Origin of the sequence: Bradyrhizobium sp. CCBAU 11361, assembly GCF_028128935.1 — a bacterium.
Taxonomy (GTDB): domain Bacteria; phylum Pseudomonadota; class Alphaproteobacteria; order Rhizobiales; family Xanthobacteraceae; genus Bradyrhizobium; species Bradyrhizobium niftali.
Genome location: NZ_LBJZ01000022.1, coordinates 1 through 48,676, shown reverse-complemented (window position 1 = coordinate 48,676; position 48,676 = coordinate 1). Strand labels below are relative to the sequence as shown.

Here is a 48,676-nt window from a genome sequence, read left to right as displayed (position 1 = left end):
CGTCTGCTTAACCGCCATCGCTACCCTCCAAGGCTTTGCCCTAGGGAATCACAATTGACGAATTACGCAACAGGCCCACAAGGGGAGAAGGAAGAAGAGCACTCACAGCATCCCGTATTGCGCTCGCTCCCGCTTCGCCAGCAGCGGCAGCGCTTCGCCAGCGATGTAGGTCCTGAAATGTGCGCTCTCCTGGTGCGCCTTGAAGGCGGCCTCGTCGCGGAACAGTTCGTAGAACAGGAACTGGGCCGGATTGTCCTTGGCGCGCGAGATCAGGAACAGCTTGACGCCGTCCTCGCGCTGCGCTTCGGGCAGGAAGCGGTCGAGGATCGCAGCGACCTTGTCGGCCTCACCCGGTTTCGCCTCCCATTGCGCGACGACGAGCAGGCCGCCGCCGTCGACGGCGGCGCTGAGAGATTTCTGCGTGGCATAGTGGTTCATGGTCCTTCCTCCTTGCTGCTGGGCTTGAGATGACGACGTCCATGGCGAGAGATAGATTGCCAGGACGGCTCCGAAGGCCCGTATCACCGACCTGCGGCTGAACGCTTCGTGGACGCGCGGCGCCGGCGGCCGCGCATATGTCGATCGCTCCATGTCTGTCTCCATCGGCTGCGCTCGATCGCGATCGGCGCAAGCTTGTAGCGATGGCCTGCCGGCTTTGGTTCGCCGGTGATCGAAGTGTCGATGTCGTGAACGCTTCGATATTTATCGAACCGTTGCTGTCGGATTTCGCGGAGCCGGCCTGGTGGATTTTCGTCGCATGCCGGACCGTCATCGCGCCCACAGGTGGTCGTCGCGTCACGCTGCATTTGATTTTGGCGGCGAATTTCGCTACCGCCTTTTCCCGTGGATACGCTCAAGGTCAGAGACGCCAAAGACGTCGAAGAGGTGGTGCGCGCGGCGATTGCCAACGAGCAGCCGCTCGAGATCATCGGTCATGGCAGCAAGCGCAGCATTGGCCACGCCATGGCGACCAACGCCGTGCTCGACGTCTCCGCGTTGAACGCGGTCACCTCCTACGAGCCCAACGAGCTGATCGTGACGCTTGAGGCCGGTGCGCCGCTGGCCGACGTGCTGTCGTTGATCGATGCCAAGAACCAGCAATTCGCCTTCGAGCCGATGAACACCGCGCCGCTGCTCGGCACGCCCGTATCAGGCACCATCGGCGGCATGATCGCGGCGGGCCTCGCCGGCCCGCGGCGCATCAGGGCGGGCGGGGCGCGCGATCACCTGCTCGGGGCGCACGCCGTCTCCGGCTTCGGCGACAGCTTCAAGACCGGCGGCAAGGTGGTGAAGAACGTCACCGGCTACGACCTCTGCAAGCTGCTCGCCGGTTCCTGGGGCACGCTGTCGGTCATGACCGAGGTCACGCTGAAGGTGATGCCGAAACCGGAGGCCGAGCGGACGCTGCTGCTGCGCGGGCTCGATGAGGCCGCCGCCAACAAGGCGATGACCGCGGCGCTCGGCTCGCCCTTCGACGTCTCCGGCGCCGCACACCTGCCGAGATCCGCATTCCGGGCGAAGACCGACGGGCTCGGCGACATTGCAGGCCAGGGCGAGGCGCTGACCGTTCTCCGGCTCGAAGGCATTACCGCCTCCGCCGCGCACCGCGCCGGCTCGCTGCGCGAATTGCTGGCGCCGTTCGGAACCGCGACCCTGGTCGAGGACGCAGCCTCCTCGGCACTGTGGGCCGCCATCCGCGACGTCCTGCCGTTCGCGGCCAGCGGCGCGCTGGGGGCCTGGCCGGTGTGGCGGATCGTCTGTCCGCCGGCATCGGGTGCGGCGCTCGGGACGCAGCTGGCGCGCGAGACCGGCGGCGACATGATCTTCGATTGGGGCGGCGGATTGATCTGGGCCGCATTGCCGCCGAAGGGCGATGCGCATGAGCCGGCCGTGCGCGTGTGTGCGAATGCGGTCGGCGGGCACGCCATGCTGATCCGGGCGGCCGAGGATGTCAGGCGCGAGGTCGATGTGTTCCAACCGCAGGCGCCCGGCATCGCCGCTTTGAGCGAGCGGGTGCGCGCCAGTTTCGATCCGAAGTCCATTCTCAACCGGGGACGGCTGACGCGGGGCGCTGCGGCATGAAGACCGAATTCTCACTGGCGCAGCTCGCCGATCCCGATATCGCTGAGGCCGACAAGATCCTGCGCGCCTGCGTCCATTGCGGCTTCTGCACTGCAACCTGTCCGACCTATGTGCTGCTCGGCGACGAGCTCGATAGCCCGCGCGGCCGCATCTATCTGATCAAGGAGATGCTGGAGAAGGACCAGGCGCCGACGGCGGAGGTGGTCAAGCATATCGACCGTTGCCTGTCGTGCCTGGCCTGCATGACGACCTGCCCCTCCGGCGTGAACTACATGCACCTCGTCGACCAGGCCCGGGTCAGGATCGAGCAGCGCTACCAGCGGCCGCTCACCGAGCGGCTGCTCCGCCAGGTATTGGCCTTCGTCCTGCCGGACCCGCAGCGCTTCCGCGCCAGCACGTGGCTGGCGCGGCTGGCCCGTCCGCTGGCCGTATTCCTCCCGACGCCGCGGCCCTCGGCCACGCCCGGACTGATCCAGCGCCTCAAGGCGATGCTGGCGCTGGCCCCGAACCGGCTGCCGTCGCCCGGCCCCCTCCCAGGCAGCGTGTTCGCGGCGCTCGGCAAGAAGCGCGGCCGGGTCGCGCTGCTCCAGGGCTGCGCCCAGCAGGTGCTGGCGCCGCGCATCAACCAGGCCGCCATCAGTCTTCTCACCCGCCACGGCATCGAGGTCGTCCTGGTCAGGGACGAGCAATGCTGCGGCGCGCTGACTCATCACCTCGGCAACGACCACGATGCGCTGGCGCGGGCGCGCGCCAATATCGCGGCATGGCGCGCGGAAGCGGCCGGCGAGGGGCTCGACGCCATCCTGGTGACGGCGTCCGGCTGCGGCACGGTGATCAAGGACTACGGCTATCTGCTGCGCGAGGACGCTGCGTTCGCGGCCGATGCGGCGAAGGTGTCCGCGCTTGCGAAGGACATCACCGAATACGTTGCCGGCCTCGGTCTTCCGACCACTGCGATAGGCGACAACATCGTCGTCGCCTATCACTCCGCCTGTTCGTTGCAGCACGGACAGAAAATCACGGGCCTTCCGAAAGAATTGCTTTCCAAGAATGGATTCGTGGTGAAAGATGTGCCCGAGAGCCATTTGTGTTGCGGTTCGGCGGGGACCTACAACATTCTCCAACCCGAGCTTGCGGGCAGGTTGCGTGATCGCAAGGTCGCCAACATCGCAAGCGTCAAGCCGGACATGATTGCCGCGGGCAATATCGGCTGCATGGTGCAGATTGCCAGTGGCACGTCAGTTCCGGTCGTACACACGATTGAGCTTCTCGATTGGGCTACGGGCGGGTCGCGGCCGGCATTGAACGCGTCGAGCTGAGCTTTCGTCCGAAGGTGACGGCGGAAAGACGCCCGATCGACCATTGTACGGCGGCAACAGGAGGACCACGATGGCGAAAGCGAAGAAGAAGAAAAGCAAGAAGGCTAAAAAGGCCAAGAAGGCTGTAGCGGCGAAGAAGACCGCGAAGAAGGCGACGAAGAAGAAGGCAGCCAAGAAGACCGCGAAGAAATCTGCCAAGAAGGCCGCGCCGAAGAAGTCGGCCAAGAAGGCTGCTGCAAAGAAAGCTGCACCGAAGAAGGCCGCCAAGAAGGCTGCGAAGAAAGCGGCACCGAAGAAAGCGGCACCGAAGAAGGCGAAGGCAGCTCCCGCGCCGAAGCCGTCAGCGCCGGTGGCGGCTCCGGCTCCCGAGCCTGTCGCCGAGACAAGCTGGGCGATGCCTTCGTCTTCTGCGGAACCGACGCCGGCCGAGGGGCAAGGTTAGGCCCAGCGTCAGGCCCGGGCTGCCTGGGGTCAGGCCGAAGGCCGGCTCCAGTCCAGCGACCATGATCGACAGCAGGAGGGCCGCGGCGGCGACGCTGCGGCCTTTTTGCATCTCAAGCGCCGGCCCCCGGAGGCCGCCTTCCACGGTGACCGCCCGATTCGTGGCGAGCGCAGCACGCACCGCCGGACTCCGTACTAACCCGGTCCTCCTTGTACACTTTGGAATGCAAATAATGTGATCGAGAAGCCACACAGGCCGACAACCTTCTGTGGAATCGCCAGAACGCCCAAAAAGTCGGCAGATGCCCGCGTTTTTTGCTTCACGGTTTGCATCCCTCAATCCAGATTGTCGCAGTAACGCAATTTTGCATATGGGTCGTACGCCCCGGGGGGCTTCCGGGAAACCGACTGGGTGAGAACTGGTGATGGGGATCGAAATGAAAAAAGTGGCTTTGTTGGCAACGGCGCTGGCAATGGTGACGACGGGTTCCGCTTTCGCGGCGGACATGGCGGTGAAGGCCAAGAAGGCCCCGCCGGTCGTTGCCTTCGACCCCTGGGATATCGCCTTCGGCGGCGCGATCATGAGCGACTACATCTTCCGCGGCGTGACCCAGTCGAACCACCAGCCTTCGGTCGCCGCCTATTTCGAGCCGCGCTACAACGTCACCAAGGACCTCCAGCTCTACGTCGGCGTGTCCGCGGAGAGCATCTCCTTCGCCAATCGCGCCGCGGCTGAAGTCGATATCTACGGCGGTATCCGCCCGACCTTCGGCGCCTTTGCGTTCGACATCGGCGTCTGGGGCTACCTGTATCCGGGCGGGAGCTGCGCCGACAACGTGCTCACCGGCGGCATTCCCGGCGGCAACGTCTGCGGCGTCAGCACGACCACGATTTTCCTCGCCGACGGCAACGTCATGAAGAAGGACGTCAGCTTCTTCGAAGTCTACGGCAAGGTGAACTACACCATCAACGACAGCTTTACCGTTGGCGCGACCGAGTACTACTCGCCGAACTTCCTGAACTCGGGTGCCTGGGGCAACTACGCTTCGTTGACCGCCAAGTACACGGCGCCCAGCACGGTCTTCGGTCCCTCGGGCGTCGGCATGTACGTGTCGGGTGAGTTCGGCCGTCAGTGGTTCGGCACTTCGGACGCCTTCTACGGCACCGGCGCCGGCACCGTGTTCGCCAACGGCATTCCCTACAAGGACTACAACACCTGGAACATCGGCATCGGCTTCACCTACAAGGTGTTCACGCTGGATCTGCGTTACTCCGACACCGACCTGAACAAGGGTGATTGCAACGCCTTCACCAGCGCGTTCAACGCCACCGGCACCACCAACGTCACCGCGATCAACCCGGGCGGCGCTGGCTCCAACTGGTGCGGCGCGGCGGGTATCGCCAAGCTGTCGTTCGACCTGACGGCGATGAGCAATCTGAAGTAAGTTTCTTCCCGAAACGGCTTATGAGGGCGGCAGAGCAATCTGCCGCCCTTTTGCTTTTTGCGGCCTGGAGCGCTGCGACTGTGCCGGGCCTTCATGGTTCGAGACGCGCCGTCAGGCGGCGCTCCTCACCATGAGGGTCTGGGATTTTGCCGCAAAATCCGACCTCATCCTGAGGGCCCGCCAAAGGCGGGCGTCTCGAAGGATGGGCCGCAAGGAAAGGCGCCTATCGAGGTCTTTCAACTACGATAGCGATCGCCTTGCGCCTCAGCGCGCCGCGGTCGGCTCCTTCTCGGCCGGCGCGCCGCTCTTGCCGAGGACGTGGATCTTGCCGTCCTTCACCATCGTCACCTTGCGGGTGTGGAAGGCGTCGAGGGTCGAGCGGTGGCCGATCGAGACGATGGTGGCTTGTGGCAGCCTCTCCGTCAGCAGCCGGTACAGCCGGGCCTCGGACGGCTCGTCCAGTGAGGCGGTGGCCTCGTCCAGGAACAGATAGTCCGGCACGTGCAGCAGCGCGCGGGCGAGCCCCAGGCGCTGTTGCTCGCCGAGCGACAGCATCCGGTTCCAGTGGCCGTCCTCGTCGAGCCGCTCGGCGAGGTCGGGCAGTCCGACCGCGATCAGCGTGTCGCGGATCCGTGCGGTCTCGAACGCGCCTGGTGCAGCGGGATAGACCACAGCATCGCGCAGAACGCCGACCGGGAAATAGGGGCGCTGCGGCAGCATCATCAGCTTCGCCTTCTCGGGGACGAAGATGGTGCCGGTGCCGAACGGCCAGATGCCGGCGATGGCCCGGAACAGCGTCGACTTGCCGGAGCCGGACGGTCCGGTCACCAGCACGCGCTCCGGCATCTGGACGGCAAAGGCGTCGGCGGCGACCAGCGGCGTGCCGCTGGGCAGGTTCACGCAGAGCTGATCGAGGGCGATGCTGCCGTTGCCGCCGGCGGCCTTGAGGGCGATCGCCGGCTCATGGGCCGGCAGGTTGGCGGCTGAATCGACCGACATCTCGAAGCCGTCGAGACGCGCGACGATCGAGCGCCATTCCGCGAGCGATCGGTAAGCCGTGACGAAGAACGACAATGCGCCTTGTACGCTGGAAAAGGCCGATGCGGTCTGCATCATGTCGCCGAGCTGGATCTTCTTGGCGAAGAAGGCCGGCGCCACCAGCACATAGGGAAAGATCACGGCGGCCTGCTGGTAGCTCGCGGTGAACGCGGTAAGGCGCTTGGTCCGGCTCATGATGGCGTACCAGTTGCCGATCACGAAGCCGAAGCGGTCCAGCAGCCGGCCGCGTTCGGCGCCTTCGCCCTTGAGCAGCGCGATCTGCTCGGAATTCTCGCGGACGCGGACGAGGTTGAAGCGGAAGTCGGCTTCATAGCGCTGCTGCTCGAAATTGAGGTTGACCAGCGGAGCGCCGATCCAGTGCGTCAGCGCGGTGCCGAAGATCGCGTAGACCAGCGCGCCCCAGCAAAGATAGCCCGGGATCACGAGGTCGGTGCCGAACAGGTGCAGCGGGGCGGCGTTGGAGAGACCCCAGAGGATGATCACGAAGGAAAACAGCGTCACGATCGACGACAGCAGGCCGAGTCCGATGGTCAGGGTCTGCTCGACGAAGTTCTTGACGTCCTCGGTGATGCGCTGGTCCGGGTTGTCAGCCGCATCGCCCTTGAGCTGCATGCGGTAATGTGTGGCGTCTTGCAGCCATTCGCCCAGATAGTGCCGGGTCAGCCATTGCCGCCAGCGGATCTGGAGCCATTGGTTCAGGTACAGCTTGTAGACCGCCAGCGCGATATAGATCGAGGCGAGGGCGACGAAAATCCAGATCTGCGTGACGAACGCGTCCCAGTCGCTCGCCTGCAGTGCGCTGTAGAACCGGTTCTGCCACTGGTTCACGAGCACGTCGATCGCGACCAGGGCCAACTCCATCGCGATCACGGCGCCGAGCAGGCCGCGGCCGGCCCATTTGTCCTCCGATCGAAAATAGGGGGCGGCGATTCGCCAGACGATCGCGAGCGTGGCGCTGATGTTCTTCACAGAGCTCTGTCTCCTGAGGGGATGTGCACAAATGCCTGGAGCCAAATGGCCGAGGCAATGGCCGAAATAGGCGCGCTTAGACTAAAGTCGCAAGTTCTGCAATTTGCGTTGGCTTGTCGCGGCTTGCAACCCTAGCATGGGCTGTAACGGCGCGGGGTGGGGGCCTTCGGGACTTCGCGAGCTTGTGAGCGGACGGGAACCGCCGCATTGGCGAGGAATTCGCGTCCAGCTCGGGGGTTATCGCTTCCAGCGTCAAGCAGGTTCGGCTGTCCACGCGGGCCGCCTGCCGCAAACATGCGTGGGGAGGAAGACCATGTGGAATCAAATCTATGACCCGCTGCACAGCCCCGTGCTGTCGACGATCGCGGCGGCGGTGCCTGTCATCACGCTGCTGGTCCTGATTGCGAGCGGCCGCGTTCAGGCGCACATCGCGGCCGTCATCGCCGTGATCGTGGCCAACCTGATCACGATTTTCGTTTTCACCATGCCGGCGAACATGTCGATCCGGGCCTCGATCCTCGGTATCGTCACCGGCTTCTTCCCGATCGGCTGGATCGTCCTCAACGTCATCTTTCTCTACCAAGTCACGGTCGGCTGCGGAAAGTTCGAACTCTTGAAGCGCGCCATCGGCGGCGTCACCGAGGACCGGCGGCTGCAATTGCTGCTGATTGCGTTCTCGTTCGGCGCCTTCTTCGAGGGCGCCTCCGGCTTCGGCACGCCGGTCGCCATCACGGGCGCGGTGCTGATCGGGCTCGGCTTCTCGCCGCTTGCGGCTAGCGGCCTGTCGCTGATCGCCAACACTGCGCCGGTCGCCTATGGCGCGCTGGGCACGCCGATCCAGGGCCTTGCCTCGGTCACCGGGCTCGATCCCTACATCCTCGGCGCGATGGTCGGACGGCAATTGCCGTTCTTCTCGCTGATCGTGCCGTTCTGGGTGGTATGGGCGTTCGCGGGCTGGAAGGGCATGAAGGACGTCTGGCCGGCGATCCTCGTCACCGGCGTGTCGTTCGCGATCCCGCAATTTGTGATCTCGAACTTCATCAATCCATGGATCGTCGACATCGGCGCCTCGCTGATCTCGATGGGCGCGCTGATCCTGTTCCTGAAGGTGTGGCAGCCCAGGCAGCTCTGGCTGTCGCCGGCGCTGCGCGGCCGCGATGAATCGGCGGCCACCATGGCGCCGGCAAAGCCGCTGGACAAGACACCGCTGACGCAAAGCGAGCTCTTCAGCGCGCTGCTGCCTTGGATCATCGTCTGCATCGTGATGCTGATCTGGGGCAACGGCGCCTTCAAGACCTGGGCGAACTCGATCTTCGTCTGGAATTATCCCGTTCCCGAGCTGCACCAGATGATCAACAAGATGCCGCCGGTCGCGCCAGGCCCGACGAAGGAGAGCGCGGTGTTCAGCTTCACCTACCTGTCCTTCACCGGCACGGGCATGCTGATCGCGGCGATCATCTCCGGCTTCCTGATGGGCGTCGGTCCCGGCAAGCTCGTGACCGAGTACGGCCGCACCATCCGGCTGTGCGCGATCTCGCTGATCACGATCTCGGCGATGCTCGCGATCGGCACGCTGACGCGCCTGTCCGGCGTCGACGCGACGCTCGGTCTCGCCTTCGCCGCAACCGGGGTGCTCTATCCCTTCTTCGGCACGCTGCTCGGCTGGCTCGGCGTGGCGCTGACGGGATCGGACACCGCCTCCAACGTGCTGTTCGGAAATCTGCAGAAGATCACCTCCGAGCAGCTCGGCCTGTCGCCGATCCTGATGGGCGCGGCGAACTCCTCCGGCGGCGTGATGGGCAAGATGATCGACGCGCAATCGATCGTCGTCGCTTCCACGGCCACCAACTGGTACGGCCACGAAGGCACCATCCTGCGCTTCGTGTTCTGGCACTCGATCGTGCTGGCCTGCCTCGTCGGTGTGCTCGTGACGTTGCAGGCCTATGTCTGGCCGTTCACGGCGATGGTGCTGAAGTAACAGGCCCCCACTTCGACGCAGATCCCCGCGGGCTCGTCCCCGCGGGGATTTTTGCATCGCGTGTGGGCGAACCTTCTCAATTGCGCCGCCGTCTTATAGAAGGTGCGGCAAATCAGGTCGGTCGAGAGGTTTCATGGTTTCGCTCAGGCAGATGGTGTGTGCGACGGTTGCAATGCTGGCGATGTCCATTGTCGCGCGTGCGGAGGACGGTTTTCCCTTCGGCACCGAGATGACGCTGGAGGCGCTGCCGCAGCCGGGCTCGAAGCGGATTCCGAACATCGAGATCGGCGACAATGGCGAGGTCGTGCTGGAGCTGTGGTGCAAGGGCGGCAAGGGCCAGTTCTCGGTCGCCGGCAACACCGTGATCTTCGTGCCCGGCCAGATCCAGGACCGGTCCTGTCCGCCTGCCAGGGCCCAGGCCGACGACGATCTCGTCGCAGCGCTCGGCAGCGTCGAGACCTGGAAGCGCCAGGGCGACGTGCTGACGCTTCTCGGCCCCAAGCCGCTGCGCTTCCGCGTCAACGGGAATTAGCCGGCGCTGTCGTGCCCCGGCTTGACCGGGGCACCCAGTACGCCGCGGCCCATCGAGTCAATCACAGCCGTCTTGGAGTACTGGATCGCCCGGTCAAGCCGGGCGATGACTGAAGCGGGTGTCTGCGCCTATTTCCACACCGACTTGTCGGCGTCCCAGCGCTGGCCCTTCAGCTCCTTTGCGAGCGCCTCGATCGAGCCGTTGTCGTCAGGCTGGTCGCCTTCCTCGTCGGCCGAAGCCTCGTCCGAGAGGTTGAGCTTGGGGCCGCCGCTCTCGTCGGCGGTGGTGGTTGCGGGGCTGCCGATCCAGAGCATGAGCTTGTCGGTCGTGCCGGGCTTGTCGGGCGAGACGAGCCCTGCGACCTCGATCGTGTCGGTGAGATCGAGCGCCGGGAAATCCTGGTTCGGCCGCTTGAAGACCAGCTTGAGCTTGCCGGTGGCCGGGTTGAAGCTCTGCGAGACCGGCTTTGCCGCGAGCGTCCGGCTCAGCACGCCCGCCACCGCGGACGCGAGCTTGTCGCGGTTGATCTTGTCGCCGTCGCGCCAGTCGGCCGCGGCGAAGCGGATGGTGCGGTCCATCTCGGTCATGCCCGCGGTCCAGCCCGCGGCGACGACGCCGGGCATCGCCTTGAATTTTGCCAGCAGCGCGCCGGCCCGCTCCGGGTCGACCGACATGTTGATGGTCTGCTCGCCGGCACGCAACGCATCGCAGCCGACGCTGAGGCTCGCCAGCGTCACTTCGACCTCCTGGCCCTTCAGGCTCTTCAGGAACTCGGTCGCGGCATCCAGCTTGACCTTGACCGCGATCGCCTCCGGCGAGACGTCGGTGAAATCCTTCGGCTGCGGCGTGATGCCGTCGTCGGAGGTCTGGTTGTCCAGAAACTCCTTCTCGCTGAGATCGGAATTGTCGGGCGAGGTGACCTCGGTCACGGCCGGGCCGATTCCAATCTGGCCGCGGAACTCGAAGGTGTCTCCGGCCTGCTTGCGCAACAGCTTGACGGTGACGGGCGCCTTCGCGCCGAGGCTCTGCGTCGTACCGGTCAGCATCTGGCCAGCGACCTGGAGATTGACGACGAAGCGGTCCTTGCGGTCGGAATTTTTCGCGACCGGATAGCAGACGTCGAGCACGGCCGCCGTGACCGTCTTGCCCTGGCGGGTCTCCTTCAGGATCACGTCGGCATTGCCGTCCATCAGCCCGTCGATCGAGGTGAAATAGCGCGTCTCGGGTCCGCCCGGCGCCGTCGCCTTTGGCGACAGCTTCATCTGGGCGGATGCGACCTCCGGCGAAACAGCAAGCAGAGCCGCCACAAGGGCCGTGGAGCAAACCAGAAGCGCGCGCATCGATGAAATCCTCGAGCAAGGGAGCATGATCCGGAAAAGTGTGTCGCGGTTTTCCGAAAAGATCATGCTCAAACAATAACCTAAGGCGCGATGACGACTCATTCCGATCTCATCGCGCTTTAGAATCGGCGCCACCGTAGTGGGTTTTGGCCGTCGGTTGAATCGGAAAGCGTGAGCAATGGTCGGCAAAAAAGAAGGCCGCCCGGAGGCGGCCTTCGCAACATTGTCACGGAACGGTCGGCTCAGAAGCCGCCCATGCCGCCGCCGGCCGGCATCGCGGGCGGAGCTTCCTTCGGCGCCTCGGCGACCATGGCTTCGGTGGTCACCAGCAGGCCGGCCACGGAGGAGGCGTCCTGGAGCGCGGTGCGCACCACCTTGGCGGGGTCGATGATGCCCTTCTCGACCATGTCGACATAGTCCTCGGTCTGGGCGTCGAAGCCGAAGGTCTCGGACTTGTTCTCGAGGATCTTGCCGACGACGATCGAGCCTTCCACGCCCGCGTTCTCGGAGATCTGGCGGATCGGGGCTTCCAGCGCCTTCAGCACGATGTTGATGCCGGCCTGGACGTCGTCGTTGGCGTTGGTGAGACGGCCGACCGCCTTCTTGGCGCGGAGCAGCGCGACGCCGCCGCCGGGGACGATGCCTTCCTGCACTGCGGCACGGGTGGCGTTGAGGGCGTCCTCGACGCGGTCCTTCTTCTCCTTGACCTCGATCTCGGTCGCGCCACCGACGCGGATCACCGCGACGCCGCCGGCCAGCTTGGCGAGGCGCTCCTGGAGCTTCTCGCGGTCGTAGTCCGAGGTGGTCTCCTCGATCTGCGCCTTGATCTGGCCGACGCGGGCCTCGATGTCGGGCTTCTTGCCGGCGCCGTTGACGATCGTGGTGTTCTCCTTGTCGATCACCACCTTCTTGGCGCGGCCGAGCATCTTCACCGTGACGTTCTCGAGCTTGATGCCGAGCTCTTCGGAGATGAGCTGGCCGCCGGTGAGGATCGCGATGTCCTCAAGCATGGCCTTGCGGCGGTCACCGAAGCCCGGCGCCTTGACGGCGGCGACCTTGAGGCCGCCGCGCAGGCGGTTGACGACCAGGGTCGCCAGCGCCTCGCCCTCGACGTCCTCGGCGATGATGACGAGCGGCTTGCCCGACTGCACCACGGCTTCGAGCACCGGCAGCATGGCCTGGAGGCCCGAGAGCTTCTTCTCGTGCAGGAGGATGTAGGCGTCCTCGAGCTCGGCGGTCATCTTCTCGGCGTTGGTGACGAAGTAGGGGCTGAGATAGCCGCGGTCGAACTTCATGCCCTCGACGATGTCGACCTCGGTGTCGAGCGACTTGTTCTCCTCGACGGTGATGACGCCCTCGTTGCCGACCTTCTGCATCGCCTGCGCGATCATCTTGCCGATGGCGGCATCGCCGTTGGCCGAGATGGTGCCGACCTGGGCGACCTCGGAGGAGGCGGCAACCGGCTTGGCGCGCTTCTCGATGTCCTTGATGACGGCCGCAACCGCGATGTCGATGCCGCGCTTGAGGTCCATCGGGTTCATGCCGGCGGCAACCGCCTTGGCGCCTTCGCGCACGATGGCCTGGGCCAGCACGGTCGCGGTGGTGGTGCCGTCGCCGGCGAGGTCGTTGGTCTTGGAGGCGACCTCACGCACCATCTGGGCGCCCATGTTCTCGAACTTGTCCTCGAGCTCGATCTCCTTGGCGACGGTGACGCCGTCCTTGGTGATACGGGGCGCGCCGAAGCTCTTCTCGATGACGACGTTGCGGCCCTTCGGGCCGAGCGTCACCTTGACGGCGTTGGCGAGAATGTCGACGCCGCGCAGCATGCGTTCGCGCGCGTCTCCGGAAAACTTGACGTCTTTGGCAGCCATTTCTGCAATCCCTCGTGTTTCGTGAGTGTCGTGTTTCGTGCTGGGTTGCGCTCTCTCCGTCATTGCCGGGCTTGACCCGGCAATCCAATCTTTTTGCGAAGAATGATGGATGCCCGGGTCAGGCCCGGGCATGACAGTGGCGCATTCAGCGGCTGTTCAGGCGGATGGCCTTAGGCCAGAACGCCCATGATGTCCGACTCCTTCATGATCAGGAGCTCTTCGTTGTCGATCTTGACCTCGGTGCCCGACCACTTGCCGAACAGCACGCGGTCGCCCGCCTTGAGGTCGATCGGGATCAGCTTGCCGGTCTCGTCGCGGCCGCCGGGGCCGACGGCGACGATCTCGCCCTGGGAGGGCTTTTCCTTGGCTGTGTCCGGAATGATGATGCCGCCCTTGGTCTTTTCCTCGGCGTCGATACGTTTGACCACGACACGGTCATGCAGCGGACGAAATTTGGATTTAGCCATGACGTTTCCCTTTGGAGGCTCGCTTCGGAAGTAATGAAGTGGGTGGGGCGGCGCTTCCGTCCGTCCTCTTCCCGAGGATCGAACGGCGCGCTTAGCAATCGGGCTTTCCGAGTGCTAATAGTGCGCCCGGAAATATGGCTTGGCCGCGATCCTGTCAAGCAAAGGTGGTTAAGCGATTGGTGAGGCGGATATAGGATGGTGGCATTGGAAACGTGTTCGGGGCGCCGGCGTATCAAAGGACGTCATTGCCCCGGCGTCGGTTTTGCGCTTGGCTGCGGGAGGGGTGCGGCCATGGTTTTGTTCGGGGGAATGCCATGATCAGTTCAGCTCGCGCGCGCACGGTAGCCAATCTGGCGGCCGCGTCTTCTCTGGCGCTGTTGCTGGGCGCCTGCGGCGGCGGCATGAGCCTGCCGTCCTTCTCGTCGTCGTCTCCGCCGCCCGAAGCCGAGCCCGGTACCGGCCCGGAAATGCCGGCGAGCATCCGCGCCGACGAGATCGTCGGCCGCTGGGGTCTTGCCTCGTTCCAGAACCCGGCCGACCGCGCCCGCACCGAGGCTGCGGCTCGGTCCCAGTGCAAAAATCCCTACGTGATCGGCTCCGGAACCTCCGGCGGCGTGGTCATGCATCTGGCCGACCAGGCGACGCCGCAGGAATTGCGGCTCAAGGGTTCGCCCAGCGGCAAGAACTATATCGGGCCGGCCGGTCCGACCCCCGGCGAGCAGGACCGCGAGATCGTGTCCTTCGACGGCCGCGTCCTGATCACCCGCTTCATCGACAAGGACGCCGCCACCCGCTACGGCAACATGGTCTACGTCCGCTGCGCCCCGAGGGCGTGATGTTCTGATTGTCGTTCCGGGGCGATGCGAAAGCATCGAACCCGGAACCTCGAGATTCCGGGTTCGGTCCTGCGGACCGCCCCGGAATGACAGCGTGAGATAAATCCCCAAAAACAAAAACGCCGGCTCGCGCCGGCGTTTTGCTTTTCCGCGATCTCGCGTCCGTTCAGTCGAACAGCGCGTCGATGTCGTCCTGCGAGGCGTGGCCGACGTCGCCGGCGAGCTTCGGACCGTTGAGGAGTTTTTCGTCGTCGGTGCGGGCGTCGACCGGCGCCGGCACATGGGCCTTGATCGCGTCGACGCCGCCCCAGATCTCCATCATCGCGTTGATGTGCTGCTCGATGAACTTCATCGTGGTCATGACCTTGCTGATGCGCTGGCCGGTCAGGTCCTGGAAGTTGCAGGCCTCGAAGATCGAGATGACGCGCTCCTGGATGTCGTCGGCGAGCCGCTTCTGCTGGTCGGCCGATTGCACCTTGGACATCGCGCTGGCCGCCTGGTCGATCGACTCGGCGGCTTCCAGGATCTGCTGGGTCGCCTGCTCGGTGCCGCCGACGACCGCGCCGAGTTCGCCATTGACCTTGGCCATCTCGCCGCCGTCGAAGCTCTTGCCATGCAGCGTCGCGATTTCGCGCTTGGTGCGGTCGATGGCGTCGTGGATGAGGTCGAGCTCGACCTTCAGCTTCTCGCACTGCTCGATCTGCGCCCGGTACGTGTCGAGCATGGTGCGCGTCTCGGCAAGCTCATGAGCCGTGGAAGCATCGATCGCCGCCATCGCCGCGCTGGCGGACAGCGGGGCAGCGGTGCCCTTCGCCATCTGTGCGCGGATCGCGCGCAGCTCCGCCATGATCTCGTTATGCATCGGCGCAGCCTCCTCAATCATTTCGGGGCTGGGCATCTCGCCGACAATAGCCTCTTCGACACGAAAACGTTTGCGGTGAATCGCCATCAGGAACTCCCCCCACCTCACTCACGCGTCTTTGTAGGCAGAAGCAATTTAACACGAGGTTCACGACCGGAACTGTTGCTCGGCCGCGCGCGACGACGCGAGAAGAAGCGATTAACCATGAGCATGAGGCGTTCATCGAAAATAAACGCTGATCGCCAAATTGGGCCGTCGCTCGCGACGTGGTGAATCAAAACGGCGTTTCCGTTTACCAAACAAAACGCCTTTTGCTTTTTATTGACCACGTCGCGGACGCCGATCAGCCATCAGCTCTGCACGACGCATGTGATCTAGACGAAACAGTACAGAGTACGTCGATGTTCAAGAAAATGTCTGTCGCGCTGCTCGGCGGCGCTTGCACCCTCGTTGCCGGCGCAACCAGCGCCAGCGCCTTCGACAATACCGTGCCGAACGATCCGCCCGCGGTGCTTTACCAGCCGCAAGTGCCGTCGGCGCCGGTGCGCGTCGCCTCCAATGCGAACATGGGCGGCGGCTTCATCGAGTTCCTGTTCGGCGACGGGCCCGGCCGCGGTCCGGCCTACGCTCCGCCGCCGGTGTATCAGCAACAGCCGGGTTACAACGATCCGCGCCGCCTGCCGCCGATGGGCGAGCCGCAGATGCAGGGTGGATATCAGCAAGGCGCAGGTCTCCAGCAGGAGGCGGTCGATCCGCGGCAGCGTCAATTCGATCCGAGATTCGAGAAACAACTCGTTGACTATAGCGGCAAGGAAAGTGCCGGCACGATCGTGGTCGATACGCCGAACAAGTTCCTCTACCTCGTCGAGGGCAACGGCCGGGCGATGCGCTATGGCATCGGCGTCGGCCGTCCCGGCTTCACCTGGTCCGGCGTGAAGTCGATCACGGCCAAGCGCGAATGGCCGGACTGGACCCCGCCGGCGGAAATGATCGCGCGCCGCCCCGACTTGCCGAGGCACATGGAAGGCGGTCCGGAAAACCCGCTCGGCGCCCGTGCGATGTATCTCGGCTCCACGCTCTACCGCATCCACGGCTCCAACGAGCCCTGGACCATCGGTACCAACGTCTCCTCCGGCTGCATCCGCATGCGCAACGAGGACGTCATCGACCTCTACGGCCGCGTCAATGTCGGCACCAAGGTCGTGGTGATGTGAGGTCCGAGCTTCGAAATGAAAACGGCCGCCCCATGGGCGGCCGTTTTTGTTTGCGCGCTATCGAGCAGCCTTACGCATAATCGCTGCCGCCATCGTCGCCGCCGCCGAAATCGCTGTCGTCGGCCAAGTCGACATTGTCGTCATTGTCGTTCTGATCGTTGTAGTTCTGGTCGTCGTTCGAAGCCTGGTCGACCAAGCCTTGGCGGGAATCGCCGCCACGGTCGCGGCTGGAGCCGATGTCGTTGAGGCCGGCATCGCGCGCGAGCGAGCCGCCGGACTGGTCGCTGCCGCCCCAAGGACTTCCACCAGCGCTGCGGTCGCCCAGGGCGTTGGTGTCGCCGAAGGCCTGCTGGTGCGATCCGCCCATCATGCCGCGGATGCTGGAGAGCAGCAGCGAGCCGCCGACGACGCCGGCTGCGGCCGCCGCGGCCGTACCGAGGAACGAGCCGCCGCCACCGCCGGCCGGCGGGGCACCATAGCCCGGGGCCGGAGCCTGACCGTAAGCCTGTCCATAGGGCGGCGGGGCGCCGTAACCGGGTTGCGTCTGCTGCATCGCCTGACCGCTGTTCCAGACCGGCCGCGAATCGCGCGGCGGCACGTTCGGAACCGAGCCGCGCGAGGGGCCTCCACCGAACAGCGTGTCGCGCATGGTATCCAGGAAGCCGCCGGATTGCGCCTGTTCGGGCGCATGGGCCGCCTCCAGCTCCTGGATGCGGTTATGGGCGCGCTTCAGCGCTTCGTCCTGCAACAGCGTGGTCTGCACCAGCGCGTAAATCGCGCCGGGCGCCTTGCGCAGGCCGTCGGAGATCGCGGCGATCGCGTCGGGATCGCGCGGTGCATTTTCCAGTTTCGAAAGCCGGTCGAAAAGCTCGTCGACGAGCTGGCGTTCCTGCGGCGTCATGATCAATCTCCCTCGCGCAAACCAAGCGCGCAGAAGATGTAGGGTTCCATTGTGGCCCCAACAGTGCCGGCCATATTAAATTTCGGTATGCGACAAGCTGCCTCGTCGGGCCGGCGCTTTCGCCGGCTTTCACCCCAGTGTCGTATTGGTCTGCGCCAGCAGCCGCACGAATTCGTCGCTCCCGAGATAGGCATACTCGCGTTCGCGCACGTCGGTCATCGGATCAAGCGCGGCAAGGACGTCGTCGACGAAGCCGGGATGGCACATCACGAGGCCGCCATCCGGCAGGCCGTCCAGGAATTGCCGCATCATTTCGCCGAAATCGGCGGCGCGGCTGAAGTCATAGGCGCCCGCGAAGCCGGGATTGAAGCCTAGGCCGGCACCGGCGGCGCGGCGGCGGAATTGCGCGCTGAGGATGTCGAGCACCATGGCTTTGGGCGAGGCCAACCGCTGCTTCAGCGGCAGGTCGCGGCCGCCCTGACGCACCCAGGCGTTTGGCGCGGTTTCGGCAACCGCGTCGACAAAGCCGTCGCGCACCTGCGGATAGAGCTGCACATGCTGATGTCCATCGACGAAGTCTGGTGCGCGGCCGAAAGCATCAGCGAAGGCCACGAGCTGCGCCTTCACCTCATTGCGAAAGAATTCGCGGTCGAGCCGCCGCAAAACACCCGCGCACAACAGCTTCGGAAACGGCATGAACATGTCGCCGTTGAGCGGGCGAAAATGCATGGTAAGCGGCCGGAACGGCGCGGACAGCGTCACGTGCAACCCGATCGCGCAGCGCGGGCTCGTCTTCGCTGCGGCCTGGAGCGCCTCGATCTCGCCCCGAGCGATCGTGGGGCCCACCATCATCACCGAGGTGGCGTTGAGGCGGCCGCGTTCGATCAGGTCACGGATGGCGCGGTTGACGCCCGGGCTGATGCCGTAATCGTCGGCGCAGAGCCAGATCCGCCGCGGCGGCGCCGCCGCGCTCATTCCGCCGCCGTCCTCTTCGAGGCCTCGTCGGCCTTGTCGGTCTCGAAGTGCTTTTCACTGTGCTCGGCGACGAAGTAGATCGGGCGGGCCTTCAGCTCGGAGAGGATCTTGCCGATATATTCGCCGACGATGCCGATCATGATGAGCTGGACGCCGCCGATCGTCATCAGGCCGACCACGAGCGAGGGATAGCCGGGGACCTGCTTGCCGGTGGTGAAGACCTCCCAGAGAATGGAGAGGCCGAACAGGAAGGCGATGCCGGCGAGCACGACACCGAGCAGGCTGGCGAAGCGCAGTGGTGCCACCGAGAACGAGGTCAGGCCCTCGATCGACAGGCCGAGCAGGCGCGCGGCGTTGAAGGTGGTGACGCCATGGGCGCGCGGCGCGGGCTCGTAGTCGACGCGGATCTGGCGGAAGCCGATCCAGCTTGCCAGGCCCTTGAAGAAGCGGTTGCGCTCCGGCAGTTGCCGAAGCGCTGTGACCGCGCGCGGCGAAAGCAGGCGGAAGTCGCCGGCATCTTCCGGAATCTTCTGGCGGGCGCCCCAGTTGATCAGGGCGTAGAAGCCGTGCACGGCGAGCCGCCGCACGAAGGTTTCGTTGTCGCGATGCGCCTTGGCCGTATAGACGACGTCATAGCCGTCATCGATCCAGTGTCGCACGAGCTGCTCGATGAGAGCCGGCGGATGCTGGCCGTCGCCGTCCATGAACATCACGGCGCCGAGGCGGGCATGGTCGAGGCCGGCCATCAGCGCCGCCTCCTTGCCGAAATTGCGCGACAGCGAGACCACCTGGACGTCGATCGCGTCGGCCGGCAGGCTGCGTGCGATCGACAGCGTCGCGTCCGCGCTGCCGTCGTCGACATAGACCACCTCGCAAGCGAGGCGATGGCGCTGGCGCAGGGTCCTTGCGAGATCGCAGATGCGCTGGTGCAGGGCGGCGAGGCCCGCCGCCTCGTTGTAGACGGGGACGACGATCGACAACCCCTTCGCGGCGGCGCTCGCCGCGGTGGTCGTCAGGCCGGAAACGTCAGAGCCCAGCGTCATCGATCAAGGTTCCAGAGGGCGTTCAAGGTCATCTCAACAGCATATGGTAGCTGCCGTTTGCTGTCGCTACGCTGAACGGACCTGAGGCTCACCGCCGCAGGAACGCCTCGAGCTTGGCGAACAGCGGGTTCTCCCGGTCGAACACGTAGTCGAGCGAGACCACAGAAACGGTCTCGGCGCCATGCTCGCGCAGGAAGCTCGCGAGCGCATAGAGCTGCCCCGGCGGGCAGTGCAGCGTCAGCATGCCCGACGAGGTCGGTCCGCCGAACGGCGCCTCGACGCCGAAACGGCTGTGGGCCTCGCCGAGCAGGCCGGCGTCGCACTGCCGGAATCGGGTCCGGACCTCGCGGTACTTGTTGGCCCGCGCCCGCGCCGCGATGTGGTCGAGGATGATGCGCGCGGTCTCCCGCGCCTGCGGCGACCAGTCGGCGTCCCTGGAAGCGACCAGATTGGCCTGGCTGCGCAGGATCATGCCGTCGTCGAGCACCCGCAAGCCGTTGGCGGCGAGGGTCGCGCCGGTCGTCGTGATGTCGACGATCAGCTCGGCGCTGCCGGCCGCCGGCGCGCCTTCGGTCGCGCCTGCGCTTTCGACGATGCGGTAATCGGTGATGCCGTGGTTCTGGAAGAATGCGCGGGTGAGATTGACGAACTTGGTCGCGACCCGCATCCGCATGTGATGCTGCTCGCGGAAGCCGGTGGTGACGTCGTCGAGGTCGGCCATGGTGCGGACGTCGATCCACGCCTGCGGCACCGCCACCACGACGTCGGCATAGCCGAAGCCGAGCCCTTCGATCAGGGACACGCGCTTGTCGGCGTCCGCGATGTTCTCGCGCACCAGGTCCTCGCCGGTGACGCCGAGATGGGCGAAGCCGCGCGACAGCTGCGCGGCGATCTCGCTCGCCGAGAGATAGGCGACCTCGACATTGTCGAGGCCCGCGATGGTGCCGCGATAGTCGCGTGCGCCGCCGGCCTTCGACAGCTTGAGGCCCGCGCGGGCGAAAAAGGCTTCGGTGTTTTCCTGGAGGCGGCCCTTGGAGGGAACGGCCAGAACGAATGGCGCGCTCATGACTTAAGCTCCCACCTTGCGGCCGATCCGGGTCAGCGCGTCCACCCAGACCGAGAAACCGACCGCGGCGATCGGCTCGGCCGAACCGAGCTGGGTCATCAGTCCGTCATAGCGTCCGCCGGCGACCAGCGGCTCGGCGCCGTTGCCGCTGTGATGCAACTCGAATTCGAAGCCGGTGTAATAGTCGAGCCCGCGTCCGAACGCGGTGGAGAAGCGCGTCTGCTTCACGTCGATGCCGCGCGCCGCCATGAAGCCGACCCGGCTCTCGAACTGGTCGATCGCAGCCGTGAGGTCGAGCCTGGCGTCGGTCGTGAGCGCGCGCAGCTCGGCGACGGCGTCGTCGGGATTGCCTGCGATCGACAGGAAGCGCTTGAGCACGGCGATCGCCTCGCGCGGCAGCGCGCCGCCCTTCAGCGTCGATTGCTCGAGGAAGCGGTCGGCGATCTCGGCGGTGGTGCGGCCGCCGACATTGGTGGTCCCGGCGATCGACATCAAATCGGTGACGAAGGCGAGCGCCGCCTTGCGGTCGGAGCCGGCGAGCGCGGCCAGCACGCCCTCATATTCGCTGCGGGTGGCGGTCGTCGCGGCCGCCAGCCGCTCCAGATCCTGCTCCAGGCTGATCTTGCGGTTGAAGTCCTTGACCAGGCGGCGGCGCCAGACCGGATAGAGGTTGAGCGCGTCGAGCAGCGCGTTGAACAGCGCCACATCGCCGGTGCGGATCTCGACGTCGCGGACGCCGAAGGCGCTGGTCGCCTCCAGCGCCAGCGCCAGCATCTCGGCATCGGCCGCAGCGGGGTCCTGGCGGCCGAATGATTCGATGCCGGCCTGAAGAAATTCGCTGGCCTGGCCACTGCGGTAACGGAACACCGGCCCGAGATAGCTGAACCCGGCCGGCTGGCCGGCGCGGCTGGAGGCGAGGTAATCGCGCGCCACCGGTATGGTCAGGTCCGGCCGCAGGCAGAGCTCCTCGCCGGTGAGGTCCGTGGTCAGATACAGGCTCTTGCGGATGTCCTCGCCGGAAAGGTCCAGGAACGGCTCGGCCGGTTGCAGAATCGCCGGCTCGGCCCTGACATAGCCGGCCTGCGCGAACGACAAGAGCAGCGTATCCGCCCAGGCGGCGGAGCCGGCAGCATTTGAGGTGGCAGTCGCGGTCATCTCAGGGGTCCATCGTCCCGGCGGAACCGGGCAGGGCAAGGGGAGGCACGGTAGTTGGCGCAGCCCTTAGCATGGCCGGAAAGCGGTTTCGACCTCCAAAGGATCAATCGCTTAACGGCCGGCCAACGCCACCGTCATGCCCGGGACAAGCCCGGTCATGACGACCTCCAGCGGTCTCAAATGTGATCACTCCAAGAGCTAAGTGGCCTTGCCGCCCCAATCGCCCAGCACCGCCTGGACCAGCGCCAGCGCCGCCACCGCGGCGGTGTCGGCCCGCATGATCCGGGGCCCCAGGGCGAGCCGCAGGATTTTCGGCTGCCGCAGCAGCAGCGCCCGCTCTTCCTCGGCAAAGCCGCCTTCGGGGCCGATCAGCACGTCGATACCTTGTCCTGCCTCGCGTGCGCCGTGCAGGCTCTGAACGGGATTTTCGACCTCCGCGGCCTCATCGCAGAAGATGAGCAGGCGACCGGCGGCGCGCTGGCCGAGGAAGCGCTCCAGCGGCACCGGCTCGGCCACGGTCGCGATGCTCAGGATGCCGCATTGCTCGGCCGCCTCGACCACGTTGGCACGCATCCGCTCGGTATTGACCCGGGAGGCCTGGGTGAACCGGGTCAGGACCGGTTGCAGGCTGGCGGCGCCCATCTCGATGGCCTTCTGGACCATGTAATCGAGCCGGGCGTGCTTGAGCGGGGCAAAGACGTAAGTGAGGTCCGCCAGCCGGTCCTGCGGCCGGGTCGGCTGGAGGATTACCAGGCCGTCCGGCCGTTTGCGGCCTTCGATGGCGGCCTGCCATTCGCCGTCGCGGCCGTTGAAGGCCAGGACCTCGGCCCCCGCTGCCAGCCGCAGCACATTGCCGAGATAATTGCTCTGGTCGCGGTCGAGCGGAACCCTGGCGTCCTGGGCGAGGGGGCCATCGACGAACAGGCGGGGGGCGCGAAAATCGTGGGAGGGCATCGTTCAAAGGTCCGTTTTGCCGGCGTTATTAACCGAAAGCCGCCATTCCGGGGGTAAATATTGCCAAACCGGTGCGTCGGCGCGCCGCGCTCCTGCCCTATTCGACGGGTTGTTAAGCGCCGGCGGGAATCGTAAAAACGCGAACACGCTGGTTGCGCTTCAATTGGGAAGACGCCGAACCCCGTAAGCTCCTGCCGGAGAGACTGCCTTGATGATCCGTCATTTGATGGTTCCGATCACCGCCGCCATGGTCACCATGGGGGCCGCGGGTGCCTACGCGCAAAGCGCCTTCCCGGCGCCGCTGCCGAACCAGGCCGCGAGCAGCTCGGCATTTCCGCCCGTGAACGGCTCCGCGCCGGCCGCATCCGTCGGCGCGGCGCCGCAATCCTCGTTTCCCGCGAACGGCGCTGCGCCGATCGGCGGCGCCGGCGCCTTCAGCGCGGCCCCGCCGACGCAAGGGCCGGGCGAGGACTGCATGAAGGGGTTCGTCCCCTTGCGCGAAGAGGCCGAGAAGCGCGGCAAGCTGATCAAGGCCGCGAGCGACCGTCACGCGATGCCGGACGAGGCCTGCAAGCTGATCGGCAATTTCAGCCAGGCCGAGCTCAAGATGATCAAGTTTGTCGAGGCGAATGCCGCCAAATGCGGAATCCCGGCACAGGTCGGCGCGCAGATGAAGGACGGCCACAAGAACACCGAGGCCATGCAGAAGAAGGTCTGCACGGTTGCGCAGCAGATGCAGAACCAGCCGCGCGGTCCGGCCGGCCCGTCGCTGAGCGAGGTGCTGGGATCGGGCTCGGCGCCTGAGGCCAACGCCGGCAAGAAAGGCGGCAGCACCTTCGATACGCTCAACGGCAACGTCCTCACCCGATGAGCGACACGAGCGCCCGCGTTGCCGACTCCACCGGCAACTGGGTCGATACGCTCGCGCCGCCATGGGCGCGGCCCTATTTGCGATTGTCCCGCTTCGATCGTCCGATCGGCTCCTGGCTTCTCCTGATGCCATGCTGGTGGTCGGCGGCGCTTGCCGCCGGCATCGCGCACGACGCCGGCCGCCTGCCGCTCACCATCGTCCTGTTCTTCATCGGCGCCTTCGTCATGCGCGGAGCAGGCTGCACCTGGAACGACATCACCGACCGCGACCTCGACGACAAGGTCGAGCGCACCCGCTCGCGGCCGCTGCCGTCGGGGCAGGTGACCACGAAGCAGGCGCTGGCCTTCATGGTCGCGCAGGCCCTGATCGGTCTCGTGGTGCTCTTGCAATTCAATCGCTTCGCGGTCCTGACCGGCATCGCCTCGCTTCTGATCGTCGCGATCTACCCCTTCATGAAGCGCATCACCTGGTGGCCGCAGATCGTGCTCGGGCTCGCCTTCTCCTGGGGCGCGCTGATGGGCTTTGCCGTCACCTTCGGCCGCATCGACGTCACCGCGCTCGTGCTTTATGGCGGATCGATCGCCTGGGTGATCGGCTATGACACGATCTACGCGCATCAGGATGCCGAGGACGACGCGCTGATCGGCATCAAGTCGACCGCGCGCCTGTTCGGCGCGCACACGCACCAGGCGCTGATCCTGTTCTATGGGCTCGCGGTGATGCTGATCGGCGTCGCGCTGGCGTCAGGCGATGTGCGCTGGCCCGCCTGGCTCGGGCTCGTGGCCTTTGCCCTGCATCTGGCGTGGCAGATCATGCGGCTCAAGATCGACGATTCTGCGCTCTGCCTGCGCCTGTTCAAGTCGAACCGCGATGCCGGGCTATTGCTGTTCGCGGGACTGCTGGCGGACGCGGTGATGCGGGCCGCGTAATGCGTAGGGTGGGTTAGCGAAGCGTAATCCACCAACGTCTATCCGCATCGAGAGCAAAGCGGTGGGTTACGCCTTCGGCTAACCCACCTACGGCACCTTTAGTTCCTTGCGATGATCTCACGCTCTTCGCGGTGAACCGGCAGCTCGCGCGTCATGGCGGTGCGCCGGCGCATCAGGAATTTCGGACGGCGGGCGCGGATCGCGTTGGCGCGGCGGCGGCGCGGTGCGGGCTTGCGGGCGCCTTCGTCGAGCTGCGGAAGCGCGAAGATCTCGCTCCAGACCGCCCAGGCTGCGGTGAGCTCGTCGCCGTCGGCGCCGACCAGCAGCGGAACGGAGAGCGAGGGGTCGCGATGAACGAGGACGAGGGCCTGCGCCTCGTCGTTGCCGCGCAGCGCGACGCCGGTGAAGTCGCTGACGCGCACGTTGATCGCCATCTGCATGCCGCGGACGGCACGGCGCAGCACGACGCGTTCGCGATGAAGCTCGATCTGCCTTGTGTATCCGTCGGCGCGCGGATCATGCGCATCGAAGCGGACCGGAAGGGAAAGAGGGTCGAGCCGCAAGCTGCGGCTCGACCCGGCGGGAGCGATCCCGCTTGTTGCTGTTTGACGCCTCACGGCTTTAGTTCTCCCCGCCAGGATTATGTTCCCGGTCGATGCGAGGACCTTAGCGCGCCGGCTTCCGAAACCGCTTAAAAAGGCTGGTTAACTCAGCGTCACCGCGGCTCATGATTGACAAGACCTTGGCGCGCATGATTGACGAGACGTTGCGCCGAAGTCGCGAATCTGAGCTTTTGGCGGGCTGAAAATGCTTGAAGTCCGCGCTACCAGGGCACATCTGTGGGTTCCGGTCCCGAACCCCGCTCCAACAGGATTTCGTTTGTGAACCCTTCACCAAGCTCGACGCTTTCGCCCAAAGCCAATAGTGACCTGTTCGATCAGTCCGCGCTGTCCGATCTCGCGCAGCGGCTGGTCGAGGCGGCGAGGCGCGCCGGCGCCGATGCGGCCGATGCGGTCGCAGTGCGCGGCGTCTCGCAAGGCGTCGAGGTGCGCGACGGCCGTGTCGAGGAATCCGAGCGGTCCGAGGGCGACGATGTCGGCCTGCGCGTTCTGGTCGGCCAGCGCCAGGCGGTGGTCTCGACCAACGACGTCAGCGGCGATGCCGTGACCAAGCTCGCGGAACGCGCGGTCGCGATGGCGCGCGTCGCACCTAGCGACAAATATGTCGGGCTCGCCGATCCCGCGCTGCTCGCGCGCGACTTCCCCGATCTCGATCTGCTCGATCCGAATATTCCGGCGACCTCGGAGCTCGAGCGCCGCGCGCTCGAAGCCGAGGCTGCTGCGCTCGCGGTGAAGGGCGTGACCAAGTCCGGCGGCGCCTCGGCCTCCGCCGGCATGGGCGGCATGGTGCTCGTCACCAGCACGGGCTTCCACGGCTCCTACCTGCGCTCCAGCCAGGGCATCTCGGCCACCGCAATCGTTGGCGAAGGCACCGGCATGGAGCGCGACTACGATTTCACCTCGGCGCCGCATGGGGCCGACCTGCTGTCGCCGGAGATCGTCGGCCGTTCCGCCGGCGAGCGCACCGTGGCGCGCTACAATCCGCGCAAGGTCGAGACCTGCAAGGTCCCGGTCGTGTTCGATCCGCGCGTTGCGGGCTCCTTGGTCGGCCATGTCGTCGGCGCCATCAACGGCGCCTCGATCGCGCGCAAGACCAGCTTCCTGAAGGACAAGCTCGGCCAGCAGCTGTTCGCCAAGAACATCCGCATCATCGACGATCCCCTGCGCAAGCGCGGCCTGCGCTCGCAGACCTTCGATGCCGAAGGCGTCGCGGTGAAGCAGACCGCGCTGATCGACGAGGGCGTGTTGACGACCTGGCTGCTTGATTGCGCCACCGCGCGGGAGCTGGGCCTTGCCACCACCGGCCACGCCCATCGCGGCGTTTCGTCGTCGCCCTCGCCCGGGCCGTACAATCTGCATCTCGAGGCCGGCACGCCGACACCGGCCGAGCTGATCGCCGACATCAAGCAGGGCTTCTACGTCACCGACCTGATCGGCTCCGGCGTCAACGGCGTCACCGGCGATTACAGCCGCGGCGCCTCCGGCTTCTGGATCGAGAACGGCGAGATCACCTATCCCGTCAGCGAGGTGACGATCGCAGGCCACCTGTTCGAGATCTTCAAGTCGATGCAGCCCGCCAACAATCTCGAGTTCCGCTACGGCATCAATGCGCCGACGGTGCGCATCGAGGGTTTGACGCTTGGCGGACGCTGACGCGAACTCTCTCGACGCGACGATCCTGACCCGCGACGCAGCGCTGTTGAAGGACACAGTGCGGGAAGCGGGCGCGCTCGCGCAGTCGATGTTCCGCACCGAACTGAAGAAATGGACCAAGGGCGCGTCCTCGCCGGTGTCGGAAGCCGACATCGCCGTCAACGACCTGCTCGAAGCGCGCCTGCGCAGTGCCACGCCCGACTATGGCTGGCTGTCGGAGGAGAGCGCCGACGATGCCACGCGGCTGTCGCGGCGGCTTGTCTGGGTGGTCGATCCCATCGACGGCACGCGCAACTATCTGGGCGGCCATGACGAGTGGTGCGTCAGCGTGGCGCTGGTCGCCGACGCCGCGCCGGTGCTGGCCGCGGTGTTCGCGCCGACCAGCGGCGAGTTCTTCTTCGCGGCCCGCGGCCAGGGCACGCTGCTCAACGACAAGCCGGTGCGGGCGACGCCCGGGGCCACGCTCGATTTCTCCCGCATGGCCGGCCCCAAGCCGATGGTCGAGCGGCTCAACAGCTCCGGCGGCGACATCAAGCTGCACCCGCGAATCGGCTCGCTCGCGCTCCGGCTCTGCCGGGTCGCCCATGGCGCGCTGGATGCGGCTTTTGCGGGCGGCAACAGCCATGATTGGGACCTTGCGGCCGCCGATTTGATCGTGCAGGAAGCGGATGGTAGGATGAGCGACCTCTCCGGAGATCCCATCCTCTATAACCGCCGGGAAGTGGCGCACGGGGTGCTGGTGGCAGCGGGTCGCGATCGTCATGCGAGCATTGTCGCGCATTTTCGAAATCGTCCCTTGCCCTGAGCGCTTTCGCTGTGCTTGTCGAACACTGCTTTGCCGGGCAGCCCGTTAGGAACAGAACTCATGCCAGATAGTGCCCCGCAACAACTGCTCCATCTCGTCATCGGAGGCGAACTGCTCGATCTCGAGCACAACACCTTCAAGAACCTCGACGACGTCGAGATCGTCGGCCTTTATCCGAACTATGCGTCCGCTCACGTCGCCTGGCGCGCCAAGGCGCAGAGCACGGTCGACAACGCGCAGATGCGCTACTTCATCGTCCATCTCCACCGGCTGCTCGACCCGAATCAAGAAACGAAGGCGCGTTGAAAAGGCTGCTTCGCAATACGCTGCGGAGCAGCTTCGTTCAGCGTGCCGTCGGGGTCCTGGCGGCCGAATATCTGCGTCTGGTCTGGCGGACCAACACCTTCACGTTCGATCCGCCCGACGTCTATGACATCGTCGAGCCGCAGATCCCGGCGATCTTCGCCTTCTGGCACGGCCAGCATTTCCTCACCCCCTTCATCAAGAACAAGGACTGGTACAAGGCCAGGGTCCTGATCTCGCGGCATCGCGACGGCGAGTTCAACGCGATCGCCGCCGAGCGGCTCGGCATCGGCACCATCCGCGGTTCCGGCGACCATGGCGGCGCCTTCCACCGCAAGGGCGGCGTCGGCGCCTTCAAGGAAATGGTGCGGACGCTTCAGGACGGTTGTAATGTCGCCCTGACCGCCGATGTCCCCAAGCGCTCGCGCGTGGCCGGGCTCGGCATCATCATGCTGGCACGGGAATCGGGGCGGCCGATCATGCCTTTTGCGATGGCGACCAGCCGCTTCATCCGGCTCAAGAACTGGGACCGCACCACCATCAATTTGCCATTCGGGCGGGGCGCACTGGTCGGCATCAAGGAAATCCACGTTCCGCCGGACGCCGACGCCGCCATGATGGAAGCGCTGCGGCTGGAGCTGGAGGAGACGTTGAACGAGGCGACCCGGCGCGCCTATGCGCAGCTCGGCCGCCCGGGGCCGGAAGATGCCTGACACGCTCCCGATGACGCTGCGGATGTATCAACGCCTGGCCTCCGGCCTCGTGCCGCTCGCGCCTGCGCTGATCAAGCGGCGGCTGAAGCAGGGCAAGGAAGATCCCGCGCGCGTCGGCGAGCGGCGCGGCTTGTCCCGGGACGTGCGGCCGCATGGTCCGCTGGTCTGGATCCACGGCGCCAGCGTCGGCGAGGTGCTGGCCGCGGCGGCGCTGATCGAGCGCCTGCGCGATCTCAATTTGCGCATCCTGCTCACGTCGGGCACCGTCACCTCGGCCGCGGTGGCGGCCAAGCGTTTCCCGCCCGACGTCATCCATCAATACGTGCCGTATGATTCCCCGCGCTATGTCGCGCGCTTCCTCGACCACTGGAAGCCGTCGCTGGCGCTGTTCATCGAATCCGACCTGTGGCCGAACCTGATCCTGGCGGGCGCAACGCGACGGGTGCCGATGGTGCTGATCAACGGGCGGATGTCGCCGCGCTCCTTCCCGCGCTGGCAGCGCATGTACGGCACCATCTCGGCGCTGCTGTCGCGCTTCGACATTTGTCTCGCGCAGTCCAAGACCGATGCCGAACGCTTCTCCGCGCTCGGCGGCCGCGACGTCCTCACCACGGGCAATCTCAAGCTCGACGTGCCGGCGCCGCCGGCCGATCCCGCCAAGCTCGAACGGCTGATGGCGATGACGCGCGGGCGGCCGATCATCGTCGCGGCCTCGACCCATCCGGGCGAGGACGAGATGCTGGTGGCGGCGCATCGCAGCCTCGTCGGTTTCTTCCCGCAGCTCCTGACGGTGATCGTGCCGCGCCATCCGGATCGCGGCTCCTCGATTTCGGGCCTGATCACCGCGTCGGGCCTGAAGCCGGCGCTGCGCTCGCGCGAGGAGCTGCCGACGGCGACCACCGATGTCTATGTCGCCGACACCATGGGCGAGCTCGGCCTGTTCTACCGCCTCTCGCCGATCGTGTTCATGGGCGGGTCGCTGATCCGCCATGGCGGCCAGAATCCGATCGAGGCGATCAAGCTCGGTGCTGCCATCGTCCACGGTCCGCACGTCTTCAATTTCGCCGAAGTCTACGAAGCGCTCGATGCGAGCGGCGGCGCGCGCCAGGCCGACACACAGGAGCTTCTGGTCAAGCAGCTCGGCCAACTCCTGGCCGATCCCGCTGTGCGCGACAAGCTGCAGCACGCAGGCAGCAGCGTGGTCGAGCAGCTCGGCGGCGCGCTGGAGCGCACCATGACCGCGCTGGAGCCGTATCTGCTGCAATTGCGGATCGAGATGGGAGCCGCCAATGCGTGAGCCGGCCTTCTGGTACCGGCCGCGTTCCCCAGAGTCCCAAATCCTCCGTCCCCTCGGCGCGATCTATGGCGCGATCACGGCGCGCCGCATGGCGCTCGAGGGTTTCGACGCCGGCATCCCCGTGATCTGCGTCGGCAACTATCATGTCGGCGGCGCCGGCAAGACGCCCACCGTGCTGGCGCTGACAAGGCTGCTGCGCGAGCTCGGCGAGACGCCGGTGGTGCTCAGCCGCGGCTATGGCGGACGCCTGAAGGGCCCTGTCGTGGTCGATCGCGCGCGTCACATCGCAGCCGACATCGGCGACGAGCCGCTGATGATGGCACGCGACGTTGCGGTCGTCGTCGCGCGCGACCGCCTCGACGGTGTGGCCCTTGCAAAGTCGCAAGGCGCGACCGTGATCCTGATGGACGACGGCTTTCAGAATCCGCGTCTGCTGAAGGATACCTCGTTGATCGTGATCGACGGCGAGCGCGGCATCGGCAACGGCAACGTGTTTCCCGCCGGTCCCCTGCGTGCGCCGCTGAAGGCACAGCTCGCGCGCACCGACGCGCTGGTGCTGATCGGCGACGGCCGTGCCGCCAACGATGTCGCCGCCGAGCTTGCCAAGCGCAACAAGCCCGAGCTGCGCGCGCGCCTGAAGCCGGATGCTGCCTCGGTCGCGCAGCTGTTCGGCAAGCGGGTCTTCGCCTTCGCCGGCATCGGCGATCCCGAGCGCTTCTTTCGCACCCTGCGCGCCTGTGGCATCGAGGTCGCGCGCACACGTTCCTTCGCCGATCACCACGTGTTCTCGCCCGAGGAGATCGCCGCGCTCACGGCGGACGCCCAGCGCGAGCAGCTCACGCTGGTGACGACGGAAAAGGACCTCGCGCGCCTGCGCAGCCACGAAGGCTTGCCCGATGGCATCGTGCCGTTCGCGGTTCAGCTCGAATTCGATGATCCCGCAGCGCTCCGGCAATTGATCAGCGATCATCTCTACAAGGCGCGCGAGCGGCGGTTCGGCAGGCGATGATTTTGCAGGATGGGCAAAGCGGCTCCGCCGTAGCCCAACACCGCGCGCCATTGACCGGGGCGACATGTCGCGGCCGATGAAGTCTCTTCCGCACATTCTGGAGTTGATGTAGCCTTGCATGAGAGCCGTCACCGGGACGTGCCGAACTCCCGGCAATCATCGGCGGCGTTTATGCCCACGGCGGGCAACGTACCTTTACCATTTTAGATGCAGCGGCCGTTCGATCAGTTCGGAACGGCAGGGAGAGTTATTGCCAAAAGCTCAGAGGAGAGCATGCCATGCATTTTTGCCTCACTGGACAATATACACCACGCGCTCTCAACGCCATTTTGGAAAACCCCACGACCAATCGCCAGGAGGCGGCGAGAAAACTCATCGAAGCGGCCGGCGGCAAGCTGATTTCGATGTACAGCGTTGCGGCCGACGGTCCAGGCGTCTTGGTGATTTTCGATGTGCCTGATCCGAGCACAGCTCCGGCCATTTCCGGTCTGACCGTCACGGCGGGCACGCTGCAGAACGTGAAACTGACCCGGCTGTTCACGCAGGACGAGATCAAGCAGGTCCGCCAGAACGCGGCGAAGCTGCGTTCTTCGTATACTCCGCCCGGAGGCTGACATCCGGATCTCAAGCGATGCCGCCGCAATCGTATCAAGCGGCGGCAACGCTCACGTCACTGCAAGAATCAATTCTGCAAACCGAGGTGAGGCGAAAGCCTTCCGGCGTCCATTGACGGATGATGCGGTATGGCGCGTGCTGCTTCCGGCGCCGCAGGTCCGACTGGACGATGCCTACGGCCCAGGTAACGGCCTGCGATTGCGGTTCAGCAATCAGTCATGCTCACCACGCCCCAACGGCCATCATTCCGATGATGGTCAGGCACGAGGCGCAGGCCACCATGACAGTATAGCATTCGGGTGTATTCATTGCTTGCTCCCAAACTGCCGCCAATTGCTTGGCCACTGCTACGCGGGAGAGTTCGCCGGTGTTGGGGCCGCCTCAATGCGGCGCGCCGCGACCGGTCTTGCGTTGTGCGTCCGTCCCCTCATCGTCGCCCTGATCCGCAGGATGATAATGCGCTTGGAGAGCTTCAGCGCGTTCAGCTGCGATCAGAAGCTGTTTCCGCATTTCAGCGAGGCGGGCGCGGCAATATTCACGATAGAGCAAGTCGAATATGGTGGGCATGATCACCCCCATCGTTTGGCTTTCGATTTACAGACATTCCACTGCAAATTTTCGAGGTGATCGTAACCCGCCGGATGGCTCTTCGATATGAGCCCGTTCACAGACTGCGCCAATTCCAAAGCTCAATGGCCGTTTGGTTGGCTCGATTGTCTGCGCGATAAAAAGAGCAGGGCCAGTTACCTAGCATGCAGCATAGCAGCCCTCTGTTTCACCAAGACTTCGTCAAACAACTTAAGGGCGCCGACCCGCAACAAAGAATCCAACCACAGCGCGAAATGACTCACCAGGAAGTGCAAGCACTGTTCGATGCAACGCGGACCGGCATGGCGGAGATCATTTTGGAGACGCGCAGTTGAGACGCCGACACATCCATCCCATGCCTCGCGATAGGCTGCATTGCTCGTGCTTTCCGGCTCGACGAAATCGCTCCACTTTTCTCGGATCGCCTTGCGATAGAGTCCGGGAGGTGCCGCTTCAGGACGACAAGGAACGGCTTTCCAGCCTGACGACATCATTCACGCGACATTCATCGCAAAACGCCTATCGGTCCGGGACCGATCAGGAGAATTCGATGAAATTGCCGTCCGCGACGGTCGCCGCCAGCCTTGTGTGTCTGATTGTTGCGCCCGTGTTTGCACAAACGACGCCGCCCGCCGCTTCGACCGGCACGGTGCCGGTTCCCGCGACCAAACGCGTGACGTGTCTCGGCACGACGCAAAACCTGAAGGGACAGGACAAGCGCGACCAGCTGCAGCTCTGCATGGCGCAGGCGCGGGTCGATTGCCTGAAGCAGGCGATCGATCAGAAGGTCGTCGGCGAGCCCAGGAAGACCTTCATCAAGACCTGCGTGGGCGGTGATGCCACCGAGCAGCAGTAGCAGCGCAGGCGCGGCCTCACGGCTGCGGCTTCGGCGCGCCGGGGAAATGCCGCTGCAGCACGGCGGCCGGCGTGGCGTAGGCCTCTTGCAGGTCCACGCTCCAGTATTTCAATTCGTCGAGCGGGATCCGCGTGTCGGTGATCGCGCAGCGTACATAGGTCCCCGGCGAGATCACGCGGAAATCGCCGTCGAGATACTGCACCTGCGCTTCGCCATTGCCGGAAGAGCCGAACTTGTTCAGCACGGTCGAAAGTCTCCGTGGAAGGCCTCTCCGTAAAAAACCTGGAGGGCACGATGTGTTGGACGGGATGTAGCATAGATAGGGCGGCCTGTCCGCCCGGTAAACCCACTGGTTTGTGATGTTTTGCCGCCGTTTTCGCATGATAGTGCTTCGGGCGAAGGATCGTCCCGGCGCCCTCGGCCGGCACCTGATACGGCAGAGTCCGATGCGCCTTCGACTGACCGTCCTGTTCCTGATGCTGCTGATGTCGGCCGCGCGCGCCGCGCCTGCGCCGCAGCACGTCGAGATTCCGCTGTCGTCCGGCGTCCTGCATGCGCAACTCTACAAGCCCGAGGGCGCGGGGCCGTTTCCGACCGTGATCGCGCTGCATGGCTGCGGCGGCCTTGGCGGCCATGGTGATCCCGTATTGCCGCGCTATCGCGACTGGGCGGAGCGGTTGCTCAAGGCGGGTAACGCGGTGTTGCTGCCCGACAGCTACGGCTCGCGCGAGCTTGGGCCGCAATGCCGCGTCAAGGAGACGCACGTCAAGGCGCGGCGCGAGCGTGTCGCCGACGTCGCGGCCGCGCGCGCCTGGCTGATGAAGCAGACCTGGGTCGCGCGCGACCGCGTCAGCCTGATCGGCTGGGCCAACGGCGCGAGCACGCTGCTGTGGGCGGTGCGTCCGCAGAATGCCGCGCGCGACGCGGGGCCGGATTTCCGCGCGGCGATCGCGTTCTATCCGGATTGCCGGATTTCTGCCGGCCTCGGCTGGAGCACGCGGGTGCCGACGCTGGTCTTGATCGGTGCCAATGACGACGTGTCGTCGCCGCCAGCCTGCCGCCAGATGGTCGAGGGGGCGCATGGCCGCAGCGCGCTCGCGCGCATCGTGGTCTATCCCGGCGCCTATCACGATTTCGACCGTGCCAACACGCCGCTGCACTCAGCTGCCGGCAGCAGCGACGCCGCCGCGCCCGAGCACGGCCATCTCGGCACCGATGCGGTCGCACGCGCGGAGTCGCAGAAGGAAGTCGCGGAGTGGCTGGCGCGGTGATGAAGATCCAGTAGCCCGGATGAGCGAAGCGATATCCGGGAAGACAGTTCCCGCATATCGCTTCGCTCATGCGGGCTACGGGGCGACAGATTCCCAAGCGGGGCCGCCCGAGGAACAATTTGAGGCGGACAGCCCCGCATCGACCACCGCCCTGCACGGATAATGGCCGACCGTGAATCTACGGATCGCGCATGGCGGCGGTTTCAGCATGTGGTGGTGCCATCATTCGACCACGATGTCGGTTAAACGCATCCCACATGCGCAACCGCATCGTCCTCTTTTCCTCCGCACTGATCGTCTTCACCGTCGCGATCTTCCTGTTCGAAGCCCACGCCGGCGCGCCAATGCTCGCGCCGGAACATTGCGGCTTCTGGACCACGATCGACGCGGGATTGTCTTGCCGCTGAGGCGCACGATTCCATCCCCGTCACCCCCGCGCAACGGCGAAGCCGTTGTCGCTGGAGGTGGCCGCTTCTTCAGACTGGTCCCGCTGGTGCTTCCTCATCGTCGTCCCGGCGAAGGCCGGGACCCATACCGCGTGATCTATCAATTGGAGGCAGTAGGAGTACCGAACGACGAGTCTTCGCCAAACTCCTGCCTGGGGTTATGGGTCCCGGCCTTCGCCGGGACGACAGCGGGAATGTTGCGCCGCTGTCGCGTCTAAAACAAACTGCCCTGATCCACCGGCTTGCCGACGCGCTTCGGCGCGGGCTTGGTCTCCTGCGCGGCCGGCTTCGGTTGCTGTGCGCGCTTTGCGATAGGGGCCGGGCGATCCGCGTCCGTTGTCGCGCCGACACGTCCGTCCGCGAACTCGATCTCGACGCGTGCGCCGGGACCGACGCTGTCGGCCGAATGCAGGGGATGGCCGGCCTCGTCGCGCACCAGCGCAAAGCCGCGCGCGAGCACGCCGCGGTATGACAACGCGGAGAGCAGCTTACCGCTGTTCTCGACGCGGGCGTCTAACCGTTGCAGCAGCGTCGCCAGCGCGCGGCCTGCGCGCTCGCCAAGACGCTGCGTGCGCTCGCGCTGGCGGGCAATCGCGTTGCGCTGCGCCTGCGCGTTGGAGAGTTTTGAGGCACGCAGCCGCACCTCGAGACCGGCAAAGCGGTCGCGCCGTTGCCGCAACAGCGACCGCGCAGAGAGACCGAGCCGCTCGCCGCACACGGTGAGCCGGTGATCGGCCTGCGAGATCTGCCCGTGCAGCACCCGCAGCGTCAGCTTTGCGCCCGCAGCAGTAAACCTGCGGAAATGCGCATGCGTGTTGGCTTTCAAGCCGCGGGGCAGGGCGGCGCCCGCCGAATCCAGCCGTTGCCGCGGGATCGCCAGGAGATCGCCGGCCGCGGGCAGGGCGCGCGCAGCCGCACGCAGCTCGTTGCGGCGGCTTTCGTGGGCACGCTGCCAATAGGCGCGGGTGCGGCGGGCGAGATCGGCGACCTCGACGAACAGATCGCTGCGCACCGGCACCGCCATCTCGGCCGCCGCCGTCGGCGTCGGCGCGCGCTTGTCGGCGACGAAATCGATCAGCGTGATGTCGGTCTCGTGGCCCACCGCGGAGATCAGCGGAATCATGCTCTCGCTTGCTGCCCGCACCACGATCTCCTCGTTGAAGGACCAGAGGTCCTCCAGCGAACCGCCGCCGCGCGCGACGATCAGCACGTCGGGCCGCGGAATCTTGCCGCCTTCCGGCAGTGCGTTGAAGCCGCGGATCGCGGCCGCGACCTGCTCGGCCGAGCCTTCGCCCTGCACCTTGACCGGCCACACCAGCACATGGCGGGGGAAGCGGTCCTCCAGCCGGTGCAGGATGTCGCGGATCACTGCGCCGGTCGGCGAGGTCACGACGCCGATCACCTCCGGCAGCCACGGCAGCAGCTGCTTGCGCGCCTCGTCGAACAGGCCCTCGGCGGCGAGCTTCTTCTTGCGCTCCTCCATCAGCGCCATCAGCGCGCCGATGCCGGCCGGCTCCAGCGCCTCGATCACGATCTGGTACTTCGAGGAGCCCGGATAGGTCGTGAGCTTGCCGGTGGCGATGACCTCGAGCCCCTCCTGGGGCTTGAAGCGCATCCGCCCGTGCACGCCCTTCCAGATCACCGCCTCGATCTTGGCGCTCTCGTCCTTGAGCGCGAAATAGCAGTGGCCGGAGGAGTGGGCGCCGCGAAAGCCCGAGATCTCGCCGCGGACCCGGACATGGCCAAAGGCATCCTCCACCGTCCGCTTCAGGGACTGCGAGAGCTCGGAGACGGTGAATTCTGGGGCGTTGAGCAGGGGTTCCGCGGGCGGCATCGGCAAACGATTCGGCATTTTGGGGTCAGACCCGACGTTAAGGATTTTCGCCGCGCGGCGCCAATCCGGGAATTGACCGGAAGAGTACTCTGTATTATAGAGTTCTCTATTGATTGATGTATTCGAGGGAGTTGAGCGATGGCGATCCGGCTGCTGCGCGGCGTTTTGCACGGACTGAAATGGGCCCTGTGTGCGGTCGGCGCTGTGGCGCTGATCGTGGCCGCAATGATCGCAACGCCGCTGGAGCGGCCGCCCGAGATGCGATCGGTCTCGGAGTCCGTGAAGCTCGTCGACTTCTCGACCATGCCGCCGCTCGAGCGCTTTCAGGCCCGCGACGGCACCTGGATCGGCTATCGCCACTACACGCCGAATGGCCCCGCGACGGGCCACGGTGCGATCTTCATCCATGGCTCGTCCGGCTCCAGCGGCACCGTCAATCATGCGTTGACCCATGCGATCGCCTCGCGCGGGGTGGAGACCTGGGCGCTCGACATCCGCGGCCACGGCGGCTCCGGCACGCGCGGCGATATCGGCTATGTCGGCCAGCTCGAGGACGATCTCGTCGACTTCGTCGCCCATTTGCGCAAGACGGCGCCCGACCTGCCGCTCACCCTGATCGGCCATTCCGCCGGTGCCGGTTTCTCGCTGCGCGTCGCCGCGACACCGATCATGCAGGACATGTTCGTGCGCACCGTGCTGCTCGCGCCCTATCTCGGCTATGACGCACCGACCAACAGGCCGCACGCCGGCGGCTGGGCCAACGTCGATGTCCCGCGCTTCATGGGCCTGACTGCGCTGCGCAAGCTCGGCATCGACTGCTGTTCGCAGCTTCCGGTGCTCGCCCTGGCCGTGCCCGCGACTTCGGCGAAGTACCTCGTTTCCACCTATTCCGATCGCCTGATGCGCAATTTCGCGACGCGCGGCTATCGGCTCGATCTGCCGGCGACGACGCGTCCGATCACGATCTTCGGCGGCGCCGACGACGAGATGATGATCTCGGACAAATATGCGGAGACAGTGCAGGCGATCAAACCGTCGGTCGACGTCAAGATCATCGACGGCATCAACCACATGGGCATCGTCACCCACCCGAAGGCGATCTCGGTCATCGCCGAGGACGTGGCAACGCGCGGAGCAGGACAGTCATGATCGACAGCAAGGAGGCGTCCGCGGCGCTGGCCGATATCGACGATATCGTCCAGCGGTTGAAGCAATCGCAGCTCTATGAGCTCGCGAGCCTCGCGGCTGTCTGGTGGGGCGTCCTGGTGTTTGCCGCCAATCTCGTGACCTGGCTCTGGCCGGTCTATGCCGTCTACGCCTGGGTTGCCTCGGACTTTCTGGGCGTCGGCGGTCTGGTTGCGATCCGCCTGCTCAATCCGCCGCATCAGCCCCATGGCGCGGCCTTCAATATCAGGCTGGCCCTGGTGTTCGCCTTGTTCTTCGCCTTCGGCTACCTCGTGACATCAGTCATCGGTCATTTCGGTCCGCGCCAGTTGGGCACGTTTTGGCCGATCTATTTCATGCTGTTCTACACGCTGGCGGGCCTCTGGTTCGGCTATGCCTTCGTGGCGATCGGTCTCGGCATCTCCGCGCTGACGCTGATCGGCTTCTTCTTCATCGGCGAGACGTTTCCGCTCTGGATGGCCTTCGTCAATGGCGGCGGGCTCATCCTCGGCGGCCTCTGGATGCGGCGGATCTAGCGAATGAGGGAGCTCGACGACATCATCCACCAGCCACTGCGACTCAAGATCATGGCGGCGCTGAACGCACTGCCTGTGTCCGCCGGCCTCGAATTCGCGCGGCTGAAAAAGCTGACCGGCGCCACCGACGGCAATCTCGGCGCGCATATCGAGACCTTGGCCAAGGCCGGCTATGTGTCCGTGGAGAAGGCCTTCGTCGGCAAGAAGCCGCAGACCACGGTGACCGCCACCGCGACGGGCCGCGGCGCTTTTGCAAGGCATGTCGCGACCTTGCAGGAGATCATTGCGGGGAGGCAGGTCTAGCTCTCCCGTCATTCCGGCGCGGAGCGCCAGCGACGAGCCCGGAATCCATTTCACTACCAACGCTGCGGGCCAATGGATTCCGGGCTCGCGCTACGCGCGCCCCGGAATGACGGGGAATTGGAACGGCGCCCCCTTGAGACGCGCCGCGATTCGTGCGACCTCCGCCCCCAGCAAACCCCTCTTTTCGAGCCTTCGATGCACATTCTCCTGCTCGGTTCCGGCGGCCGCGAACATGCTCTCGCATGGAAGATTGCGGCCTCCCCCCTGGTGACCAAATTCTGGTGCGCGCCCGGCAATGCCGGCATCGCGCGGGAGGCGGAATGCGTGGCGCTCGATGTCGCCGACCATGCCGCCGTGATCGACTTCTGCAAGACCAACGCGGTCGAGCTCGTCGTGGTCGGCCCGGAGACGCCGCTTGCCGCCGGCATCGTCGATGATCTCACCGTCGCCGGCATCAAGGCGTTCGGGCCGAGCGGGGCGGCCGCCCAGCTCGAAAGCTCCAAGGGCTTCACCAAGGCGCTGTGCACCGAATTCGGCATTCCGACCGGCGCCTACAAGCGCTTCACCAATGCCAAGGACGCGCGCGACTATGTCCTCAGCCAGGGCGCGCCGATCGTGGTGAAAGCCGACGGTCTTGCCGCCGGCAAGGGCGTCGTCGTCGCCAAGACCGTGCGCGAGGCCGAGGACGCCATTGCCATGATGTTCGAGGGCGCCTTTGGCGAAGCCGGCACTGAAGTGGTGATCGAGGAATTCCTGCCTGGCCGCGAGATCAGCTTCTTCGCGCTGTGCGACGGCGAGACCGCCATTCCGCTGGCCTCCGCGCAGGACCACAAGCGTGTGTTCGACCACGACGTCGGCCCGAACACCGGCGGCATGGGCGCCTATTCGCCGACGCCTTTGGTGACGCCGGCGATCCATGACGCGATCATGGCCAGGATCATTCTGCCGACGGTCGCCGGCATGAAGCAGCGCGGCACGCCGTTCCGCGGCATCCTCTATGCGGGCATCATGCTGACCACGCAGGGGCCGAAGCTTTTCGAGTTCAACGTCCGCTTCGGCGATCCCGAGTGCCAGGTCCTGATGCTGCGCATGATGTCGGACATCGTGCCGGCGTTCATCGCCGCCTGCGACGGGGAGCTGAAGCATTTCGATCTGCGCTGGTATCCGGAATCCGCGCTCACCGTGGTGATGGCGGCGAAGGGCTATCCCGGCGACTATCAGAAGGGCACGCGCATCGAGGGGCTGGAGGAGGCCGCCAAGGTCGACACCGTCGAGATCTTCCACGCCGGCACCGTCGCAAAGGACGGCGCGATCCTCGCCAATGGCGGCCGCGTGCTCAACGTCTGCGCGTTAGGGGCGACCGTGACGGAGGCGCAAGGCCGCGCCTATCAGGCCGTGGACCGCATCAACTGGCCGGAAGGCTTCTGCCGCCGCGACATCGGCTGGCAGGCGGTGGAAGCCGAGAAGGCCAAGGGCTGACAGCGGTTTTTCCGCTGCGCGCGCAAAAACCTTGCGCCATCGCGCCGCCACATGGACATTTCAAAAATGCGTAGTCGGCTGTTGGGCTTAGCGCCCTTCGCCGAGGACGCGTGCTACTGTGCATGGGGTTGTTTTCGACATTTTTGTTGGGGCGCCTCCGCGACTGACCAGACAAGGATGCAGAAAGATGTCCGATCTCGCCGATCTTTATCCCGGCTTCGCCTCCGAGTGGATCAACACCTCCCTCGGCCGTATCTTTGCCCGCGTCGGCGGCAAGGGACCGCCGCTCTTGCTCCTGCACGGCTTCTCCGAGACGCATGTGATGTGGCACCGCGTGGCGCCGCAGCTTGCCGACAAGTTCACGCTGATCATCGCCGACCTGCCGGGCTATGGCTGGTCCGACATGCCCGAGAGCGACGCGCTGCACATGCCCTACAGCAAGCGCGCGATGGCCAAGGCCATGGTGGAGGCGATGGAGCGCCTCGGCCACGTGCACTTCGCGCTGGCCGGGCACGACCGCGGCGGCCGCGTCTCCTACCGCCTCGCGCTCGACCATCCCGGCCGGCTGTCGCGCCTTGCCGTGCTCGATATCCTGCCGACCTATAATTACTGGGAGCGGATGAACCGCGCCTACGCGCTGAAGATCTATCACTGGACCTTCCTGGCGCAGCCGGCACCGCTGCCGGAGACGCTGATCTCGGGCAATGGCGAGTTCTTCCTGCGCTTCAAGATGGCGAGCCAGACCAAATCGAAGACGCTAGAGGCCATCGACGAGCGCGCGCTCGAGCACTACATCGCCCCGTTCCGCGATCCCGCCCGCGTGCACGCGATGTGTGAGGACTACCGCGCCGGCGCCTATTTCGACTACGACCTCGACAAGGCCGATTTCGAGGCCGGCAAGAAGATCACCATTCCCATGCTGGCGCTGTGGGGCAATGCCGGCGTCGCGCAAGCCGCCGCGACGCCGCTGGATACGTGGAAGCAATGGGCCACGAATGTCGAGGGCATGCCGGTGGATTCGGGGCACTTCCTCACCGAGGAGAACCCCGACGTCACCGCGCAGGCGTTGCGCGAGTTCTTCTCTGCTTGACGATCTTGTAGCCCGGATGGAGCGAAGCGAAATCCGGGTTCTGTCAGCACGGCGACACTGCCCCGGATTGCGCTTCGCTCCATCCGGGCTACTCGACTCCGGGCTACCTTCTCTCCTGAAAGAACTCCCTGAGCAGCCGCGCTGCTTCGCTCTCGCCGACACCGGAATAGACGTCCGGCGCGTGATGGCAGGTCGGTGAGGCAAAGAACCGCACGCCGGACTCGACCGCGCCGCCCTTGGGATCGGCGGCGCCGTAATAGAGCCGCCTGACCCTTGCAAAAGAGATCGCGCCCGCACACATGGTGCAGGGCTCCAGCGTCACGTAGAGGTCGCAGTCGACCAGGCGCTCGCTGCCGATTTTTTTCGCGGCCTCGCGCAGCGCAATGATCTCGGCATGGGCGGTGGGGTCGTAGTCGGTCAGCGTCCGGTTCGCCGCGGTGGCGATGACCTCGTAATTGCGGACGACCACGCATCCGATCGGAACTTCGCCCGCCTTTCCGGCATTTTCGGCCGTTTTGAGCGCCAAATCCATGAAAGAGGGGGCTTTCAAGCCTCGTATCATTGCCAGAAACCTGCTAGTAGCTCCGCCTTCAGCAAGAGTGAATACCGGTTTTGCCTGAGCATGCGGCTCGAAACGAGCGCGCACAATGCTTTCTGGCCACCCCCTGAGTGAGATTATTCATGCCTCGCGACAGCGACAAAGACAACGATTCCCGCGGCCGGCGTGATCGTGGCCCGGCCAAGGGCCGGTCCGGCAAGCCGCGTGGCCCCGAGAAGAAGTTCGCCAAGCGCGGCCCTGAGGGCAAGGGCGACAGCCGCCCGCCCCGCGGCGACCGCGACAGCCGTCCGTTCCGCCGCCGCGAGGAGGGCGATGCGCCGCGCCGCGATTTCAGCGACCGCCCGCGCTTCAAGCGCGACGACCGCGGTGGTGAGGAGCGCGGCGAGCGCAGCTTCAAGCCGCGTGGCGACCGTCCGTTTTCGGATCGCGGCGCGCGCGACGGCGAGAAGCGGCCGTTCAAGCCGCGCGGCGATCGCCCGTCCTATGGCCGTGACGACCGTCCGCCGCGCAGCCGGGATCGCGACGATTCCCGCCCCGCAGGCCGGACAGGTGACAAGAAGTTCGGCGACAAGCGGCCCTACGCGCCGCGTGGCGATCGTCCCAAGTTCGACGGCGAACGGAAGTTTTCGCGTGGTGCGCCGGACCGCAGCGACCGGCCGCGTGATCGTGGCGAGCGCAGCGATTCAAAGCCGTGGCAGAAGCGCGATGCGGGTCCGCGCGGCGACCGGCCGCCGCGCAAGGATTTCAGCAAGGGCCCGCGCAAGGATTTCGGCGGCCGCGACCGCGGTGAGGACAAGCCCTGGCAGAAGCGCGAAGGCGGCGAGGATCGTCCCCGGTTCTCGCGTTCGCGCGACGATCGCCCCTCGGGCGATCGTCCGTTCCGCGAGCGGCCCAAATTCGATCGTCCCAAGTTTGATCGCCCGCGCGATGATCGTCCCAAGTTCGATCGCCCCCGTCGTGACGGCGATGGCGAGCGCGGCGGCGACCGTCCGAAATTCAATCGCCCGCGCGAGCGCTCGGAAGGCCGCTCCGACTGGCACGAGCATCCGCGCAGCGAAGGCCGCTTCGGTGATCGTCCGCGCCGTGAAAACGAGGACGAGAGCCGGATCTTCGAGAAGCGCCCGGCCTTCGGCGGCCGTGGTGCCTATCGCGAGCGCGATCGGGATTTCGAGGGGCGGCCGCGCCGCGAAGACGCGCCGAAGCCGAAGAAGGCCGGCGAGCGCATCGCCAAGGCGCTGGCGCGCGCAGGGCTTGCCTCGCGCCGCGACGCCGAGGAGATGGTCACGCAGGGCCGCGTTACCGTCAACGGCCGCGTCATCAATTCGCCCGCGCTCGACGTGACGCCGAACGACGTCGTCGCTGTCGACGGCAAGCCGTTGCCGCCGCGCGAGCGCACGCGCCTGTTTCTCTATCACAAGCCGCGCGGCCTTATGACCACGCATGACGACCCCGAGGGCCGTCCGACCGTGTTCGACAATCTGCCCGAAGGTCTGCCGCGCCTGATCAGCGTCGGCCGGCTCGACTTCAACACCGAAGGCCTGTTGCTGCTCACCAATGACGGCGGCCTTGCGCGCACGCTCGAGTTGCCGGACACCGGCTGGCTGCGTCGCTACCGCGTCCGCGCCCATGGCGACGTCACCCAAGCACAGCTCGACGAGCTCAAGGGTGGCATCGAGGTCGAGGGCGTCAAGTACGGTCCGATCGATGCGACGCTGGAGCGCGACCAGGGCGCCAATGTCTGGCTGGTGTTCGCGATCCGCGAAGGCAAGAACCGCGAGGTGCGCAACGTCTGCGCCCATCTCGGGCTCGAGGTGAACCGGCTGATCCGCGTATCCTACGGCCCGTTCCAGCTCGGCGAAGTCCCCGAAGGCCAGGTCGAGGAGATCAAGTCGCGCGTGCTGCGCGAACAGCTCGGCGACAAGGTGATCGAGAAGTCGGGCGCGCAGTTCGACGTGCCGCAGAAATCTTCTTCACCCGATGGCGAAGCGCCGCGCGAGAAGAAGCCTGCCAGCAAGCGTGACGTGATCAACGATCGCAAGGGCCGCCGCGTGCTGGTGCAGCGCACCGGCAGCGAGGAGGCGCGCGAGCGCAATGAGGCGGAGGCGAGCGGCTACGGCCCGCCGCGCCGTCCCAAGCGCGGCTATCACGGCAAGCGCGACCTGACGCCGCGGGAGGACTAGTTGCGCGTCGTCGGCGGTCGCTTGAAGGGGCGTAATCTCGCCTCACCGTCTTCGCGTGACATCCGCCCCACGGCGGACCGCCTGCGCGAGTCCGTGTTCAACATCCTCGTCCACGCCTATGACGATCCGATCGAGGACGCGCGCGTGCTCGATCTCTTCGCCGGCACCGGCGCGCTCGGCGTCGAGGCGTCTTCGCGCGGCGCGAAGTTCGTGCTGTTCGTCGACAACGGTGCGGAGGCGCGGGCGTTGTTGCGCAACAATGTAGAATCGCTCGGCCTCGGCGGGGTGACAAAGGTCTATCGCCGCGATGCGACCGATCTCGGCCCGGCGCATCCCGTCGAGCCGTTCTCGCTGGTGTTCCTCGATCCGCCCTATGGCAGGGGACTTGCGGAGAAGGCGCTTGTGAGCTTGCGCGACGGCGGCTGGCTCACGCCGGGCGCGTTGCTGGTGGTCGAAGAGGCGAAGGCCGCGCAGTTTGCGGCGCCTGATGGCTTCGAGGAATTGGAGCGGCGGGCCTATGACGACACGGAGTTCGTGTTTTTAAAGAGGCCGTAAGCATCGTGTTCGGTGCGTAGGGTGGGTTAGCCGAAGGCGTAACCCACCACTGTCTTTCTCAGCGGAAACGGAAAGAGGTGGGTTACGCTTCGCTAACCCACCCTACGCGTTCACCGGGCTACCGCCGCCCGAACAGCTTCTCCACATCCGACAGCTTAAGCTCGACATAGGTCGGCCGGCCGTGATTGCACTGGCCGGAGTTCGGCGTCTCCTCCATCTCGCGCAGCAGGGCGTTCATCTCCTCGGGCCTGAGCCTGCGGCCGGCGCGCACCGAGCCGTGGCAGGCCATGGTGGCGGCGACGTGCATCAGGCGGCGCTCCAGCGGCAACGCTTCGTCCCATTCGGCCATGTGCTCGGAGAGATCGCGCAACAGGCCGCCGGCATTGGTCTTGCCGAGCAGCGACGGCGTCTCGCGCACGGCGACCGCGCCGGGGCCGAAGGATTCGATCGCAAGCCCGAACGAGGCAAGCTCCTCGCTGCGCTCGAGCAGGCGCTCCACCGTGGCCTCGTCCATCTCGACGATCTCGGGGATCAACAGGATCTGCCGCTGCACGCCGTTGGCGGCCAGCGAGGCCTTCAGCCGCTCATAGACGATGCGTTCATGCGCGGCATGCTGGTCGACGATGATCAGGCCGTCGCGGGTCTGCGAGACGATGTAGGTCTCGTGGATCTGCGTGCGCGCGGCGCCGAGCGGGCGATCGACGAGGTCGCTGACGGGCTGCGTCTCGAACCGCACGTCGGCACTGGGCGCGCCGACGTCGAACGCCGCCTGGGCGCGCTCGGAGAAGGCAGGCGCTGCCGCGCCATCGAATGACGGCATCGGCGCGACTGGGGCGGATGGCGAGGCCCGCCAGTCCCAGCTCGCCGGGCGCGGCGTGAATGCGGGCCGGAACGAGGACAATGCGCTCTCGCCGCTGTTGGCGGCGGTGCGGCGGCCCTCGCGCGCGAGCGCCTCCTTCAATCCATGGACGATCAGCGCGCGCACCAGGCCGGCATTGCGGAAGCGCACCTCGGTCTTGGCCGGATGCACGTTGGCATCGACCTCGCGCGGATCCAGCGTGACGAACAACGCCAGCACCGGATGGCGGTCGCGCGGCAGATAGTCGGAATAGGCCGCGCGCACCGCCCCTAAGATCAGCTTGTCGCGCACCGGGCGGCCGTTGACGAAGAGATACTGTCCGAGCGCGTTGGCCTTCGTCAGCGCCGGCGCTGCGGCATAGCCGGAAACGACGACGCCCTCGCGCTCGGCATGGACCTCGATGGCGTGGCTGCGGAACTCCGCGCCGAGGATGTCGCCGAGCCGCGTCAGCCGTCCGGCGGCGCCGGGCAGCGCCGCGGCCCAGGTCACCGGCGCGCGCTCTTCGCCCGCAAGCGTGAAGGCGACGTCCGGTCGCGCCATCGCGAGGCGCCGCACCACCTCGCGGATCGCCTCGGCCTCGGTGCGGTCGGTCTTGAGAAACTTCAGCCGCGCCGGCGTGGCGTAGAAGAGGTCGTTGACCTCGACGCGGGTGCCATGCGCGAGCGCCGCTGGCATGATCTCGGACTTCGCGCCGCCTTCGACGGTGAGCGCCCAGGCGTGCGGCTCGCTGGCATGGCGCGTGGTGATCGAGAGACGCGCGACCGAGCCGATCGAGGGCAGGGCCTCGCCGCGGAACCCGAGCGTACGGATCTGGAGCAGGTCTTCGTCGTCGAGCTTGGAGGTGGCGTGGCGCTCCACCGCGAGCGCCAGGTCTTTCGCCGTCATTCCGCTGCCGTCGTCGGTGATGCCGATCCGCCGCCGCCCGCCGCCATTGGTGAAGACGTCGATCCGGCTCGCACCCGCATCGATCGCGTTCTCGACCAGTTCCTTGACCACGCTCGCGGGCCGTTCGACCACCTCGCCGGCGGCGATGCGGTTGACGACTTGCTCTGGCAATTGGCGGACGGGCATGGGCTCACTCGGCGAATATCCCAGTCTAATGCCTCGTGGGCACAAATGCATGGGGAAGGTCGAGCTTCCCACATGGCAAATGTGGCGCGTCCAACCTCGCGTACTAATGCACACGGGGAACGTGTTCCACGCTGCCGCATATGCGGAGGACAATTCCGCGAAACCGCCTCGAAATCCCTAAACGATCACCACACGAAGCGGATTGCATCGCGATCGCGCCGTTCGAACTCTCTATGCGATGAACCGGTCCGGTGCAGGCGGACGGCGCAGGACGCAGCCGACCCGGTCATCGCAAAAAATCCAGGAGAAATGGATGAAGTTGGTGAAGACTTCTGCAATCGCATGCGCTCTTGCAGCCCTCATTGCGACGCCCGTTTTCGCGCAAGGCACGTCATCTGGCACCAAGCCCGGCGGCACCGTGCAAAGCAAACCCATGCAGGGGGGCGCGTCAGCCAGCGAAGATGAGGATCTCGGCACGCAGCAGGGCGCCCCGGGTGAGAAGGTGGGCATGAAGTCGACCAAGGGAACGAAGGGCGCGGTCGGCACAACGGGAAGCGCAGCACACAAGGGGACGGTCGATGATTCCGCCTCGGGCAGCCCCGCCACCGGCAAGCGTTACTGACGCCGGAACGTGAACCTGCAAACCTCCGGTCGCTTGGCGGCCGGAGGTCTTTGTCCATTCAATCGTCGAAACTCCGGCCGCGTCCGGCCTTGACATCGCTGCGACGCTTCTTGCCCTCAAGCCGGCGCTGCTTGGAGCCGAAGGTCGGCCGTGTCGCGCGCCGTGGCTTCGGCCGTATCATCGCCTCGCTCAGGATCTCGACGAGCCGGTCGATGGCGTCCTGGCGGTTGCGTTCCTGGGTGCGGAAGCGCTGCGCGTGGATCACGATCACGCCGTCCTTGGTCATGCGCTGGCCGGCGATGCGGGCGAGCCGGATCGTGGCATCCTCCGGCAGGGTCAGCTTGCGCGTGTCGAAGCGCAGCTGGGCCGAGGTTGCGACCTTGTTGACGTTCTGCCCGCCGGGGCCGGAGGCGCGGACGAAGCCGATCTCGATGTCGTCCTCGTCGATGACGAGATCGCGGGATATCCGCAGCATGATGGCACCATTCGTGATGTCCGGACATATCCCGGACGTCCACGTTCGGCAATGGCGCTCATGCGAAACGCAAATGGCCGGGGCAAGCCCGGCCATTTGACACAGCGGATGGAAGACCTCAGTTCGACTTGGGCGCCGCTGCTGCCGGCTGCGCGGCGGCCTGCGGGGCGCGGCCGACGACGACGGTCAGGAGGCCCTGGCCCCAGAGGCGCTTGGCGGCTGCCTTGGCGTCGTCCAGCGTCACCGCGTCGACGATGGCGTTGCGCTTCTCGATATAGTCGATCGGAAGCTTGTCCTGCTGATATTGCAGCAGCGCCTGGGCGAGCTTCGAGGACGTATCCAGCGCCAGCATCTGCGAGCCCTTGAGGTAGGACTTGGCCTCGTCGAGCTCCTTCTGCGTCGGGCCCTCCTCGGCGATCCGGCGCACCTCCTTCTCGATGGCGTCGATGGTGTCGCTGGCGCGGTCGGCGCGGGTGCCGGTATTGCCGATGAAGACCGCCGAATGCTCCATCCAGAGCAGGGATTCGAACACCGAGGGGGGGGGGGGGGGGGGGGGGGGGGGGGGGGGGGTAGGCCAGCCCGCGCTTCTCGCGGACCTCGCGATAGAGCCGGGAGGACAGTCCGCCGCCGCCGAGGATGTGGTTGACGACATAGGCCGCCATGAAGTTCGGGTCGCTGCGCTTCACGCCGGGGCCGCCGAAGGTGATGACGGTCTGCGGCACGTCGAGCGGCACGAAGGCGCGCTGCGGCGGCTTGGCCGCCTCGATGTCGGGGACCGGCACGAGATTGGCCTTGGCGGGCAGGCTGCCGAAGGTGTGGTCGAGCAGCTTGCCGAGGGTCGCCGGATCGACGTCGCCGACGACTGCGACCTTCAAAGTGTCCTTGGCGAGCACGCGGCCGACATAGTCCTTCATGTCGGCGGCGGTGACGGTCGGCACGCTCTCCAGCGTGCCGTTGGTCTGCCGGCCGTAGGGATGATCGCCGAAGGCGACCTCCAGGAATTTGCGGCTCGCCAGCGACGACGGATTGGTGGTCTCGCGGCGCAGGCCCGAGATCACCTGCGAGCGGATGCGCTCGACGTCGGCGGTGTCGAAATGCGGCGAGGTCAGTGCCGTCCGCAACAGGTCGAAGGCCTCGTCCTTGTTGTCGCGCAGCATGCGCAGGCTGCCGCGGAAGGTGTCGCGGGTGGCGCTGAAGGAAAGCTCGATGGCGCGGCGGTCAAGCCGCTCGTGGAAGGTCTTGGAGTCGAGATCGCCGGAGCCTTCGTCGAGGAGATCGCCGACGAGATTGGCGACGCCCGGCTTGTCCTTGGGATCCTGGGCCGAGCCGCCGGCAAAGGAATATTCCATGGCGATCAGCGGCACGGTGGCGTCCTGCACGAACCAGGCCTCGATGCCGCCCGGCGAGATCAGGCGCTGGATCTTTGCTGCGGCCTGCGACGGCGAGATCGCGGCGAGCGCGAGC

47 protein-coding genes and 1 pseudogene are annotated in these 48,676 nt (G+C 66.0%); 28 read left to right on the top strand and 20 right to left on the bottom strand.

Annotated elements, in window-relative coordinates:
- Nucleotides 1–102: 102 nt before the first annotated feature.
- Complete coding sequence (locus tag XI08_RS07520) at nt 103–438, bottom strand: putative quinol monooxygenase (protein WP_271573956.1); 336 nt, start codon at nt 436–438, stop codon at nt 103–105.
- 405 nt (nt 439–843) lie between these two features.
- Here XI08_RS07520 and XI08_RS07515 point away from each other — a divergent pair, with 405 nt between their 5' ends.
- From XI08_RS07515 to XI08_RS07500, 4 genes are all read left to right on the top strand, one after another.
- Nucleotides 844–2,082, top strand: a complete 1,239-nt coding sequence (locus XI08_RS07515) for an FAD-binding protein (protein WP_271573955.1) — start codon at nt 844–846, stop codon at nt 2,080–2,082.
- A complete protein-coding gene (gene glcF, locus XI08_RS07510; RefSeq protein WP_271573954.1) occupies nt 2,079–3,401 on the top strand; it encodes a glycolate oxidase subunit GlcF in 1,323 nt (440 codons plus the stop codon). The genes XI08_RS07515 and glcF overlap by 4 nt, the downstream gene beginning before the upstream one ends.
- A gap of 70 nt (nt 3,402–3,471) precedes the next feature.
- Nucleotides 3,472–3,843 carry a histone gene (locus XI08_RS07505; RefSeq protein WP_271573953.1) on the top strand — a complete coding sequence of 124 codons (372 nt, stop codon included), beginning with the start codon at nt 3,472–3,474 and terminating at the stop codon, nt 3,841–3,843.
- A 436-nt stretch (nt 3,844–4,279) separates the two neighbouring features.
- Nucleotides 4,280–5,287 carry a TorF family putative porin gene (locus XI08_RS07500; protein ID WP_027546056.1) on the top strand — a complete coding sequence of 336 codons (1,008 nt, stop codon included), beginning with the start codon at nt 4,280–4,282 and terminating at the stop codon, nt 5,285–5,287.
- A 264-nt stretch (nt 5,288–5,551) separates the two neighbouring features.
- Here XI08_RS07500 and XI08_RS07495 read toward each other — a convergent pair whose 3' ends face one another.
- On the bottom strand, nt 5,552–7,315 hold the full coding sequence (locus XI08_RS07495) for an ABC transporter ATP-binding protein/permease (RefSeq protein WP_271573952.1): 1,764 nt from the start codon (nt 7,313–7,315) through the stop codon (nt 5,552–5,554).
- 313 nt (nt 7,316–7,628) lie between these two features.
- Here XI08_RS07495 and XI08_RS07490 point away from each other — a divergent pair, with 313 nt between their 5' ends.
- On the top strand, nt 7,629–9,293 hold the full coding sequence (locus XI08_RS07490) for an L-lactate permease (RefSeq protein ID WP_271573951.1): 1,665 nt from the start codon (nt 7,629–7,631) through the stop codon (nt 9,291–9,293).
- 133 nt (nt 9,294–9,426) lie between these two features.
- On the top strand, nt 9,427–9,825 hold the full coding sequence (locus XI08_RS07485) for an META domain-containing protein (protein ID WP_271571206.1): 399 nt from the start codon (nt 9,427–9,429) through the stop codon (nt 9,823–9,825).
- 128 nt (nt 9,826–9,953) lie between these two features.
- Here the strand turns inward: XI08_RS07485 and XI08_RS07480 are convergent, their stop codons facing one another.
- The 3 genes from XI08_RS07480 to XI08_RS07470 form a co-directional block, all read right to left on the bottom strand.
- A complete protein-coding gene (locus tag XI08_RS07480; protein WP_271573950.1) occupies nt 9,954–11,165 on the bottom strand; it encodes a hypothetical protein in 1,212 nt (403 codons plus the stop codon).
- 242 nt (nt 11,166–11,407) lie between these two features.
- Nucleotides 11,408–13,036 carry a chaperonin GroEL gene (gene groL, locus XI08_RS07475; RefSeq protein WP_271573949.1) on the bottom strand — a complete coding sequence of 543 codons (1,629 nt, stop codon included), beginning with the start codon at nt 13,034–13,036 and terminating at the stop codon, nt 11,408–11,410.
- Between the two features lie 170 nt (nt 13,037–13,206).
- Nucleotides 13,207–13,503, bottom strand: coding sequence for a co-chaperone GroES (locus XI08_RS07470; RefSeq protein WP_271573948.1), 297 nt, complete (start codon nt 13,501–13,503; stop codon nt 13,207–13,209).
- 314 nt (nt 13,504–13,817) lie between these two features.
- Between XI08_RS07470 and XI08_RS07465 the strand changes: the two genes are divergently transcribed.
- Complete coding sequence (locus XI08_RS07465; protein WP_271573947.1) at nt 13,818–14,339, top strand: hypothetical protein; 522 nt, start codon at nt 13,818–13,820, stop codon at nt 14,337–14,339.
- Between the two features lie 166 nt (nt 14,340–14,505).
- On the opposite strand, the gene XI08_RS07460 is transcribed toward XI08_RS07465, so the two are convergent.
- Complete coding sequence (locus XI08_RS07460) at nt 14,506–15,288, bottom strand: protein phosphatase CheZ (protein WP_271573946.1); 783 nt, start codon at nt 15,286–15,288, stop codon at nt 14,506–14,508.
- A 314-nt stretch (nt 15,289–15,602) separates the two neighbouring features.
- Between XI08_RS07460 and XI08_RS07455 the strand changes: the two genes are divergently transcribed.
- Nucleotides 15,603–16,415 carry a L,D-transpeptidase family protein gene (locus XI08_RS07455; protein WP_271573945.1) on the top strand — a complete coding sequence of 271 codons (813 nt, stop codon included), beginning with the start codon at nt 15,603–15,605 and terminating at the stop codon, nt 16,413–16,415.
- A gap of 70 nt (nt 16,416–16,485) precedes the next feature.
- On the opposite strand, the gene XI08_RS07450 is transcribed toward XI08_RS07455, so the two are convergent.
- The 6 genes from XI08_RS07450 to XI08_RS07425 all read right to left on the bottom strand — a co-directional run bounded on the left by XI08_RS07450 (nt 16,486) and on the right by XI08_RS07425 (nt 22,509).
- Nucleotides 16,486–17,316, bottom strand: coding sequence for a DUF2076 domain-containing protein (locus tag XI08_RS07450; RefSeq protein ID WP_271573944.1), 831 nt, complete (start codon nt 17,314–17,316; stop codon nt 16,486–16,488).
- Nucleotides 17,317–17,445: 129 nt separating this feature from the next.
- A complete protein-coding gene (locus tag XI08_RS07445) occupies nt 17,446–18,291 on the bottom strand; it encodes a ChbG/HpnK family deacetylase (protein ID WP_271573943.1) in 846 nt (281 codons plus the stop codon).
- Nucleotides 18,288–19,334: a glycosyltransferase family 2 protein gene (locus XI08_RS07440; RefSeq protein WP_271573942.1), complete on the bottom strand. Its 1,047-nt coding sequence runs from the start codon at nt 19,332–19,334 to the stop codon at nt 18,288–18,290. The genes XI08_RS07445 and XI08_RS07440 overlap by 4 nt, the downstream gene beginning before the upstream one ends.
- A gap of 88 nt (nt 19,335–19,422) precedes the next feature.
- Complete coding sequence (gene hisG, locus XI08_RS07435) at nt 19,423–20,400, bottom strand: ATP phosphoribosyltransferase (RefSeq protein ID WP_271573941.1); 978 nt, start codon at nt 20,398–20,400, stop codon at nt 19,423–19,425.
- Nucleotides 20,401–20,403: 3 nt separating this feature from the next.
- On the bottom strand, nt 20,404–21,555 hold the full coding sequence (locus tag XI08_RS07430) for an ATP phosphoribosyltransferase regulatory subunit (RefSeq protein ID WP_271573940.1): 1,152 nt from the start codon (nt 21,553–21,555) through the stop codon (nt 20,404–20,406).
- A gap of 198 nt (nt 21,556–21,753) precedes the next feature.
- Complete coding sequence (locus XI08_RS07425) at nt 21,754–22,509, bottom strand: 16S rRNA (uracil(1498)-N(3))-methyltransferase (protein WP_271573939.1); 756 nt, start codon at nt 22,507–22,509, stop codon at nt 21,754–21,756.
- 211 nt (nt 22,510–22,720) lie between these two features.
- On the opposite strand from XI08_RS07425, the gene XI08_RS07420 reads away from it, so the two are divergent.
- Entirely contained in the window at nt 22,721–23,380 is a 660-nt protein-coding gene (locus XI08_RS07420) for a hypothetical protein (protein WP_027546040.1), read from the top strand.
- Nucleotides 23,377–24,309, top strand: a complete 933-nt coding sequence (ubiA, locus tag XI08_RS07415) for a 4-hydroxybenzoate octaprenyltransferase (RefSeq protein ID WP_271573938.1) — start codon at nt 23,377–23,379, stop codon at nt 24,307–24,309. The genes XI08_RS07420 and ubiA overlap by 4 nt, the downstream gene beginning before the upstream one ends.
- Nucleotides 24,310–24,407: 98 nt before the next feature.
- Here ubiA and XI08_RS07410 read toward each other — a convergent pair whose 3' ends face one another.
- Complete coding sequence (locus XI08_RS07410; protein WP_271573937.1) at nt 24,408–24,926, bottom strand: DUF6101 family protein; 519 nt, start codon at nt 24,924–24,926, stop codon at nt 24,408–24,410.
- A gap of 264 nt (nt 24,927–25,190) precedes the next feature.
- Here XI08_RS07410 and XI08_RS07405 point away from each other — a divergent pair, with 264 nt between their 5' ends.
- The 7 genes from XI08_RS07405 (at nt 25,191) to XI08_RS07375 (ending at nt 31,323) form a co-directional block, all read left to right on the top strand.
- On the top strand, nt 25,191–26,582 hold the full coding sequence (locus tag XI08_RS07405) for a TldD/PmbA family protein (RefSeq protein ID WP_271573936.1): 1,392 nt from the start codon (nt 25,191–25,193) through the stop codon (nt 26,580–26,582).
- Nucleotides 26,569–27,387 (top strand): 3'(2'),5'-bisphosphate nucleotidase CysQ, encoded by an 819-nt coding sequence (locus XI08_RS07400; protein WP_271573935.1) that lies wholly within the window; start codon nt 26,569–26,571, stop codon nt 27,385–27,387. Before XI08_RS07405 ends, XI08_RS07400 begins: the two co-directional genes overlap by 14 nt.
- Before the next feature lie 60 nt (nt 27,388–27,447).
- Nucleotides 27,448–27,693, top strand: coding sequence for a DUF4170 domain-containing protein (locus tag XI08_RS07395; RefSeq protein WP_011090249.1), 246 nt, complete (start codon nt 27,448–27,450; stop codon nt 27,691–27,693).
- A complete protein-coding gene (locus tag XI08_RS07390) occupies nt 27,690–28,403 on the top strand; it encodes a lysophospholipid acyltransferase family protein (protein ID WP_271573934.1) in 714 nt (237 codons plus the stop codon). The genes XI08_RS07395 and XI08_RS07390 overlap by 4 nt, the downstream gene beginning before the upstream one ends.
- Complete coding sequence (locus tag XI08_RS07385; RefSeq protein WP_271573933.1) at nt 28,366–29,700, top strand: 3-deoxy-D-manno-octulosonic acid transferase; 1,335 nt, start codon at nt 28,366–28,368, stop codon at nt 29,698–29,700. Before XI08_RS07390 ends, XI08_RS07385 begins: the two co-directional genes overlap by 38 nt.
- A complete protein-coding gene (gene lpxK, locus XI08_RS07380) occupies nt 29,693–30,709 on the top strand; it encodes a tetraacyldisaccharide 4'-kinase (protein ID WP_271573932.1) in 1,017 nt (338 codons plus the stop codon). The genes XI08_RS07385 and lpxK overlap by 8 nt, the downstream gene beginning before the upstream one ends.
- Nucleotides 30,710–30,987: 278 nt before the next feature.
- Entirely contained in the window at nt 30,988–31,323 is a 336-nt protein-coding gene (locus XI08_RS07375; protein ID WP_271573931.1) for a GYD domain-containing protein, read from the top strand.
- Between the two features lie 382 nt (nt 31,324–31,705).
- Here XI08_RS07375 and XI08_RS07370 read toward each other — a convergent pair whose 3' ends face one another.
- Nucleotides 31,706–31,891 (bottom strand): hypothetical protein, encoded by a 186-nt coding sequence (locus XI08_RS07370; RefSeq protein ID WP_271573930.1) that lies wholly within the window; start codon nt 31,889–31,891, stop codon nt 31,706–31,708.
- A gap of 571 nt (nt 31,892–32,462) precedes the next feature.
- Between XI08_RS07370 and XI08_RS07365 the strand changes: the two genes are divergently transcribed.
- Nucleotides 32,463–32,768 carry a hypothetical protein gene (locus tag XI08_RS07365; RefSeq protein ID WP_271573929.1) on the top strand — a complete coding sequence of 102 codons (306 nt, stop codon included), beginning with the start codon at nt 32,463–32,465 and terminating at the stop codon, nt 32,766–32,768.
- A gap of 16 nt (nt 32,769–32,784) precedes the next feature.
- On the opposite strand, the gene XI08_RS07360 is transcribed toward XI08_RS07365, so the two are convergent.
- Entirely contained in the window at nt 32,785–33,012 is a 228-nt protein-coding gene (locus XI08_RS07360; protein WP_011090242.1) for a DUF2093 domain-containing protein, read from the bottom strand.
- Nucleotides 33,013–33,214: 202 nt separating this feature from the next.
- Between XI08_RS07360 and XI08_RS07355 the strand changes: the two genes are divergently transcribed.
- Nucleotides 33,215–34,039, top strand: a complete 825-nt coding sequence (locus XI08_RS07355) for a dienelactone hydrolase family protein (RefSeq protein WP_271573928.1) — start codon at nt 33,215–33,217, stop codon at nt 34,037–34,039.
- Between the two features lie 257 nt (nt 34,040–34,296).
- Entirely contained in the window at nt 34,297–34,446 is a 150-nt protein-coding gene (locus tag XI08_RS07350) for a hypothetical protein (protein ID WP_165448178.1), read from the top strand.
- 253 nt (nt 34,447–34,699) lie between these two features.
- Here XI08_RS07350 and xseA read toward each other — a convergent pair whose 3' ends face one another.
- Entirely contained in the window at nt 34,700–36,337 is a 1,638-nt protein-coding gene (xseA, locus tag XI08_RS07345) for an exodeoxyribonuclease VII large subunit (RefSeq protein ID WP_271573927.1), read from the bottom strand.
- A 120-nt stretch (nt 36,338–36,457) separates the two neighbouring features.
- Between xseA and XI08_RS07340 the strand changes: the two genes are divergently transcribed.
- From XI08_RS07340 to XI08_RS07320, 5 genes are all read left to right on the top strand, one after another.
- Nucleotides 36,458–37,468 carry an alpha/beta hydrolase gene (locus XI08_RS07340; RefSeq protein ID WP_271573926.1) on the top strand — a complete coding sequence of 337 codons (1,011 nt, stop codon included), beginning with the start codon at nt 36,458–36,460 and terminating at the stop codon, nt 37,466–37,468.
- Nucleotides 37,465–38,019: a hypothetical protein gene (locus XI08_RS07335; RefSeq protein WP_271573925.1), complete on the top strand. Its 555-nt coding sequence runs from the start codon at nt 37,465–37,467 to the stop codon at nt 38,017–38,019. The genes XI08_RS07340 and XI08_RS07335 overlap by 4 nt, the downstream gene beginning before the upstream one ends.
- 3 nt (nt 38,020–38,022) lie before the next feature.
- Nucleotides 38,023–38,322, top strand: coding sequence for a winged helix-turn-helix domain-containing protein (locus XI08_RS07330; protein WP_271573924.1), 300 nt, complete (start codon nt 38,023–38,025; stop codon nt 38,320–38,322).
- A gap of 195 nt (nt 38,323–38,517) precedes the next feature.
- Complete coding sequence (purD, locus tag XI08_RS07325; RefSeq protein WP_271573923.1) at nt 38,518–39,801, top strand: phosphoribosylamine--glycine ligase; 1,284 nt, start codon at nt 38,518–38,520, stop codon at nt 39,799–39,801.
- A gap of 187 nt (nt 39,802–39,988) precedes the next feature.
- On the top strand, nt 39,989–40,891 hold the full coding sequence (locus XI08_RS07320) for an alpha/beta fold hydrolase (protein ID WP_271573922.1): 903 nt from the start codon (nt 39,989–39,991) through the stop codon (nt 40,889–40,891).
- Nucleotides 40,892–40,994: 103 nt separating this feature from the next.
- Here the strand turns inward: XI08_RS07320 and XI08_RS07315 are convergent, their stop codons facing one another.
- Entirely contained in the window at nt 40,995–41,453 is a 459-nt protein-coding gene (locus XI08_RS07315) for a nucleoside deaminase (RefSeq protein ID WP_271573921.1), read from the bottom strand.
- A 119-nt stretch (nt 41,454–41,572) separates the two neighbouring features.
- On the opposite strand from XI08_RS07315, the gene XI08_RS07310 reads away from it, so the two are divergent.
- Together XI08_RS07310 and rsmD are read left to right on the top strand one after the other, a co-directional pair.
- Nucleotides 41,573–43,630 (top strand): pseudouridine synthase, encoded by a 2,058-nt coding sequence (locus XI08_RS07310; RefSeq protein WP_271573920.1) that lies wholly within the window; start codon nt 41,573–41,575, stop codon nt 43,628–43,630.
- The gene (rsmD, locus tag XI08_RS07305; protein WP_271573919.1) at nt 43,631–44,185 is read left to right on the top strand and encodes a 16S rRNA (guanine(966)-N(2))-methyltransferase RsmD; all 555 of its coding nucleotides are present in this window, start codon (nt 43,631–43,633) and stop codon (nt 44,183–44,185) included.
- Nucleotides 44,186–44,303: 118 nt separating this feature from the next.
- Here the strand turns inward: rsmD and mutL are convergent, their stop codons facing one another.
- Nucleotides 44,304–46,115: a DNA mismatch repair endonuclease MutL gene (gene mutL, locus XI08_RS07300; RefSeq protein ID WP_271573918.1), complete on the bottom strand. Its 1,812-nt coding sequence runs from the start codon at nt 46,113–46,115 to the stop codon at nt 44,304–44,306.
- Nucleotides 46,116–46,428: 313 nt separating this feature from the next.
- Between mutL and XI08_RS07295 the strand changes: the two genes are divergently transcribed.
- Nucleotides 46,429–46,737, top strand: a complete 309-nt coding sequence (locus tag XI08_RS07295; protein WP_271573917.1) for a hypothetical protein — start codon at nt 46,429–46,431, stop codon at nt 46,735–46,737.
- A gap of 58 nt (nt 46,738–46,795) precedes the next feature.
- On the opposite strand, the gene arfB is transcribed toward XI08_RS07295, so the two are convergent.
- Nucleotides 46,796–47,212 carry an alternative ribosome rescue aminoacyl-tRNA hydrolase ArfB gene (gene arfB / locus XI08_RS07290; protein ID WP_011090218.1) on the bottom strand — a complete coding sequence of 139 codons (417 nt, stop codon included), beginning with the start codon at nt 47,210–47,212 and terminating at the stop codon, nt 46,796–46,798.
- A gap of 118 nt (nt 47,213–47,330) precedes the next feature.
- A pseudogene (locus XI08_RS07285) lies at nt 47,331–48,676 on the bottom strand (M16 family metallopeptidase); the annotation flags it as partial.

What these genes read in the sequence shown, in the direction of transcription:
- XI08_RS07520 (WP_271573956.1), bottom strand. Translation starts at nt 438, where the DNA reads ATGAACCACTATGCCACGCAGAAATCTCTCAGCGCCGCCGTCGACGGC.
- glcF (WP_271573954.1), top strand. Translation starts at nt 2,079, where the DNA reads ATGAAGACCGAATTCTCACTGGCGCAGCTCGCCGATCCCGATATCGCT.
- XI08_RS07505 (WP_271573953.1), top strand. Translation starts at nt 3,472, where the DNA reads ATGGCGAAAGCGAAGAAGAAGAAAAGCAAGAAGGCTAAAAAGGCCAAG.
- XI08_RS07500 (WP_027546056.1), top strand. Translation starts at nt 4,280, where the DNA reads ATGAAAAAAGTGGCTTTGTTGGCAACGGCGCTGGCAATGGTGACGACG.
- XI08_RS07490 (WP_271573951.1), top strand. Translation starts at nt 7,629, where the DNA reads ATGTGGAATCAAATCTATGACCCGCTGCACAGCCCCGTGCTGTCGACG.
- XI08_RS07485 (WP_271571206.1), top strand. Translation starts at nt 9,427, where the DNA reads ATGGTTTCGCTCAGGCAGATGGTGTGTGCGACGGTTGCAATGCTGGCG.
- XI08_RS07480 (WP_271573950.1), bottom strand. Translation starts at nt 11,165, where the DNA reads ATGCGCGCGCTTCTGGTTTGCTCCACGGCCCTTGTGGCGGCTCTGCTT.
- groL (WP_271573949.1), bottom strand. Translation starts at nt 13,036, where the DNA reads ATGGCTGCCAAAGACGTCAAGTTTTCCGGAGACGCGCGCGAACGCATG.
- XI08_RS07470 (WP_271573948.1), bottom strand. Translation starts at nt 13,503, where the DNA reads ATGGCTAAATCCAAATTTCGTCCGCTGCATGACCGTGTCGTGGTCAAA.
- XI08_RS07465 (WP_271573947.1), top strand. Translation starts at nt 13,818, where the DNA reads ATGATCAGTTCAGCTCGCGCGCGCACGGTAGCCAATCTGGCGGCCGCG.
- XI08_RS07460 (WP_271573946.1), bottom strand. Translation starts at nt 15,288, where the DNA reads ATGGCGATTCACCGCAAACGTTTTCGTGTCGAAGAGGCTATTGTCGGC.
- XI08_RS07455 (WP_271573945.1), top strand. Translation starts at nt 15,603, where the DNA reads ATGTTCAAGAAAATGTCTGTCGCGCTGCTCGGCGGCGCTTGCACCCTC.
- XI08_RS07450 (WP_271573944.1), bottom strand. Translation starts at nt 17,316, where the DNA reads ATGACGCCGCAGGAACGCCAGCTCGTCGACGAGCTTTTCGACCGGCTT.
- XI08_RS07445 (WP_271573943.1), bottom strand. Translation starts at nt 18,291, where the DNA reads ATGAGCGCGGCGGCGCCGCCGCGGCGGATCTGGCTCTGCGCCGACGAT.
- XI08_RS07440 (WP_271573942.1), bottom strand. Translation starts at nt 19,334, where the DNA reads ATGACGCTGGGCTCTGACGTTTCCGGCCTGACGACCACCGCGGCGAGC.
- hisG (WP_271573941.1), bottom strand. Translation starts at nt 20,400, where the DNA reads ATGAGCGCGCCATTCGTTCTGGCCGTTCCCTCCAAGGGCCGCCTCCAG.
- XI08_RS07430 (WP_271573940.1), bottom strand. Translation starts at nt 21,555, where the DNA reads ATGACCGCGACTGCCACCTCAAATGCTGCCGGCTCCGCCGCCTGGGCG.
- XI08_RS07425 (WP_271573939.1), bottom strand. Translation starts at nt 22,509, where the DNA reads ATGCCCTCCCACGATTTTCGCGCCCCCCGCCTGTTCGTCGATGGCCCC.
- XI08_RS07420 (WP_027546040.1), top strand. Translation starts at nt 22,721, where the DNA reads ATGATCCGTCATTTGATGGTTCCGATCACCGCCGCCATGGTCACCATG.
- ubiA (WP_271573938.1), top strand. Translation starts at nt 23,377, where the DNA reads ATGAGCGACACGAGCGCCCGCGTTGCCGACTCCACCGGCAACTGGGTC.
- XI08_RS07395 (WP_011090249.1), top strand. Translation starts at nt 27,448, where the DNA reads ATGCCAGATAGTGCCCCGCAACAACTGCTCCATCTCGTCATCGGAGGC.
- XI08_RS07385 (WP_271573933.1), top strand. Translation starts at nt 28,366, where the DNA reads ATGCGCAGCTCGGCCGCCCGGGGCCGGAAGATGCCTGACACGCTCCCG.
- lpxK (WP_271573932.1), top strand. Translation starts at nt 29,693, where the DNA reads ATGCGTGAGCCGGCCTTCTGGTACCGGCCGCGTTCCCCAGAGTCCCAA.
- XI08_RS07375 (WP_271573931.1), top strand. Translation starts at nt 30,988, where the DNA reads ATGCATTTTTGCCTCACTGGACAATATACACCACGCGCTCTCAACGCC.
- XI08_RS07370 (WP_271573930.1), bottom strand. Translation starts at nt 31,891, where the DNA reads ATGCCCACCATATTCGACTTGCTCTATCGTGAATATTGCCGCGCCCGC.
- XI08_RS07365 (WP_271573929.1), top strand. Translation starts at nt 32,463, where the DNA reads ATGAAATTGCCGTCCGCGACGGTCGCCGCCAGCCTTGTGTGTCTGATT.
- XI08_RS07355 (WP_271573928.1), top strand. Translation starts at nt 33,215, where the DNA reads ATGCGCCTTCGACTGACCGTCCTGTTCCTGATGCTGCTGATGTCGGCC.
- XI08_RS07350 (WP_165448178.1), top strand. Translation starts at nt 34,297, where the DNA reads ATGCGCAACCGCATCGTCCTCTTTTCCTCCGCACTGATCGTCTTCACC.
- xseA (WP_271573927.1), bottom strand. Translation starts at nt 36,337, where the DNA reads ATGCCGAATCGTTTGCCGATGCCGCCCGCGGAACCCCTGCTCAACGCC.
- XI08_RS07340 (WP_271573926.1), top strand. Translation starts at nt 36,458, where the DNA reads ATGGCGATCCGGCTGCTGCGCGGCGTTTTGCACGGACTGAAATGGGCC.
- XI08_RS07335 (WP_271573925.1), top strand. Translation starts at nt 37,465, where the DNA reads ATGATCGACAGCAAGGAGGCGTCCGCGGCGCTGGCCGATATCGACGAT.
- XI08_RS07330 (WP_271573924.1), top strand. Translation starts at nt 38,023, where the DNA reads ATGAGGGAGCTCGACGACATCATCCACCAGCCACTGCGACTCAAGATC.
- purD (WP_271573923.1), top strand. Translation starts at nt 38,518, where the DNA reads ATGCACATTCTCCTGCTCGGTTCCGGCGGCCGCGAACATGCTCTCGCA.
- XI08_RS07320 (WP_271573922.1), top strand. Translation starts at nt 39,989, where the DNA reads ATGTCCGATCTCGCCGATCTTTATCCCGGCTTCGCCTCCGAGTGGATC.
- XI08_RS07315 (WP_271573921.1), bottom strand. Translation starts at nt 41,453, where the DNA reads ATGATACGAGGCTTGAAAGCCCCCTCTTTCATGGATTTGGCGCTCAAA.
- XI08_RS07310 (WP_271573920.1), top strand. Translation starts at nt 41,573, where the DNA reads ATGCCTCGCGACAGCGACAAAGACAACGATTCCCGCGGCCGGCGTGAT.
- mutL (WP_271573918.1), bottom strand. Translation starts at nt 46,115, where the DNA reads ATGCCCGTCCGCCAATTGCCAGAGCAAGTCGTCAACCGCATCGCCGCC.
- XI08_RS07295 (WP_271573917.1), top strand. Translation starts at nt 46,429, where the DNA reads ATGAAGTTGGTGAAGACTTCTGCAATCGCATGCGCTCTTGCAGCCCTC.
- arfB (WP_011090218.1), bottom strand. Translation starts at nt 47,212, where the DNA reads ATGCTGCGGATATCCCGCGATCTCGTCATCGACGAGGACGACATCGAG.